The 57,671-nt window shown below is 46.8% G+C and carries 45 protein-coding genes (2 of these 45 cut by a window edge); 15 read left to right on the top strand and 30 right to left on the bottom strand.

Going from position 1 to position 57,671, the window contains the following annotated elements:
- Both RIF36_RS13410 and RIF36_RS13405 read left to right on the top strand, forming a co-directional pair.
- Positions 1-141: the 3' portion of an ammonium transporter gene (locus RIF36_RS13410; RefSeq protein WP_350119247.1), read on the top strand. The gene continues 1,188 nt to the left of window position 1, outside the view; only the last 141 of its 1,329 coding nucleotides appear in the window; its start codon lies off the left edge, out of view; the stop codon is at positions 139-141.
- 6 nt (positions 142-147) lie between these two features.
- Entirely contained in the window at positions 148-492 is a 345-nt protein-coding gene (locus RIF36_RS13405) for a P-II family nitrogen regulator (RefSeq protein WP_350071447.1), read from the top strand.
- Between the two features lie 69 nt (positions 493-561).
- On the opposite strand, the gene gnd is transcribed toward RIF36_RS13405, so the two are convergent.
- Positions 562-1,959, bottom strand: a complete 1,398-nt coding sequence (gene gnd, locus RIF36_RS13400) for an NADP-dependent phosphogluconate dehydrogenase (protein WP_350119244.1) — start codon at positions 1,957-1,959, stop codon at positions 562-564.
- Between the two features lie 162 nt (positions 1,960-2,121).
- Between gnd and zwf the strand changes: the two genes are divergently transcribed.
- Both zwf and pgl read left to right on the top strand, forming a co-directional pair.
- Positions 2,122-3,642, top strand: coding sequence for a glucose-6-phosphate dehydrogenase (zwf, locus tag RIF36_RS13395; RefSeq protein ID WP_350071441.1), 1,521 nt, complete (start codon positions 2,122-2,124; stop codon positions 3,640-3,642).
- Positions 3,643-3,648: 6 nt separating this feature from the next.
- Positions 3,649-4,353 (top strand): 6-phosphogluconolactonase, encoded by a 705-nt coding sequence (pgl, locus tag RIF36_RS13390; RefSeq protein WP_350071438.1) that lies wholly within the window; start codon positions 3,649-3,651, stop codon positions 4,351-4,353.
- On the opposite strand, the gene RIF36_RS13385 is transcribed toward pgl, so the two are convergent.
- Positions 4,350-9,509, bottom strand: coding sequence for a S8 family serine peptidase (locus RIF36_RS13385; RefSeq protein ID WP_350119241.1), 5,160 nt, complete (start codon positions 9,507-9,509; stop codon positions 4,350-4,352). The genes pgl and RIF36_RS13385 overlap by 4 nt on opposite strands.
- A 146-nt stretch (positions 9,510-9,655) precedes the next feature.
- Positions 9,656-11,773 (bottom strand): S9 family peptidase, encoded by a 2,118-nt coding sequence (locus RIF36_RS13380; RefSeq protein ID WP_350119238.1) that lies wholly within the window; start codon positions 11,771-11,773, stop codon positions 9,656-9,658.
- A 184-nt stretch (positions 11,774-11,957) separates the two neighbouring features.
- Here RIF36_RS13380 and RIF36_RS13375 point away from each other — a divergent pair, with 184 nt between their 5' ends.
- A complete protein-coding gene (locus RIF36_RS13375; protein ID WP_350119235.1) occupies positions 11,958-14,276 on the top strand; it encodes an acyl-CoA dehydrogenase family protein in 2,319 nt (772 codons plus the stop codon).
- A gap of 2 nt (positions 14,277-14,278) precedes the next feature.
- Here the strand turns inward: RIF36_RS13375 and RIF36_RS13370 are convergent, their stop codons facing one another.
- The 6 genes from RIF36_RS13370 to RIF36_RS13345 are packed head-to-tail and all read right to left on the bottom strand — an operon-like array spanning position 14,279 to position 20,861.
- Positions 14,279-15,631: an alkaline phosphatase family protein gene (locus RIF36_RS13370; RefSeq protein ID WP_350119232.1), complete on the bottom strand. Its 1,353-nt coding sequence runs from the start codon at positions 15,629-15,631 to the stop codon at positions 14,279-14,281.
- A gap of 7 nt (positions 15,632-15,638) precedes the next feature.
- On the bottom strand, positions 15,639-16,853 hold the full coding sequence (gene eboE, locus RIF36_RS13365) for a metabolite traffic protein EboE (RefSeq protein WP_350119230.1): 1,215 nt from the start codon (positions 16,851-16,853) through the stop codon (positions 15,639-15,641).
- Positions 16,854-16,855: 2 nt separating this feature from the next.
- Positions 16,856-18,025, bottom strand: coding sequence for a 3-dehydroquinate synthase (locus RIF36_RS13360; protein ID WP_350119227.1), 1,170 nt, complete (start codon positions 18,023-18,025; stop codon positions 16,856-16,858).
- Between the two features lie 49 nt (positions 18,026-18,074).
- Entirely contained in the window at positions 18,075-18,959 is an 885-nt protein-coding gene (gene eboC, locus RIF36_RS13355; protein WP_350149362.1) for a UbiA-like protein EboC, read from the bottom strand.
- A gap of 1 nt (position 18,960) precedes the next feature.
- Positions 18,961-19,947: a TatD family hydrolase gene (locus RIF36_RS13350; RefSeq protein WP_502880057.1), complete on the bottom strand. Its 987-nt coding sequence runs from the start codon at positions 19,945-19,947 to the stop codon at positions 18,961-18,963.
- A gap of 23 nt (positions 19,948-19,970) precedes the next feature.
- On the bottom strand, positions 19,971-20,861 hold the full coding sequence (locus RIF36_RS13345) for an EboA domain-containing protein (RefSeq protein ID WP_350119221.1): 891 nt from the start codon (positions 20,859-20,861) through the stop codon (positions 19,971-19,973).
- A 200-nt stretch (positions 20,862-21,061) separates the two neighbouring features.
- Here RIF36_RS13345 and RIF36_RS13340 point away from each other — a divergent pair, with 200 nt between their 5' ends.
- The 3 genes from RIF36_RS13340 (at position 21,062) to RIF36_RS13330 (ending at position 23,882) form a co-directional block, all read left to right on the top strand.
- Entirely contained in the window at positions 21,062-22,564 is a 1,503-nt protein-coding gene (locus tag RIF36_RS13340) for a S10 family peptidase (RefSeq protein ID WP_350119218.1), read from the top strand.
- A gap of 155 nt (positions 22,565-22,719) precedes the next feature.
- Positions 22,720-23,520, top strand: coding sequence for a hypothetical protein (locus RIF36_RS13335; protein WP_350119215.1), 801 nt, complete (start codon positions 22,720-22,722; stop codon positions 23,518-23,520).
- 128 nt (positions 23,521-23,648) lie between these two features.
- Positions 23,649-23,882 carry a hypothetical protein gene (locus RIF36_RS13330; RefSeq protein ID WP_350119212.1) on the top strand — a complete coding sequence of 78 codons (234 nt, stop codon included), beginning with the start codon at positions 23,649-23,651 and terminating at the stop codon, positions 23,880-23,882.
- Here RIF36_RS13330 and RIF36_RS13325 read toward each other — a convergent pair.
- From RIF36_RS13325 to RIF36_RS13295, 7 genes are all read right to left on the bottom strand, one after another.
- Positions 23,872-25,260, bottom strand: coding sequence for a c-type cytochrome domain-containing protein (locus RIF36_RS13325; protein WP_350119209.1), 1,389 nt, complete (start codon positions 25,258-25,260; stop codon positions 23,872-23,874). The genes RIF36_RS13330 and RIF36_RS13325 overlap by 11 nt on opposite strands.
- A gap of 19 nt (positions 25,261-25,279) precedes the next feature.
- Complete coding sequence (locus RIF36_RS13320; protein ID WP_350119206.1) at positions 25,280-26,191, bottom strand: sugar phosphate isomerase/epimerase family protein; 912 nt, start codon at positions 26,189-26,191, stop codon at positions 25,280-25,282.
- A gap of 37 nt (positions 26,192-26,228) precedes the next feature.
- Positions 26,229-26,834 (bottom strand): HNH endonuclease, encoded by a 606-nt coding sequence (locus RIF36_RS13315; RefSeq protein WP_350119203.1) that lies wholly within the window; start codon positions 26,832-26,834, stop codon positions 26,229-26,231.
- Positions 26,821-27,768: a DNA cytosine methyltransferase gene (locus RIF36_RS13310; protein WP_350119200.1), complete on the bottom strand. Its 948-nt coding sequence runs from the start codon at positions 27,766-27,768 to the stop codon at positions 26,821-26,823. Before RIF36_RS13310 ends, RIF36_RS13315 begins: the two co-directional genes overlap by 14 nt.
- A gap of 80 nt (positions 27,769-27,848) precedes the next feature.
- Positions 27,849-29,336 (bottom strand): DUF1501 domain-containing protein, encoded by a 1,488-nt coding sequence (locus RIF36_RS13305; protein ID WP_350119197.1) that lies wholly within the window; start codon positions 29,334-29,336, stop codon positions 27,849-27,851.
- Position 29,337: 1 nt separating this feature from the next.
- Positions 29,338-32,049, bottom strand: a complete 2,712-nt coding sequence (locus tag RIF36_RS13300) for a DUF1553 domain-containing protein (protein ID WP_350119194.1) — start codon at positions 32,047-32,049, stop codon at positions 29,338-29,340.
- Between the two features lie 106 nt (positions 32,050-32,155).
- A complete protein-coding gene (locus RIF36_RS13295; protein WP_350119191.1) occupies positions 32,156-33,211 on the bottom strand; it encodes a hypothetical protein in 1,056 nt (351 codons plus the stop codon).
- Positions 33,212-33,307: 96 nt separating this feature from the next.
- Between RIF36_RS13295 and RIF36_RS13290 the strand changes: the two genes are divergently transcribed.
- Both RIF36_RS13290 and RIF36_RS13285 read left to right on the top strand, forming a co-directional pair.
- Positions 33,308-33,898, top strand: coding sequence for a TetR/AcrR family transcriptional regulator (locus tag RIF36_RS13290; RefSeq protein WP_350119188.1), 591 nt, complete (start codon positions 33,308-33,310; stop codon positions 33,896-33,898).
- Positions 33,899-33,935: 37 nt separating this feature from the next.
- Positions 33,936-34,862 (top strand): alpha/beta hydrolase, encoded by a 927-nt coding sequence (locus RIF36_RS13285; protein WP_350119185.1) that lies wholly within the window; start codon positions 33,936-33,938, stop codon positions 34,860-34,862.
- 40 nt (positions 34,863-34,902) lie between these two features.
- Here RIF36_RS13285 and RIF36_RS13280 read toward each other — a convergent pair whose 3' ends face one another.
- Positions 34,903-35,751: a DUF2306 domain-containing protein gene (locus RIF36_RS13280; RefSeq protein WP_350119182.1), complete on the bottom strand. Its 849-nt coding sequence runs from the start codon at positions 35,749-35,751 to the stop codon at positions 34,903-34,905.
- Positions 35,752-36,031: 280 nt separating this feature from the next.
- Here RIF36_RS13280 and RIF36_RS13275 point away from each other — a divergent pair, with 280 nt between their 5' ends.
- From RIF36_RS13275 to RIF36_RS13265, 3 genes are all read left to right on the top strand, one after another.
- Positions 36,032-37,183 (top strand): helix-turn-helix domain-containing protein, encoded by a 1,152-nt coding sequence (locus tag RIF36_RS13275; RefSeq protein ID WP_350119179.1) that lies wholly within the window; start codon positions 36,032-36,034, stop codon positions 37,181-37,183.
- Positions 37,184-37,765: 582 nt separating this feature from the next.
- Positions 37,766-38,518 (top strand): MBL fold metallo-hydrolase, encoded by a 753-nt coding sequence (locus tag RIF36_RS13270; protein WP_350119176.1) that lies wholly within the window; start codon positions 37,766-37,768, stop codon positions 38,516-38,518.
- Positions 38,519-38,727: 209 nt separating this feature from the next.
- Positions 38,728-40,209, top strand: coding sequence for a sulfatase family protein (locus tag RIF36_RS13265; protein ID WP_350149361.1), 1,482 nt, complete (start codon positions 38,728-38,730; stop codon positions 40,207-40,209).
- Between the two features lies 1 nt (position 40,210).
- Here RIF36_RS13265 and lysA read toward each other — a convergent pair whose 3' ends face one another.
- The 4 genes from lysA to RIF36_RS13245 form a co-directional block, all read right to left on the bottom strand.
- Positions 40,211-41,374 (bottom strand): diaminopimelate decarboxylase, encoded by a 1,164-nt coding sequence (lysA, locus tag RIF36_RS13260; RefSeq protein WP_350119170.1) that lies wholly within the window; start codon positions 41,372-41,374, stop codon positions 40,211-40,213.
- 129 nt (positions 41,375-41,503) lie between these two features.
- Positions 41,504-42,568, bottom strand: a complete 1,065-nt coding sequence (locus RIF36_RS13255; protein WP_350119167.1) for an aminotransferase class I/II-fold pyridoxal phosphate-dependent enzyme — start codon at positions 42,566-42,568, stop codon at positions 41,504-41,506.
- A 6-nt stretch (positions 42,569-42,574) separates the two neighbouring features.
- Positions 42,575-43,585 (bottom strand): dipeptide epimerase, encoded by a 1,011-nt coding sequence (locus RIF36_RS13250; protein ID WP_350119164.1) that lies wholly within the window; start codon positions 43,583-43,585, stop codon positions 42,575-42,577.
- Positions 43,586-43,590: 5 nt separating this feature from the next.
- Positions 43,591-44,661, bottom strand: coding sequence for a S66 peptidase family protein (locus RIF36_RS13245; RefSeq protein ID WP_350119161.1), 1,071 nt, complete (start codon positions 44,659-44,661; stop codon positions 43,591-43,593).
- 159 nt (positions 44,662-44,820) lie between these two features.
- Between RIF36_RS13245 and RIF36_RS13240 the strand changes: the two genes are divergently transcribed.
- Together RIF36_RS13240 and RIF36_RS13235 are read left to right on the top strand one after the other, a co-directional pair.
- The gene (locus RIF36_RS13240; protein WP_350119158.1) at positions 44,821-45,861 is read left to right on the top strand and encodes a serine hydrolase domain-containing protein; all 1,041 of its coding nucleotides are present in this window, start codon (positions 44,821-44,823) and stop codon (positions 45,859-45,861) included.
- A 160-nt stretch (positions 45,862-46,021) separates the two neighbouring features.
- Positions 46,022-48,523 (top strand): DUF5916 domain-containing protein, encoded by a 2,502-nt coding sequence (locus tag RIF36_RS13235; RefSeq protein ID WP_350119155.1) that lies wholly within the window; start codon positions 46,022-46,024, stop codon positions 48,521-48,523.
- Between the two features lie 90 nt (positions 48,524-48,613).
- Here the strand turns inward: RIF36_RS13235 and rplT are convergent, their stop codons facing one another.
- The 9 genes from rplT to RIF36_RS13190 all read right to left on the bottom strand — a co-directional run.
- Positions 48,614-48,958, bottom strand: a complete 345-nt coding sequence (rplT, locus tag RIF36_RS13230; RefSeq protein ID WP_151998594.1) for a 50S ribosomal protein L20 — start codon at positions 48,956-48,958, stop codon at positions 48,614-48,616.
- A gap of 86 nt (positions 48,959-49,044) precedes the next feature.
- Positions 49,045-49,239: a 50S ribosomal protein L35 gene (gene rpmI, locus RIF36_RS13225; RefSeq protein ID WP_151998595.1), complete on the bottom strand. Its 195-nt coding sequence runs from the start codon at positions 49,237-49,239 to the stop codon at positions 49,045-49,047.
- Positions 49,240-49,261: 22 nt separating this feature from the next.
- A complete protein-coding gene (infC, locus tag RIF36_RS13220) occupies positions 49,262-49,813 on the bottom strand; it encodes a translation initiation factor IF-3 (protein ID WP_151998596.1) in 552 nt (183 codons plus the stop codon).
- Positions 49,814-49,917: 104 nt separating this feature from the next.
- Positions 49,918-51,879 (bottom strand): threonine--tRNA ligase, encoded by a 1,962-nt coding sequence (thrS, locus tag RIF36_RS13215; RefSeq protein ID WP_350119152.1) that lies wholly within the window; start codon positions 51,877-51,879, stop codon positions 49,918-49,920.
- A 9-nt stretch (positions 51,880-51,888) separates the two neighbouring features.
- Positions 51,889-52,995 carry a tetratricopeptide repeat protein gene (locus tag RIF36_RS13210; protein ID WP_350119149.1) on the bottom strand — a complete coding sequence of 369 codons (1,107 nt, stop codon included), beginning with the start codon at positions 52,993-52,995 and terminating at the stop codon, positions 51,889-51,891.
- Position 52,996: 1 nt separating this feature from the next.
- Positions 52,997-55,501 (bottom strand): DUF5686 and carboxypeptidase-like regulatory domain-containing protein, encoded by a 2,505-nt coding sequence (locus RIF36_RS13205; RefSeq protein ID WP_350119146.1) that lies wholly within the window; start codon positions 55,499-55,501, stop codon positions 52,997-52,999.
- 67 nt (positions 55,502-55,568) lie between these two features.
- Positions 55,569-56,195: a SanA/YdcF family protein gene (locus RIF36_RS13200; RefSeq protein ID WP_350119143.1), complete on the bottom strand. Its 627-nt coding sequence runs from the start codon at positions 56,193-56,195 to the stop codon at positions 55,569-55,571.
- A 33-nt stretch (positions 56,196-56,228) separates the two neighbouring features.
- A complete protein-coding gene (locus tag RIF36_RS13195) occupies positions 56,229-56,909 on the bottom strand; it encodes a TrmH family RNA methyltransferase (protein WP_350119140.1) in 681 nt (226 codons plus the stop codon).
- A gap of 14 nt (positions 56,910-56,923) precedes the next feature.
- Positions 56,924-57,671, bottom strand: partial view of a DNA gyrase/topoisomerase IV subunit A gene (locus RIF36_RS13190; RefSeq protein ID WP_350119137.1) — the final stretch only. The gene runs 1,988 nt beyond the window's last position; 748 of the gene's 2,736 nt are visible here — the last part of the coding sequence; its start codon lies beyond the right edge, outside the window — the gene reads right to left on this strand; its stop codon occupies positions 56,924-56,926.

Raw genomic sequence — 57,671 nt, 5'->3', positions numbered from 1 at the left:
TACGCCGGTGTAGGCACTTTCGTCATTCTTTTTGTGCTCAATAAATTTGTCAAAATCCGGGCCACCGAGGAAGATGAAATGAAAGGGCTCGACAATGTGTACCATGGTGAGAAAGGATACGGAATGATCACCCCTAACTAACAGAGAATGAAACTGATTATAGCCATTATAAGAGAAAATCAGCTAGATCAAGTGAGAGAATCGTTGATTCAGGCTGGCATATCAAGAATAACTGTGGGCAACGTTTCCGGTCACGGAAGGCGGGTGTCCGAGGAAGTATACAGAGGCCAGAAGGTAATCCCCAACCTGGTGTCGAACATCCGGTTGGAAATTGCTGTCAATGATAGCTTTGTTCAAACCACCTGCAACGCCATTATGGATGCTGCGCAGGCGCACGATGGCGATATGATAGGCAGCGGCAAGATTTTTATTACGCCGCTCGAAGAATGCATAAGAATCAGAACTGGCGAACGAGGTTCTGACGCTATATAACAACCCCAAGAATGTATTTTGGAAATATAGGTAATGAAAAGGCTGAGCTACTAACTCAGCCTTTTTCTTTTACCACTCAGTATGGAAAATCCCTTCCCTATCGGTTCTCTCATAGGTATGTGAACCAAAGTGATCACGTTGTGCCTGAATCAGGTTCAGTGGCAAACGACCGGTGGTGAAAGCGTCGAAATAGCTCAAACCAGCCACCATACCCGACACCGGAATGCCCTGACCAATAGCATAAGCAGCTACTTTTCTGGCCGACACTTCACAGCTTTTAGCTTTGGCTGCAATGTCCTTGTCCAGCAACAGGCTACTAAGTGCTTTATCCCTGGCATACGCCTTCCTCATGTCCTCTAAAAGGCCTGAGCGGATGATGCAGCCACCTCTCCATATTTTAGCGATGGTTTCCATGTCGCAGCCGTAGTTGTACTCTTTCGAAGCAGCCCAAAGCTGGGTCATTCCCTGAGCGTATGTAACGATATAGGCAAAGAAAAGTGCGTCTTCAACGTCTTTCACGGTAAGGCTGCTATCTCCTTTGATTGCCTTGGCTCCGTAGAGTGATTCTGCTTTTTCCCGATCAGCCTTCATTGAGGATATTTCCCGCATACTCACGGCCACGTCGATAGTTGGTACCGGGATACCCAAATCCATAGCGTTTTGAGACGTCCACTTGCCTGTGCCTTTTTGCTTTGCCTTATCAAGGATCACATCGACCAGGTCTTTGTTTGTCAGCTCGTCCTTCTTCTTGAAAATCTCCGCTGTTATCTCCACCAAAAACGACTGTAGCTTGGTCTTGTTCCACTGATCGAAAGTATTGTGAAGCTGCTGATTGCTCAGACCAAGCCCCCGCTTCATTACGTCATATGCCTCGGAAATAAGCTGCATCAGCCCATACTCAATACCGTTGTGCACCATTTTCACGTAGTTACCGGCTGACCGTGCCCCCATGTAGTCGACACATGGTTCGCCATTGACTTTCGCTGAAACAGCCTCAAAAATTGGCCTTACAATTTCATAGGCATCTTTGTCGCCTCCTGGCATAATGCTGGGCCCAAATCTGGCTCCTTTGGCACCACCGGAAACACCAGTACCAAAAAAATAAATGCCTTTTGACTCCAGGTTTTCAGCTCTTCTGTCTGTGTCAGTAAAAAATGAATTTCCACCATCAATGATCAGGTCGCCTTTGTCAAGCAATGGGGACAAATCGTTGATAACAGCGTCGACAGGCCCTCCGGCGGGAACCAGCAACATGATCTTTCTTGGCCTGGAAAGTTTTGAGACAAACTCCTTTTTATCGGTAGTACCATCAACAACCTTTCCTGCCCCTTCTTCCCTCAAAGACTTTACCTTTTCGAGATCCGTATCCAGCCCAAAGGCGGAGAAATTATTGTCTGCCACATTTAAAATGAAGTTTCTTCCCATCACTCCGAGGCCTACAAGGCCAAAGTCATACGTTTTTTCCATTCCTGTCCTATTTTTCATTCCACATGACGGCCACCATGCAACCAACTGCCTTCATATGATGTTAATTGCTTGTTTTTTAGCGAATATCAAGAGATTCAGACCAAAAATACTGATCTTCGCCAATTAAATTGAATTTTGCTATCACCCCTGTGTAGTACCTAAATGAAAAAAACTGATAATCAGATACTTACTATTTTTGGAGCCTCTGGCGATCTTACTGAGCGTAAACTAATTCCCGCCGTTTTCAATTTATTCAAAAGAGGTTTCTTGCCGGAGAATTATGCCATTCTTGGTGTTAGCCGAACGGATTTTAGCGACGAGGAATACAGAAAGAAAGTTGTGTTTGACAACCCACACCTGAAAGCTTCTAAAGAAAAGCCAGATGAGTTAGATAGCTTCGCCAAGTTGGTATTCTATCAGTCAATTGACACGAAAGCGGTAGTAGACTATCAGTTGCTGGCCAATCGGCTTAAAACGTTATGCAATGACTGTCACACGGATCAAAACTATATTTTCTATCTTTCTACTCCCCCTTCACTTTACTCTGTGATTTCTAAGAATTTGGGCGAAGCTCAACTCAACACGGAAGAAAAGGGTTGGAAGAGATTGATTGTTGAAAAGCCTTTTGGCTACACGTTGGAAAGTGCAAAAGAACTAAACAACCAGCTGCTTGAATCATTCAAAGAAGATCAGATTTATAGAATTGACCATTACCTGGGCAAAGAAACCGTGCAAAATACGCTGGTAGCCAGGTTTGGCAATACGATTTTCGAACCGCTTTGGAACCGTATTTACATTGAGAAAGTGGAGATTACAGCGGCAGAAAGTGTGGGTGTAGAGAAGCGTGGCGGTTACTACGATGGCTCCGGAGCTTTGAGGGACATGATCCAAAATCACTTGCTACAGTTGGTATCCCTTGTTACAATGGAACCTCCGGCCAGAATGGATGCGGAGTCTATTCACAACGAGAAGCTAAAGCTTTTCAGATCCTTACGCCCTTTGACCCAAGACGACATCAGAGATAACGTAATCAGGGGTCAATACCTCAATTCGACAATCGGAGACAAGGAATATCTCGGTTATAGAGATGAGCAAGGCGTGGATGCCGAATCAAGAACCGAAACCTTTGCGGCTTTAAAATTCTACATCGACAACTGGAGATGGGCCGATGTGCCTTTCTTCGTCCGCACCGGCAAGCGGCTGCCAACCAGGGTTTCCGAGGTGGTGATTCACTTCAAACCCAACCACCATCACCTGTTCAGCCAGCGGCGAATTGCCAACTCACAAAATGTACTGGTCTTCAGAATTCAGCCCAACGAGGGTATTTTATTGAAGTTCGGTCTGAAGGTGCCGGGCAACGGCTTTAAGGTAGAAACGGTGAACATGGACTTTCAGTATGATGGGCTAACGGACGCATACGTGCCAGAAGCCTACGAAAGGCTGCTGCTCGATTGCATGCAGGGCGATGCGACACTCTACGCCAGAGGCGACAGTGTTATTGCTGCCTGGGAGTTTGTTGATCCGATACTAAAAGCATGGAAAGATGATCCCGACCTTCCCGTATATGGGTACCCCTCAGGCACCTGGGGCCCAGAACAGGCAAATACACTAATTGAAAATGGCCACGGCTGGCGGAATCCTTGCGCCAATTTGGTTGATGACGGACTTTATTGCGAACTATAATAGCTGATGGAATTACATATTTCAAAAAACCCCAGGGCAGTAGCAGAGGATTTTGCCACCTTTTTGGTCGATCTCAATCAAAACAGTGACAAACTGAACATTGCACTCTCCGGAGGTTCTACCCCACAGCTACTGTTTGACATTCTTGCTGCTGATTACAAAAAGGCAATAGATTGGTCGAAGATGCATTTCTATTGGGGTGATGAACGTTGTGTCCCTCCTACCGATAAGGACAGCAACTATGGCATGGCGAAGACGCATCTGTTTGATAAGGTTGGTGTTCCTGAAGGCAATATTCACCGCATCCTTGGCGAAAACGAACCCAGGCAGGAGGCCCAACGACACAGCCACGAGATCAAAAAGAACGTAACCTCATCCGACGGGCTGCCCAGGTTCGACTTGGTAATACTTGGCCTTGGCACCGACGGGCACACTGCATCGATCTTTCCTGATCAAATGGAGTTGTTAAAAGCTACCGAAACCTGTGTTGTGGCCACACACCCTGAATCAGGGCAAAAAAGAATCAGCCTTTCCGGCCCGGTAATCAACAATGCCAAAAGCATCGCCTTTCTGGTGACTGGCGAAAGCAAGCAGCCTAAAGTGAGGGAAATACTGAAGCACAGAGGGAAGTTCAGAACCTACCCTGCCTCGCATATTAAACCCACTAATGGTGTGCTTTATTGGTTTCTGGACGAGGCAGCTAGTGCCTAGTCTTTGACGATACGAGTACTGAAACTATCCCCTGAAGAAGTCGAGACCAGCAAGAGATAAACTCCAGGACGGAGATGGCTTGTAACCAACGCATATTCACTATTAGATTGGATATTCTCCAAATTATCTTCCGTGAGTGTTTGCCCCACCAGGTCAACGATGCTTAGCATGATTTGTCCACATATTTGGCTTTTAAACCGAATGCTTAGGTAATCATTAACTGGAATAGGGTAAACATCAATAAGCTGAGACATACTATCTTGAATGCCACTTATTGCATTCACCATGATGATTAGATTATAAGGCAGACTCGTGCTGTTTGGGTCACTCACAACGATCGGCACTTCCAGGACACCAACGTAGTCCAAAGCAGGAGTTACCGTCTGCCCTGATACACTATAATTGTCACCAGCCCCTATCTTCAAAGAATGGTTGACTGGGAATTCATCATCATCGTCATCAACAAATAGATATTGAGGCAGGATTTTTAGTGAAGTATTTTTGTCAATACTCAGTTCCTGCTGACCAACAATTTGCGGAACGTCGTTGCTCAGGTTTACTGAAAATTCAAACAGGTCGCTATCATCAATGCCGTCAGTTACCGCTATATTGATCTTTAGAACTCCTACAAAATTAACTGACGGCATAATCTTACCCTCAACAATCTGATAACCATTCCCCTCAACTAGTTTCAGGGTCAGACTTTCGATCGGGTCATCTGCATCAGTCACAGTCAACTGCGCTAAATCGATCCCAATCGGCGTATTTTTACCAAGCGTCGCTGCTACCTGCCCGGTAATTACTGGCTTGTGGTTAACAATGTCTACCGAGAACTCAAAAACCGGGCTACTATCCACCCCATCACTCACTGTCAAAGGAATGATAATGGTGCCGACAAACCCTGTAGTCGGCCGAACCATGCCATCCTCGGTAACAGAAAAGCCCTCGCCTTGCCCGATAGAAAGCTGGTAAGCAAAATCAGGCCCATCGTTCTCATCAATGATTTGTAAGTCATCAACTGATACAGAAAAATTACTATTCTTAGTCACTTGCTTTGACTGCTGCCCAACAATCGATGGCGCAACATTAACCACTTCAATTTCCAGCTCAAATACATTACTATCGTCAGCCCCATCGTTCACAACAACCGAAGCGGTTAAGAGACCATTAAAATCGTTTGGTGGTGTAACAAGGTTATCTTCCAACTGCCCACTTGAAACGGCCAACACTTTCACAGTAAACCCGTCAGGATAGTGATTATCTGAATCTACGACGATAAGATCATCGACGCCGATCTCCCATGATGCTGACTTCCAAATACTTATAACTTGCTGTCCTGTGATCACCGGAGGCTCATTTGTTACCTGAATTTCAAACTTATATACTGCACTGTTTGAAAATCCATCATTAACAACAATGTTTACCTGAAGTTCACCTCCATAAGTTTCGTCAGGAAAGACTGTCATGCCTTCAACTACATAGTGCTCGCCAGGTAGAACAAGTAGCGTATGTTTTGTTGGGTAAATGTCATCGGCGTCTGTCGCAGTCAGGTCTGTTAGGGACAACGTATAAGCGTTGTTTTTCTCTATTTCAACAGCTACTTGCCCTGTAACAACCGGAGGCTGATTAACAACTTTAATGTTCAATAGAAATGGCTCACTACTATCATAACCATCATTAACCGAAACGGGGACCTTAATTGTGCCAACGAAATCGATCGGTGCTATAACCTTTTTGCCATCAACAGAATAACTATCCCCATTTTCCACAATTATGCTCATCTCAGAAGCATTGGAATCGTCATCCAAAATGATCAAATCATCCAAAGATATTTCGTGAGAGGCGCCTCTGAATATTGTGACTGGTTGCTGGTCAACAACTTCCGGAATTTTGTTCGCTTTTACGAACAGTGCAGAGGTCATTATATGTTGCATAGAGTCACCGGAAGATCCCTTGGCCACCAGTTTGATGTCATAATATGTATCGTTAGATGGTTTGTTAAAAATACTTCCTTCGAACACTTTCCTTCCATCGAGGTTTTCCGTAGTAACATATTCCACTGGAACGATCTCGTAGTCATCCGAACCACTTTTCTGAATGTAAAGCTGGCTACCAACGAGCGAAGACAGGCCGGGTCTTACTGAAAATCTTACCTTACCATCCAATACCTTTTCAAATTGGTTAGTAAGTTCGCCCGATTTATCTTGAAAATAAAGCCCCGGCACAAAAGGAGACATCACGCTGCCGCCTTCATTTTGAACAATGGAATTGGTTGTGTATTTGATAACGCCTTCCTTGCCAGGCATTTGTTCATGTGGAACAGTGAAGTCAAATTGATACTGTCCAGCCTGATAAAACCCCCAGTCTGAGAAAAAATCTCTCCCTGTTCCATTGAAAAGAACCAAGTCGTTCGCTGAAACTTTCACATTCATCTGATCATACAGGAAATAGGTTTCTTCCCCGAATGATCCCAAAAAAGCGCTTGAACGGATATCGTAATTATTCAGGTAGGTACCTGGGTGCAGAACACCACTACCAAAATTGAGTGTTTGCCCCATATTCATTCCCGGCGTGTCGCTCAGTGGCCATTTGCCATCGAAACTGGCAATCTTATTATCAAAGACCCTAAGCAGTTTAGTTCGCAACGAATGATAGGAATCGTTGACATTTTTGGAAACATGTGCATCAATCCCTAAGCCCCAGTTGTTAATAACTGAGGACTCAGTAATATATGCGTCTGCATGCCATTTATCTACAGGCAAATTTAAACTACTGCCCCAATTCCAACCAAAACCAACAGTATTTCCGCCCCCACCATAATCGTCAAACCAATGCGCATTAACAAAGAAGGTAATAGCATGAACGGCAGACGATCCTGGCAAATCAAAATCAAGGCCAAAATGGTAAAGATCCTCGGAGTTTCGCTGAATGTCTGCACTTTCAGAGAGACCATCGAAAGCACCTAACTCTATGTTATACAACTTGTTACCAGACTCATTCCGAACATCAAATGTGTAGTTTGTTGTAGCGAAGTACTCTGAGGAAAAATCAGAAAAATTTAATTCACGAAGCGCAGTGCCGTATGAAACAATATTTCCAAAGCGGCTGCTCTTTGACTGAATCAGTAAGGTTAAGGTTCCCTGATAACTGTCTGCTAAACTTTCGCCATTCTCATCTGTGGCAGCAAAAGTTATTTTGTTTCCCGCATCGGCCGAGGTTACCGAAATAGTGGTACTGCCATCAATAATAATATTTTCCTTAAGCGCAATCTTGCTCCAGTCTTCAAACAAGAAAAATCCGTTATAAGTAGCGTTCGGCACAAGGAAGGTCGCAGTTAACCCATCTTCCGAAAATGAAGCATCGTAGGCACCATAAGAAAAATCGTCGTTGAATAATTGGATCAGTTTATTATAGTCCCTGTTCAATTGATTATCCTCAAAAACTATTCTGACAATAGTTCCACTAACGAAGGCCCAGGGTATTACAAGCGCATCTTCTTCACTTGCAATTGTCACCCTACCTCCGGTGGATTGTGAGGCTTTGGGCTCCTGTTCAAATACATTATTGTCAACGGCAAGAGAAAAGCTTATGGTAGTGGACTGGCCGGAACTTAGCGTAAAAGCTGTCTCAGTTGGAGTCAATGTTATCCCTGCTTGCGTTCCCGTTACTGTTATGGAATAGGATTGTTCAGAAACACTATTATTCGTAACAGTCACTGTCTTAGAACCACCCCAATTGGGTTGATCGGTTGCATTTAGTCCATAGCTCAATTGGGTTGGATATGCAGTACTGCTGACACCTGCAGCTTTCACGGCATCTAATCTGCCAGAACCCTGCTGCATTTCTTGCAGCCCAAGGTCTTTGGCTGTAGTGGTTAGTGCTGCCTTTACCTGATCTGCGGTCCAGTCAGGATGAATATCTCTTAAAAGGGCAGCTACTCCAGCAACATGAGGAGTAGCCATGGATGTGCCGTTAAAATTCGCAGTACCTCCTCCAGGAACACTCGACGCTATATTTACGCCTGGAGCCAACAAATCGGGCTTGATCGCATAATTTCCTGCATTTGGCCCCTTACTGCTAAAGTAGGCAAGCATGTCGTAGTCGTCACTGGCACCAACTGTAATGGCTCTTTCTGCTGTGCCTGGGCTGCCGATCGTCTTAAAGCCACCAGAATTACCAGCAGCCACACAAAAAACAACTCCCATTTCCACAGCAGCATTGACTGCAATTGCTGTTGGCGACTGGTAGTCACCTGGCCCGCCAAGGCTCATATTCACAACATCCAACCGGTCGCTGTAATCACCATCACCATTGGGGTCAACCGCCCATTCTATGGCATCAAGAATGTCATCATCGTATCCGTATCCATATTGGTCAAGTACTTTTAGAGCCACCAATTTAGCTTCTGGTGCTACTCCTATAAGCCCACCACCATTGGCTGCCACAATACCAGCTACGTGCGTCCCATGTTCATTGTCATCGAAGGGGTCATTATCATCATTCACAAAGTCATACCCACCAACTACTTTAAAATCAGGACCAAAGCCACCACCTAGAGCGGGATGATTGTAATCAATGCCCGTATCTATTATACCAACAACAATTCCCTCACCCCGTGTATCATAGCTACCCCACACCTCCGGGGCACGAATTAAAGGCACGCTGGTGTCCAGAAAAGCCTTTACAACACCATTTGGGTGGACGGATTCGACATAGTCCAGTTTTTGTATTTCGTCAACCAACTCTTCACTAACTCTTATATACGCCCCAAAGAAAGCTTTTGAATACTCCTTTTCAAGCGAAGAAACAGCCAATGTACTTTTACTCCCTTTTGTTCGGGCCGAGTGCAGCAAATTCAAGTCTGAACGCAACTTATCGAACAGAACTGGATCCTTGAAAGACTTGGCATTAAATCCAAATTGCTTGCTTTGCGAAGCAGAAGGTACCCCTTGTTTGAATTTAACGATAAATTCACCTCGCTTTGGCTCTGGTTCTGTCGAGTTGCTCGATGCCCCTTTCGCATAGACAGTTACTCCCAGGGAATCTTTGTTGGAAAAGGCGTTTGCAACGTGGCTCCCACTACCGTAGGACTTTGAATATCCTAATTTGTCTCTAACAGACAATACCTGTTGCGCTGATGCCTTGTGAATGTACATAAGGCATATAAAAGATACAAAAAGAAGTTGCCGGCTCAAGAGTTTCACTGGTTAAAAGTAAATATTTTAAAAATCTTTACTTCATAAACCGGAAACTAAATACATACCCTTAGCAATAAAAATATTAACTATTATAGTAGACTATCTTACTTCATTAACTTCCTAACGAAGAAATCGGCCGTCGCTTTTCCTGCTTTTAAGGAGTTTCCATGCTTCATCCAATGGTGGGTATCGTCGACTATGACGATGGTTTCCATCTCCACTCCTTTTTCAAGCAGACGCTGCACCAAATCAGTACTTTGGCTAAAACGGACATTTCGGTCATCATCACCATGGATAATCAGCACTGGCGAAGTCCAGCCACCAATTGTCGATGTCGGAGAAGATTCCCAGGCCACTTGGGCCGCCTTCTCGGCATCTGGTGCCTTCTCATATTGGTCGGGGTACAGGATATCTCCGATCCTCCCAGTCGTTCTCTCATGCACACCGTGAATATCAACACCAGCGGCAAAAATATCGGAGTTTCGTCCCAGTGCCATGGCCGTCAAATAGCCGCCGTATGACCCACCGTAAATGCCAATCTTTGATGCATCAATTCCTGGCTGCTTGCCGAGCCAAAGCCCCGCAGCCTTAATGTCTTTGTATTCACTGGCTCCCCAGGTACCTGCATCTGCCGGGTTGTGAAATTCGTAGCCATAACCGATACCTAGTCGATAGTTAACCACCAACACAGTGAAGCCAAGGCTGGCCAGGTATTGGTTGGTAGCATAGCCATTGGTATAATAATCCGAGTAATGCCATCCGAGCAACATTTGCCTTGGCGGCCCACCATGAACATAGATGATTGCAGGGCCTTTGGCTGGCCTATTGGCCGGTGTAAATAGCTGACCGTGGATGGTAAATCCGTCCTCAGATGTAAACACCGCTTGCGTTGGTGTCACAAGACTTTTTGTAGGAAACCCGGAAGGAATCCGGTCTTCAGCCAGCAGTTTTATTTTCCCTCCATTGGCCGTTAAAATAGCCGGAAGTGGCGGCCGTTGTGCTGTTGCGCTGATCATTGCTATGCTCTTGCCGTCGCCGGTCATTACGGGTGTCCACTCAACGCCGCTCCCGGGGGTAAGCACCTTCATATCGGCCTTGTCCACCGACACCTGAACTGCATGACGCCTGTCGAGATCGAGTGGGTCGGGGCCTGTATTCCCGCTAAACAATAATGTTGCACGATCACTGCTAACGCTCACATGCTCTGCCATGAAGTTTCCGGGTGTAAGCAGCATAGGCTCGCCGCCTGCTTCAGGCATGGAATACATATGAGGCCAGCCATCCATGTACGACATGAATACGATTTTGCCTTTTGCTGCCCAATGTAGGTTGGTGCCGCCGTGAGTGTTGGGTGTTGAGCCAGCCAGCGTTTTGGGTGCTTCCCAAAGCTTTTTGGCCTGAGCAGTTGATACATCAGCTGACCAAATGGCCCACGGGCGATGCTTTCTTGCCAGTATCGAGTCGGGTGCGCCACCTGCACCTGGTGTACGAACAAAAACAATTCTTGTGCCATCCGGCGACCAATCTGGAGATCTGTCAAAATTGAAAGAAGGGGCCAGCCAAGTAATCGGCGTTTCCTTGTTGGTAAAAACTCCCACAAATGAATGATCGCCCCTATGGGAGACAAAAGCCATTTTCGTTCCATCAGGTGACCATGTAATACTGCCATTCCTTCCTCTTGCAGTAAACAGCGCCTCGCCTTTGGCAGTGCCGTCGATGGGTACTGACAATATCTGTCCACCCTTAACATAAGCTACCGTTTTCGAGTTTGGTGAGACAGAAGGTAAATCCCCATCCGCCAGCATTTTTGGCTCTCCGCCTGCAAATGGGATGCTCCAAATCTGAACTTGTGGGGGCTCCGGAAGGAAAGAGGTATTCACCGGCGCATCATCGTCCCAATTGGAACCATGGTCCCCCCCTCTCACATAAACTACCCATTGGCCATCAGCAGTCACTGTCAGGCTCGATATTTCCTGTCCACTGTCGTCGTTGTACATCGTAAGCTTTCTTGCTTTGAAATCGGGGCCTTCGGCTACATAGATGTTTCTTTGCCCTTGTTCGTTAAAAGTCCATGCTATCTTGCTACCCGTGGCAGACGAGGTCATATCGGCCGGAAACGGATAGGATTTGACAGATTCGAAAGAGTATGATTGCGCTTGAATGTTTGCTGCTGACAAGCAGTATGGCAAAAGAAACAAAACGATCTTAACAAATAGTTTCATGGTTTGTTAGAGTTAGTTGAATCAAACTAATCAATCTCTAGTTGTATTGAACAACTCTTTTTTCGAAAGGTCAAAATCTTTCATGGCCTTTTTGGGAAGCCCGGTGACTAAAAGCAAATGCTGAACCAAATTATCATTGTTTTAAAACTTTTAAAGAGTAAAATTTAGACAAACAATAACACCCATGATCAATTCCCCCCTACTCAAAGCCAATCCATCTCTGTATTCTTTCCTTCCCATGTTTTACATGGTATGGGCAGATGACGTACTTACGCCAAGTGAGATAAAAAATATCCAAAGTTTGATTAACAAGCAGTCGTGGCTGAAAACCGAGGAAAGGGAATTGCTGCTGTCTTACCTGAACCCTGCTAAGCCGCCGTCTCCTAACGAGATAAAAAGCTGGCTAACAGAAATAAAACGAATTTCCCAGGAGCTGTCGCCCGAAATGAAAACCAGCCTTGTGGACATTGGCAATAAGCTTGCAGAGCTTAACAGTATTGGCCGGGATGAGGTGGCCTTTCAGAACGCTCAGCAGCCATTGCGGGATATTGAGGATGCTTTAGGAATTATAAGCAGAGAGTCAGCCTTCCACCTGGCGTCCAACGACCGGGCTGCTACGGAAGCTGAAACATTAGCATCTGAGAAAACCTTTTCGGTTGATAACCTCAGGGCAATTTTGGATGGTGATCAAGCTGCCCTCATCACCAAAGTGAAGACACTCCTATCCGACCCCGAGTTCAAATACCCGGACACGGGAGACCTCACAGAATACCGGGAAAAAGTACTCCATTGGTGCAAAATCCTTGCCTCGCAGGGCTATGGAAACCGTGCCTACCCTAAAGAGTTTGGTGGCGCTGATGACATGGAAGGCTATTTCACCATCATGGAAACACTTAGCTACCACGACCTGAGCATGGTGATCAAGTTTGGAGTACAATTTGGGCTTTTTGGCATGAGTATCTATTTTCTGGGCACAGAAAAGCACCATAAAAAGTACCTGGCTGATGCGGGTACGCTCAACCTCCCTGGCTGCTTTGCAATGACAGAAACAGGCCATGGTTCAAATGTAAAGGGTATTGAGACTACTGCCACCTATGATCACAAATCGGGCAAGATCACCATTCACACACCCAACCCCAAAGCCCAGAAGGAGTACATTGGCAACGCAGCACTGCATGGCCAAATGGCTACGGTATTCGCCAAGCTTATCATCGAGGGAACCGACTATGGCGTCAGCGCCTTTGTTGTTCCCCTACGAGACAAAAAGGGCGCCATGCACCAGGGGGTGACAATTAAAGATTGCGGCAGAAAGATGGGCTTGAACGGCGTCGATAACGGGGTGATACGTTTCGACAATGTCGTGATTCCAAAAGAAAGCATGCTGGATCGCTTTGCCAGCATAGATGAACAAGGACAATTTGCGAGCCCAATCAGCAGCGACAATCGCCGGTTCTTTACCATGCTTGGGACTCTCGTGGGCGGCAGAATCGGCATTCCCCGCTCTGGGCTAAGCGCCACGAAATCCGGGCTTACTATTGCTATTCGATATGCCGATGGCAGAAGACAATTCGGGCCTGAAGGTGGTACAGAGGTTCCCATCCTCAACTACCGCACACATCAGCGCCGCCTCATGCCACTCCTTTCCAATGCTTATGCGTTGCATTTCTCCCTTCAGTATCTTACACAACGGTTCCTTAAAAGAACGGAAGAAGATATGCAGGAGATAGAAGCACTGGCCGCCGGGCTAAAGTCGTGGGCGACATGGAATGCAACTGCCAGCCTGCAAGAATGCAGAGAAGCACTTGGGGGCAAAGGCTATTTAGCTGAAAACCGCATCGCCGCTTTGAAAAATGACACAGAGATTTACACCACTTTCGAAGGAGACAACACAGTACTGATGCAGCTAGTGGCAAAGAGCAGACTTTCTGAATTCAGGCAGGAGTTTGGTCACATGAACCTGTTCGGCATGCTGAACTACGTGACCGACCAGGCCAAGGTGAGTATTCAGGAAATGAACCCCATTACCATCAGAAACACTGACAAAGAACACCTGCTGGATTCAGAGTTTCACCTGGCAGCATTCAGGTACCGGGAAAAAAGCATTCTGGCATCTTCTGCCAAGCGACTGAAGCATTACATCGATCAGGGAATGGACTCTTTCGACGCTTTCAATCAATGCCAGTACCACCTGGTAATGGTCGGGCATGCTTACATCGAAAGAATTATTCTGGAACAGTTTCAGGAGAAGATTAGCGAAGTAACTGATGAAGGCAGCAAGCATATCCTTACCAAGCTTTGTCAGTTATTTGCCTTGTCCCAAATAGAGAAACACAAAGGCTGGTACCTGGAAGCGGACTATATGGCTGGTGCCAAAACCAAGGCGATTCGTCAGCTAGTGAATACACTTTGCCTGGAAGTAAGGCAAAACGCCGTAGCACTCACGGACGCTTTTGGAATTCCTGACACTTTGCTGTCAGCACCCATTGCCGTGAGAAACAGCTAAGCTCAGGTATTGAGCGATTGCCAGATAATGTCGTGCACAGATGTGGCTGGTATTGAAGAATCGCTTACTTTTTTGTCAGTTATAAGTATTGGATGGTATTTCTTGTCAACGAAGGGGCTTCCATGGGAGCCCCTGATCAAATTGGCATCCAGCGGAATAACGTCCATCACATAGCGAAAGCCCATCTTTTTGCGAAGCAGCTTATACCCTGCCCTGAGCTTCGAGCTCATAAACATCTCGACTGGGTCGTAGCCTGGCTTTTTGTGGATGTCAACAGCCCTGGCGTAGTCAGGTGCTTTAACATCGTCGAGCCAAAAATAGTAAGTGAACCAACTATGCTCGTCGGCGATGAGCACGAGGTCACCAGATCTTTCGTGGTTAATATGATGTTTCTTTTGCTGGGCTTTGTCCAACACCAAACTCACTCCCTGAGTAGCTTCGGCCAGCCGTTTTACCTCTTCCATTACCGATGGATCGTTGACATAAATGTGTGCAACTTGATGGTCGGCTACGGCAAATGCTTTCGAGGCACCAGCATCCAGTAACTCCAGGCCCCTTTCCTCCCGGACACTCAGAAGACCTTTTTTGCGAAGCAACCTATTGATATGAACAGGCCTGCTCACCGGGCTTATGCCGTATTCTGACAACAGAATAATGCTGGCCTTCTTTTTTGTGTAGTAGTCCACCAGCCCTTTTATAACCTGGTCAATTTCGGTGAGCTCCTTTCCTACCAACTCGAAGTCGGGGCCAAATTTTTGTAAGCAGTAGTCGAGGTGAGGTAAATAAATAAGGGTCAGCGTGGGGTCATATCGCCGGTCTGTGAAAATGGAAGCATCAGCAATCCACTGGGTGGACTTGATATTGGCACCAGGCCCCCAAAACTGAAACAAGGGAAATTGGCCCAGCTCCTTTTGCAGTTCATCCCTAAGCCCAGCTGGTTGGGTGTAGCAATCAGGCATTTTCCTCCCATCGGCTAAGTACTGCGGCCTTGGTGTCACAGAATAGTCGGCCGATGAGTACATGTTGTACCACCAGAACATTTTGGAGCAGGTAAACGAAGGATCAACTTTCTTCGCCCTCTCCCATATTTTCTCTCCGGCTACCAGTTTATTCGACTGCTTCCAGAACTTTATTTCCGAATCCTGATGATCGTACCAGCCATTGCCAACGATACCCGTTTCAGACGGCCATTTGCCGGTGACATAGGTCGACTGTACAGAAGTGGTAACCGCAGGCAGCATAGGCACAATGGATTGAACGTGCCTTCCCTTTAAATACTCTTGAAGAAATGGTGTTTGCTCTCCTATCAGGTGTGCCGATAGCCCTACAATATCAATAACGACGGCTTTTTTCATTTGCTACTTAGTCGAACTCGGTATTTAGCTGATCAGTAACCCAGTTCATTTCTCTCACGATGGATTCATCAATAGCTAATTTCAAACCTTCCGGGAGCACCTCCCATGTGTAGGTTTCAATTTCAAGATGATTGGTGAATGGTTTTGCCTTTTGAAGGTCAAGCACCTTCACAATGTCTTCTTGTGTCGACTTCAATACGCCGTAGTCTTCGACAAATAAGGGGACATGGAAATGAGAACGCCATTCCTTTATGTCCTGATTGTCAGCATCAGCGAGAGCTTCTGGCAAATCCGGATAGCGTTTAAAACCATCGCTTTGGGTTCGGGCCACTACCTGATGCAGGTAGGTTGACTCGTTGAATCCTTTGAAGGCAGCGATCACTGGATTCCTCGCCTTTCCTGATGCCATAGGTGCTTTTAGCGCAGCGCTAATCTGAATTTTGCCTGTTTTGATGCCCGAGGATTTCAGTTTGTTGACCACTTCCTGATGATTTTCATAACCGACTGCAAAGTGACACACGTCGTAGCAAAGCTGTACATGGCGCTTGATGGTCGCTTCGGCCTCTGCTGCTGAAATACTAAATGCCTTTTGTAGCTCAGATGTGCCAAGCGGAAGCAGGTATGCCTCATACCAGTCGATGAACTCTGGTCCAGACTCCAAAAGGCCGTCTGGCTCAGGCTCAATGTCAAGATGGAGTAGCTGACCTGTCGTGTCATGTAGCCTTTTCAGGTGTTTGGCTACCTCAATCATTTTCAGCGTTGTGGCTTCGAAAGTCTTTTGGAGGTCTTTAGGCTTGTGCCAGTAGCGATACGTCAAAGGTGAGGTAGAAATCCCTCCTTCCATCCCTTCAGGAAGCAGTTGTGAAAGAATGTCGAACATCCTGATCGTGTAGCTCAGCCTGTCCGTGGTAGTCCAGTCGGGAGCGTGTACCTGCTCTTTCACACGGGTGTTATGAAAACCACCGTAAGGAAACCCATTCATGGTGAAGACATAACTGTCGGTTGTTGTCAGCCAGTCTTTAAATTCAGCCATGGACGCCTCTTTAGCAAGGTCGATCGATGCCTCGTTAGATAAACGAAGCCCAATCCCAAAAGGCTGGTCTGGGCTACATTTCTCTTTCACTGAAGGAATGAACTTCCTGAGTGCGGCAAAATGATCTGGCCAGCTTTCGCCGGTATGTATGTTGGAGCAGTAGGTTAAGTAGCCAAAGTCTGTTTTCATAATCAGAGCCTGATCGTTTGTTGATGAGCATAATTTTCCAGCCATTCACTGGACTCACGAATAAGTTCCCCATTCATTTCATGCACTTCCTCTCCTGTGCCAATGGCTATCAACAGCATAATGGTGAGTTTGCCACCCAGGTGCTCTCTGAACTCATTCAGGCCATCGAGTAGCGGGCTATTGCCTTCTTCAAACTGAAGTAGTGGGTGCTGCAAAGGGAAACCAAGATTTTGAAGCACCACAAGTATTCTCCTGGCATCGGCTTCCGACAGTCGCTTGGTAAGCATTGAATAGACAGTGTCGAGGGCAATCCCAATCGCTACAGCCTCCCCATGCCTGATGGAAAAGTCCGCCAGCGCCTCCAGTTTGTGTGCACTCCAGTGACCGAAGTCGAGCGGCCTGGAAGAACCCGTCTCAAAGGGATCTTTTCCCGCAATATGGTCGAGGTGCAGTGCAGCACACCGTTTCACCAAATACTTCATGGCCCCCATATCACGGGCTGCAAGCATAGTGGCGTTGTGCTCAATCCAGTCAAAGAAGGCAGCGTCTTTGATCAGCGCTACCTTTACGGCTTCAGACATCCCTGACCGCCAGTCGAGATCAGACAAGGTGGTAAGAAAATGATAGTCATTGAATACTGCAACAGGCGGCGCAAATGTGCCGAGGAAATTCTTTTTCCGATAGAAATTGACGCCATTTTTCACACCCACGCCAGAATCGTTTTGAGAAAGTACAGTCGTTGGAATGCGAATATGACGAACGCCTCTGTGTGAAATAGCGGCTGCATAACCGACCATATCAAGCACAGCACCGCCGCCAATAGCCACCAGATAAGAATGACGGTCGATCCCGTGTTCATTCACAGCGTCAATTACCTGATACAGCAGGCTCTCGTCGTTTTTAGCGTCTTCACCACCCGGCACGACTAGTGTCTCAGGAATGAGATGGATATTATCAAAAGTCTCAAAATAGTCTTGAATGCTTTCCTGTAGCCCAGGATGCGCTTCGGTTACTCCCTGATCCAAAACAAACAGTACCTTCTGGATGGTACCTTCTTCCATTCTTTCTTTCAGAAAACTTGAAAGTGTATCGTTCGACCTATCGAAAAGGTTTGTGGTGAAATACACTTTGTAGTCAAACTTCACACTGAAGGACTGTTGTAAAAACTCCATAACTATGCTAATTGCCTGACGTCAGGCTGAAAATTTAAAACAAACAAATTCACGTTACAGCAAAGGCTTTCGCCAGCAATAACGACAAGGGCAACAAAAGTACAATACCCAGGGCAAAATACGTAACGCCAAAAGCAGATGCCCAGGCAGCATTCATTAATATCAATGCGATGACTCCCGCTTTCACTGCCTTTCCAATATTCTTACCTACCGGGTCGGCTATTGCTTTGAACAGCGGCGGAGCAATCATTCCGCCAAATGCGAGCACAAAACCCAATGTGAGATAAAAAGTGCTGTTTTCTACAGAGAACCACAAAATGGCGCCAATTACCCCTGCGTAAAGCACCAGTGCACTGTAAAGCGTCAGTTTACTACCTCCGTGCACCTCACCCCGGCTGATCATGGTAATAGCAGCGATGTAAATCACCGGCACAATACCCAGCCACCAATAGGTATCGAGGATGACAGGAACAATGCTCATACCAAGCGCCAGATTCAAGCCCCTACAGAGTCCCATGTTGATGGGCCCCAAAATCAACTGATGTTTACCCCACTTATCGTAGACAACTGAGAAGAGGGCGATGGCCACAGCGATCAACCCGGAAGGCATCCAGTTAACTTTGCCAGCGGCTAAAATACCGATACCCAAAAGCACCATCCCAAACATTGCTGCCATAAACCTGGAAACCACACCACTGGGAATCGGTCGTTCCGGCCTCTCCACGGCGTCAAGCTCTGCATCAAACACGTCGTTGAGTACAACGCCGCCACCATATAAGCCCATGGTGGCCAGGCTCAGCCAGATAATGGGCGTTGCCCCGTGGGTGAAGGCGGTCAGGTAACCAGAAATAGCCACACCAGCCAGAATGTCGGCTACTGCAGTGACAATATTGGCTGGCCTCGTAAGGCGCAAGAGTCCTATGATTTGCTTCAAATTATTTGATGATCAGGGAGTTCTTGTCCATGCGTGGTTGCTGGCCGCCACGCAAAACCGTATTACCTTCGAATTTTTGGCTTTGGTCGATGTCTTTCACTGAGGCAAAGTCAGCTTCGTCGATTTGCCCACTCTGGCCAAACGCCGTGATGGCATTTTGATAAGTAACCAAACGAATGACATCATCACTAATACCATGCTGCTTCATCAAAGCGGCAGTTTTAGGCACTGCCAGCGGATCGCTGATGCCCCAGTCGGCAGCTGAGTTGATCATGATTCGCTCTGGGCCATACTGTTTCACTACCTCTACCATCCGCTCGTTGCCCATTTTGGTGAAAGGATAAATGGTGAAAGCAGCCCAAAAGCCACGATCCAATACTTCCTTTACCGTCTCTTCGTTGTTGTGATCCACAATTACCATTTTGGGATCAAGACCCTGCTCCAGGGCAATATCCATACTACGCTGGGTGCCTCGTTTCTTGTCCCGGTGAGGTGTATGAATTTGCACAGGCAGTTCCGCTTCTTTGGCGAGGTCAAGCTGTGCCCGATAGAATTTCTCTTCTGCCGGTGTCTGGTCGTCGAAACCTATTTCACCAACACCCACTACTCCTTCTTTGTAAATAAACAGTGGCAGAATTTCCATCACCTGTTCAGCCAAAGCCTCATTGTTGGCTTCCCGGCTGTTCAGCCCTATCGTGCAGTAGTGCTTGATGCCAAACTGCGAAGACCTGAACCGCTCCCACCCGATCAGGCTGGCATAGTAGTCACGGAAAGTGGCAATGCCCGTTCGGGGCTGCCCGAGCCAGAAGGCAGGCTCAATGAGGGCCACCACACCGGCATCCGCCATGGCCTGGTAGTCGTCCGTCGTGCGGGATGTCATGTGCACATGCGGGTCGAAAAACTGCATACCCTTTACACTATCGAGATAAACAGGGTTGGCGTCCCTTTTTTGTAAGTCCGCCTCAGTAAAATTATCACTACAACACATAATCGTTCAGTTTTTATTCTGAGCTAAACCAGCTCTGTTTTCTTTGCTATACTTTCCCAGGAAATGTCGCCCGATTTAACCAATGCATTTAGCTGTTTGTTCCTATTCAGGAGTTCAGCGGCAGCAGGAAATTGGCTTGCACCACAGGCAAGGGCCGCAGCTTCTCTTTCGGTGTTATCAACAGACAGCACCAGGCGCTCCATGTCCCCTATGGTTTTTTCATTGATGAAAGGCCCGACACATCTCCACAACATGGGAGGTACTGCCCGGTGCGCCGCCCATCTTTCATGCGCAAAATCGGAGAGCGTGTTGGCCAGCTCCAAATTTGCCCTGTCGTCCAGGCCAATAATCGAATGCAACGGTTTTTCTGTAAATATTGCCTTCAGCACCAGTTGATTCCAGGCAGCTTCATCGAGTTGCTCAGAGGGATAAGGGTTATTGCACATAATTGCCTCCAGCACATCACCGATATTACTTCGTATCCCTTCGGCACACTGGGCTTTCCACGCTTCGGGATAAGCTAACACAGGCAGCGCAGAATACAACGCCACCAGCTCATTCATTTCCGCCGCCAGAAATAAGTTTTGAATCCTGGCTAAGTAATTGGTCTTGCTCGCAGCCGGCACGTGAATCAGCACCCACACCCGACACAAGCGGTCAATTGACCAATTGGTTATTTGAAAACCAGGTCTGATTTGTTGGATGTTAGCAATGGTACTTTCGCTAAGGCTCAAATGATTCTTGCCAAGCTTTCTGGGAATAGCAGCGAAAGCCACATTTAATGCTGGCCCGGTTTCAGAGGAAGATATATCACCCGATTTTTCCTGAAGCCATTGCCAGGCATCGTTAGAAACAGAGGATTCAATAATGGCTGACAACTCTCCACTCAGCGCCCTGGCATCGTATGAGAACATTTATAATAGGGTTTGTTCTGTTAAAATTCGCTTAGCCCGACAAATATCAAAGGTTTTGGCAAGTATAAAAATACCGTCCGACACATTGCGTGACATTACTCACATCACAACATATTTTTCGTTATGTATTGTTCTGTTGATAATAAAAAAGATTGATCAACTTGTGGGCACAAAACATTCAACTCAAAATGGTGTACTCAATGAAATCCATTCTATGCGCTTTCACTTTACTTGCGTTCGTGCATTTATCCCATGCACAGAAGGCTGACTCAATAGTAAACGATATACCTGCGCCGAAATCATTTATCACTCAGCATCAGGGCACTTTCAACGCAAAGGCCGTGCGTTATAAAGCCGTCGGAAAGGAAACACATCTGAAAAACGACAAAAACGAGCCTATTGGAGCGTTGTGGTCAGTCTCCTATTTGCAGGAAGGCCTCACTGACTATAGCAAGCGGCCTGTCACTTTCATTTTCAACGGCGGCCCTGGCTCAGCTTCTGTTTGGTTACACATGGGCTTTCTCGGGCCTCGAATTGTAAAAATCGCCAGCAATGCAGATACGGACGACGGCGGTGCCCCCTATCCTATCGTGAACAATCAACAATGTCTGCTCGATGTTACGGACCTGGTTTTTGTAGACCCTATTGGCACTGGCTTCAGCGTTCCCGTTGGCAAAGGAACCGGCAAAGATTTCTGGGGACTAAACGAAGACGCCAACTCAGTGGCACAATTTATCAGGCTTTGGATCACAGAAAACAAACGGTGGAATTCTCCCAAGTACATATTTGGTGAAAGCTTCGGCACCACACGGGCTGCGGCGGTAACAAATGCGCTGGAAGGAAGCGGACAAAGTGTATCAATGAACGGTCTTGTCCTGATTTCTCAGGCAGTCGACTATCAGGGATCCACCTCCATTCACGGCAATGTGATCTCGTATCTTACGTACCTGCCGAGCATGGCTGCTACTGCGTGGTACCACAAGAAAGCCGGACAAGGCAAAACACTGGAGGATTTTGTGCAGGAATGTCGGGTATTCACAACCGATGAGTATGCGCCCGCATTGCTAAAAGGAACCATGCTCAGTGCTGAAACACAAAGTCAAATTGCTGACAAGCTTTCGTATTTCACGGGGCTGCCGAAAGAGTACATCATAAAGTCGGACCTTAGAGTGCTTGTCCCACGGTTTCAGAAGAAATTGATGGAGCAGGAAGGACTTGCCATCGGCAGACTCGATGGAAGATTCAAAGGCGATGAGGCAGATGACGTGGCAGAATATCCAACACTTGGTGACGCCTCCGACTATCAAATGGATGCAGCTTATACGGCAGCACTCAATCACTATTTTGCCTCAGAGCTAAATATTGAAATGGACAGGCCCTATATAACCTCCAGCGAAGAAGTTGGAGCTAACTGGAGATGGCGAGATGCGCCGGAAGGTGAATACTGGGAACCGATTTATGTGAATGTAGCCCGCAAGCTTGCCGAAAGCATGCGGAGAAACAAGGATCTTAACGTGCTGGTAGCCTGCGGCTATTATGACCTGATCACGCCCTTTTTTGATGCAGAATACACCTTTGCACGCAATGGAATTCCTAAAGAGATGGTTCAGTTGACCTACTACGAAGGCGGCCACATGATGTACAACCACCAGCCTGATTTTGATTTGTTAGTGAAAGACATCAGAGTATTTATGCAAAAATAGCAAGAGTAGCCGCCCTATTTTGTCATTCCGATAGTAAAGGCACGTTCAAGGCAGTCGGATTTGACCTTATTTAAAATATTATATTTAATATTCGTTTTATACAACTTACAGCTTTTGTGATCGTTAATTCTATAGTTGTACCAATAAATTTCAACATGAGAAAACTAGCATTTCTGTTATCATTTTCAATCCTTTTGGTGTCATGTAACAAAGATGAAGAAGTAGACCCGGGCACTGCTCCTGCGATGCCTCCTGGTACGAGCATGGCTCCCGATTTTGATGATTTTAGCGGCAGTGAGGGTGATGGAGGTGGCAGGCAAATGGTTGTCAGGAATTGGGTTTATGCTGCTACAAGTGTTGGCGTGTATTCTGGCATCCTTTCCGGGGCGTTGGTTGTTCCTGTCACTGCGTTTAAACTAGCGGTGAATCAGGAGGCTACATTTGATACAGAAACCAAATTATGGGTTTGGGCTTATGATATATCTGTTCCTAACAGTGGTTCTTACTCCGTAAAACTTACTGCTGACGTGGATGGCAGTGATGTTACCTGGACAGGCTATATTTCGAAAGCAGGTGGCTTTTCTGACTTCGTGTGGTTTACGGGGGAGTCCAATTTCATGGCCAATGCCGGCACATGGACACTCTACGAAAGCCCCGAAAAACCAAATGCGTGGCTGTCATCAGAATGGTCCAAATCGGAGGTTGACGGAGTTGCAGATGTGACCTTCACAGTTGAAAAGCCGGGCGACAGTTTCGGAAGTTCTATTAGCTATATGGTTGATGCCGGTGCCGAGCTGAACAGAAACGTCACTATCATTGACACCAATACCGAAAATACAATACAGGTGCTCTGGAGTGCCGAGAACAGCAACGGAAAAATTAAAAGCCAGGTCTTTTTTGAGGATAACTTGTACCACTGCTGGGATACAACATTGAATGACGCAGCCTGCGAGTAAATCCTAACAAGCAGCGATACCAGGGCCTTTGATTCCTTTGAGTCAAAGGCCTTACTTTTTGCTCCGGGAGTAACTTATGTCACTCATCTCTACTTTCGGCTAACTTACCTTTGCAGAAAAAAGAAGATATGAAGGTATTCTCCATAAAAACCATTCTACTACTCTGCCTCACTCTGGGCCTGGCTCCCTTCTTCCCTGAGCCGCACATTTGGGGTAAACTCAAGTGGGTAGCAGGAGGCGCAGTCGGCATGCAGCCTATGGACTGGTTCGATACAATTTTTCACGGATTCCCCTGGCTATTGCTGATCGGCTTTGGCATTGGTACCCTCATCAAAAAAAGGCAAGAGGTACTCAATAAATAATCTTACTGGTATCAGCCTCGATCAGCGGCATTTCATAACCACCAAGGTCTATCAACGCTTTTTCAAATATTTCCCTTAAGGCGGCGGTATCCGTAGGCTGCACCTCGGTTTGAAAGAGGAACAATTGCTGAAGACCGGCGTTACCTTGTAACGTCTTGATGCCGTCTGCTGTTACTGGATTATTAACAAGGTTCACGTATTCCAATCTCGACAAAGGCTGTAATTTCGACATAAGGCTATCGTTCAATCCACAGTCTTTGAGACTCAGCTTCGTCAAGTTTTGCATCTTCCCAAGGTATTCAAGGTGTTCGGGCTGAAGAGCTTTTCCTGTCAAGTCCAGCCACACACACTGTTTATTTATGGACGTAAGCAACTGAAAAGCCTCGGTCATGTACTGCTCAGGCACATGCAAGAAGTTCACATTCAAATAGTTACTACCGTCGCTCACAGGTACGATACTCACACCCAGCGTGTCGAGTCTGGTCACTAAACTTGCCTCTACAGGCTGAACGCTACCCTGAAAAGTATAGGTATAAGTAGCTGGTTTGTTAGAGGTAGCAGCATTGTACGCCATAATCAGACTATCGCTCCAGACCAGTTCTTCCACGGTCTTGTCAAAAGAAGCACCTGTAGCCACCCACTCCACCAATATAGCCATCTCGGCCTTACTCAACTGGCTCTTCTCTTTAGGTGGCATATGATCATCATTGTCAATCGGTAAGAGGATGTTTTCTATCAAATGACTTTCCTCTGGTAAAGAAGCCACTATCACTTCTCCGTGCTTCCCTCCCTTCAGCATTTCTTCAGGTGAATCGAGTCTCAACTTTCCCTTCTGGCTGCCGGGGCCGTGACAGCTCTTGCATTTTCTATCCACAATATTAGCAATGGCCTCATATCCCAGCGTCTCTTTTGTCAGAACAATAGGCGGAACAGCCGCTCCCTCTTTTACAAACCATTCCGAGAGTGGCGGAGGCGTCAGAAAGCCGTCTCCATGTGTAATGCTGCCTCCCAGGTGTCCGGTAACAACCAAAAGCAGTCCTGAAACAATCAACACCATTTTAAAAGCTTTTTCGTTCCTCGCATGCACAAAAAATGCCACCCAGCTAATAACAACCAGGCCTATGCCCATCCACTGATGCCAGTCGATCAGTTCATTTGCGTAACCACCCGATTGTGAAAGTATCCAGCCTGTAAAAGCTGACAGCGTGGCCGAAATCGCTGCAAGAAAAAGCACAATGTGGTTAGCTCCCTTGAGGTAACTGTAGTTTTCCTTTAAGCTCATAAAGCCAAAAAGGATGGCAATTATCAGCATACCGATAGGCAGGTGCACAAGCAGGGGGTGGAATTTGCCAATAAATGAAACGATACCGTAGTCCATAAAAGCCTGAGTAGCTGGGTTATGAAGTGTATCGTTTTCTGATCAACTCTAGCATATACCTGTTGATGTCCCACTGGTTGGCAACGGGTTGTCTGGTATAAGGAATAGTAGGCATATAGTCAGCCGGGCCAAATTCAGTCAGGAAGGTCATGGTATCAGCACCGGCCTTTTTCCGAAGCTCGATCACCTTGTCCCACCACGCCAGGTGCTGGTCAAGGGCCTCTTTCCATTCGGGCGCCCTTGGATCGTTCACCTGTGGACTTTCCGGATGCCCCACACGCAGATGAATGTGACGGGTGCGTTGCAAAGCCATATCTACCGTTTCCTTTTGGTCCTGAAGAAGGGTTTCATGTACGTTACACCAATGTGAAATATCGAGCGTCAATGTCAGTTCCGGGTTTTTCTCAATGAAGTTTCTGGTAACCGGAGCCGAGTACATGATGCGGGACCGATGCGTTTCGTGATGAATGCCCACACCTGACTCTTTGCTCACTTTGCTGGTTAAGTCGAGAAACTGCTTATTTTGATCGTAAGAGAAAAAGTCTTTTCCGGAATGACAGTTGATGTACAGTGGCTTCATCTTTACTGCGGCTCGCAAGTTGGTCTCAAAGAGCTCAAAATGCGGCTGAAACTCAGGTTGATAGGCACCCACAAGAAAGCCATACTCTAATCCATTGGCTTTGGTTGCACTCACCAACCTTTCTCTATCTCCGGCATCGGTTGGATACCATACCTCAAGGCCATCATAGCCATAGCTTTTGATCTTTTTGCAAAAGTCCTCTATGGTATCCCCGTCCCCCCAGTTGGTAGCCAGTATTTTAATCTTCATGTCAGGTGTGTTGATTTGTTGTGTTTGAGAACCCAATAAGGGCGAAGTTGCTAACCCTATGCCTGCTCCCAAAGTGGTTCCAATAAAATCTCTTCTTTTCATCGAAATAATTTCGGCTATCTACACTGCGAATAAGCTTTCACTCTTGCAAAAACTCCTTAGCCTGATTAGGAAATTTACCTATTAACCATTTAAGCAAATCCAGTTGATCCTTTCCCTGTGCCCTCCTAACCTGAACCAGTAGCTTGATCGCTTCTGGTCTATTTAGCGTTAAATTAGACGCTCCTTCATTGCAAACTGAACAAATTGCTCTCAAATTGGAAGGTTCGTCGGAACCCCCCATAGATTTATCGATGATATGACCAATGTGTAGTCTTGTTTTCCTTCCGCCGTCATAGGGATGTACTTCACCAGCGGCTACTCCACACATTTGGCACGTAAATCCATTTCTATCAAGTACCAACGCTCGAGTTTCTTTTGATATCCCTCGCTCAAATGCTGGCAGAGGCTTATTGTCATTTAAAATGTATTGACCTGGCTTAAGGTCACTGCGATCATTATGTGTCAAGATGTTTAAGCCTTCTTCATTCCTGAGTTCCCTCACCCTTCTAGCCCATTCACTTATTCCCGCAACTTCTCTAAGCTCGTTTAAGTCCAACACCTTCCCTATATTATTGAGAAAATGCGACCTGAGCTTCGATCTTGCTCCGGCTCCTGACGTAGGATTATTATCACTTTTTGTCATGACTCAAGGCTTGAATAATTGATTTGCCAATTTCCTTCGCTACCGGCGGAGGAAACGCATTTCCCACTTGACGATAAGCTGGGGTCTTTTTTCCAACAAATTTCCATGTCTTTGGAAAGCCTTGAATAAGCGCTGTCATCTCCAAAGTTAACTTTGGATTGCCCTCAAAGCCATTCATTGGCGGCCTGTTTGCTAAGCTAGAACCATCGACTGCAAGCTCTGCCCATGCCTTTCTCGCTCTTGAGGGGCCAAGATCCGCTCCACCATGCTTTTTCGAGCCTCCTACTAAAGTTGGGGCTATCCTATTAGCTTTCTTCTTCCACTCTTCTACATTGGACCAGCCAAGACTAGCCATTTCCTCATAAATTATTTCTCCAACAGACAGAGGTAGTTCACTCTTTTTCGCTGGCCAGTTAAATTGAGAATAATACTCTGGCTTAAGACCTATCAAAATTGCTCTTGGTCTTAGCTGTGAAACACCATAGTCGGAAGAGTTAATCAAACTCCAGTCACATTCATACCCCAGGCCCTTCAAGTCTTGTATAATTTTGTCACGATAGTCCTTAAACTTAGGATCAAGGATGCCTCGCACATTTTCCAACATTATCGCCTTTGGATTGCATTCGCTAATAATCCTTATCGCCTCAGGAAATAAATCTCTGTCATCCATAGCTCCCAATTGCTTGCCGGCTACAGAAAATGGTGGGCATGGGACTCCGCCAGCAACCAAATCTACCTTACCAAGAAGGTGCTTTGCACTAAAATTTCTCAAATCTCCTTGAATAACATCCCATTCCGGGCGATTTACCCTAAGCGTTTGGCAAGCCAGAGGCTCTATTTCAACTAAAGACAAATGCTTGAAACCGGCCTTCTCGAGCCCCAATGCCTGCCCACCAGCACCTGCGCATAGTTCCAAAGATGTAAATTCCTTCATTAATTTTTTGCTTAAAATTAGCGACGCCAACGCAAAATGTCAAATTTATTAGCTTAAACTAAAATAATTAGTATTAATATCTAACTCAATATCTCCGTCAGCACCCTTCCATGCACATCGGTTAGCCTGAACGGGCGCCCCTGAAACTGGTAGGTTAGCTTTTCATGGTCAAAGCCTAGCTGGTGCAAAATGGTGGCTTGTATGTCGTACGTAAGCGCCTTGTCTTTCACCGCCGCATAGCCTATCTCATCGGTTTCCCCAAAGCTGAAGCCTTTCTTAATGCCACCTCCGGCCATCCAGATGGTGAATGCTTCCACATGGTGGTCACGGCCCAGGTAAGGATTAGCCTTGCCCTCCCTGTTTTCCAGCATGGGCGTTCTGCCAAATTCACCTCCCCAGACAACCAACGTTTCATCCAACAGACCTCGTTGTTTCAGATCAAGGATCAGTGCTGTTGTGGCCCTGTCCACCTGTCGGCATTTGCCCTGCAGGCCAGCCCCAACGGATGCGTCCGGGCCTGTGCCATGCGTGTCCCAGCCCCAGTCATAAAGCTGCACAAAACGCACTCCATTTTCCACCAGCTTGCGAGCCAGGAGCACGTTATTGGCAAAGCTTGCCTTGCCAGGAGTCACTCCGTACATGTCTTTGATATACTGGGGTTCTGAATCGATATTCATTACCTCGGGTGCCGACATCTGCATCCGGAAAGCCAGCTCATACTGAGAAATGCGAGTCAACGTTTCCGGATCGTTGAACTCCTCATGTGTTTCCTGATTTACCTTGTTAATGGCGTCAATCGATGCTTTGCGCAAATCACGGGTTACGTTATCGGGATTGTTAATAAACAATACCGGGTCGCCGACTGAGCGGCACTGAATCCCCTGATAAACACTTGGCAAAAAGCCACTTCCCCACACGCTTTTCCCGGCATCAGGAGTGCTTCCACCAGAGGTGAGTACCACAAAGCCAGGCAGGTTCTGGTTCTCTGTTCCGAGGCCATACGTGACCCACGAACCCATGCTTGGCCTGCCTAGTCTGGCTCCGCCCGTGTGCATCAGCAGCTGAGCCGGTGCATGGTTGAACTGATCCGTTTCAAGTGCTTTGACAAAGGTGATGTCGTCGGCAATGCTGTGCAGGTGAGGCAAAAAGTCGGAAATCCATGCCCCACTTTGGCCTCTTTGTTTGAAATTGGCCTGAGGGCCCAGCATTTTGGGCACTCCACGAATAAATGCAAAACGTTTCCCATCGAGGAATGACGCTGGGCAGTCTTGACCATTGAGCTTTTGTAACTCAGGTTTGTAATCAAAAAGCTCCAGTTGTGACGGAGCACCAGCCATGTGCAAATAAATCACTGACTTGACCCGTCCGGGAAAATGAGGAGCTTTCGGTGCCATTGGGTTGCGTGAGGAAAATGAGTTTAAATTGGCACCAGCGTCGCAGCCCCACAAAACGGACGATAAAGCCATGGCCCCCATGCCCATTCCACAGTCTTTGAGAAAGTGCCTCCTGGTTTTGAGCCTGGCCTGCTCTATGTTAGCTTCATGAATCAGTTTCTCGTAGTTGGTCATACTAATTCCTCGTTACAAATTCATCCAAATTAAGAATGGCTGCTGCCACCAGTTGCATTGCCTGCGCTTCAGCGCTATCTTTTCCTTCATAGCCTCTGAGTGCTTCGTTGTAAAGGTTTTCCAATGCCTCACTCTTCATTGGTGTAATGGGCTTTTTCATGGCGGCCTTGTACCCCCAGGCAATTTGGTCAGCCGTATTGGTTTCAGCCTTCCTCATGTTCAACGCCAAATGGTTTGCCGCTTCCACATACACAGAGTCGTTGAGCAGCACCAGCGCCTGCAATGGTGTATTGGTTGGTATTCTGCGGGCAACGCACACCTCTCTGGCGGTGGCATCAAAAGTAAGCATAGCTGGGTAAGCACTGGTGCGCTTCCAGTATGTATACACACCACGCCGGTATTGGTCTTCCCCTTCGCTTTGCTTCCATTCGGCATTGGAGTAGGCAGAATTCCAAATTCCTTTAGGTTGGTAAGGCATCACACTCGGGCCATACATTTTGCTGCTCAGTAATCCGCTGACTGCCAATGCCTGGTCACGCAGCTGTTCTGCTGAGAGCCTGGTGCGTGGAGCCCTTGCGTAGTATTGATTGAATTGGTCTTTTTCAAGCACGTCGTCGGTTGCCACTGAACTTTGCCTGTAGGTCGCCGACATGACCATCGTCTTCAGCGTTTGCTTCAGGCTCCAGTCGTGATCGTTCACCAACTGCCAGGCAAGATAATCCAGCAGTTCAGGATGAGTCGGTTCTATACCCTGGCTGCCGAGATCTTCGAGCGTTTCCGCCAACCCCTGACCATACAGTTGCTCCCAAAGTCGGTTGATGATCGTTCTCGCTGTAAGTGGGTTGGCAGGATCAGTCATCCACATGGCCATACCCAACCTGTCGGCAGGTGCCCCTTCGGGTAAACCTGGGAAGACTTCAGGAACGCCGGGCTCCACCTTCTCCCCTTTTACCAGCCAGTTGCCTCTTTCGAACACATACGTTTCTCTTGCCATCCCGGGAGGATTTTCCACCATAATCGGCGTCGTCTCTACTTTGGCGTTTACCAGCTCCCAAAAGGTACTTTGGGCTTCATCGGCAGCCTCACCCCCAGGAAACTGGCTGGAGAAGTGAAACCAGTCGAAGAAAATGCCGTTGGCCACCGGATTAGTAAGGATGGGGTTTTCGTAGGAAAGATAAACATGGTGGCGTCCTTCTACTCCGGCAAAAGAAAGCGTGTCGATTGCCCATTTACCACCGGTATCTTTCATTTTCAACTCTTTGATCACAGTACCATTTTTTCGATCATCCAGTCTGATCGTCCATGTGCCGTCTTTGATATTGGTTCGATAACGGTAAGTGAGCAGGTTCTTGCTGGTAAGCTCCACGCTTGGCAGCCGTGCCACGCCATGATTGCGGAACACCAGCCATTTAGTATCGGCAAGCTCTGCATCGACAAATTCGTCGGCCGTGATAGAATTGATGGCGGGCTGCCAGGTCTTTACAAATTGAACCATCTCTTTCGATTTCGCAGGCTCGGCATTTTCCTCAAGCCAGTTCTTCAGAGAGGCCAGCTTGGTGCTGTCTCCTTCTTCAAAATGCCTCAGTAAAGGATATTCGTCATAGGTGTCTTCGTCCCTCGTATTATTGAAAAATGCGGCAAATCTATAATAGTCCTCATGCCTTATCGGGTCATAAGGATGACTGTGGCACTGCACGCAGGCGAAAGTAGTGCCCATCAGCACCTCCCAGGTAGTATTGACACGGTCAAGCACGGCAGCTACTCTGAACTCTTCATTATCGGTGCCGCCCTCATCGTTGGTCATGGTATTCCGGTGGAAGGCTGTGGCAATGAGCTGGTCATCGGTGGGATCGGGCAAAAGGTCTCCAGCTAGCTGTTCAGTGAGAAATTCGTCGTAAGGCTTGTCTTCATTGAATGCTTTGATCAGCCAGTCACGGTAATGCCAGATTTCCCGGCCTGGATCCCGCTCATAGCCCTTGGTATCGGCGTACCTGGCCAAATCAAGCCACATCGCCGTCCAGCGCTCCCCATAGGCTGGATCGGCCAGCAAAGCGTCTACCACCTCTTCATAGGTTATTGGATTCTCTTCTGCCAGAAAAGCTCCTACCAACTTATCGGACGGTGGCAGCCCGGTCAAATCCAGGCTTACTCTTCGCAGTAAAATTTCTTTGGGCGCCTCTGCAGAAGGCTGCAGGCCAACTTCGGAAAGCTTCTTTCTGATAAAAAGATCAATGGGTTGCTCTGACGCTGGCACTTTACTTTCCTTCAAAGACGCAAAGGATTTGGCGGCAGGCAGTTCTGGTTTCTCTATCGGCTGATAGGCCCAATGCTCCCCCCACTCTGCTCCTTCATCAATCCATCGCCTTAAAATATCAATCTCTTCGTCAGACAGCGGCTTCTTCTTATAAGGCATTTTCACCTCCGGGTCATTGGCCAGAAGCCTTCTCATTAACTCACTTTCATCAGCGTGACCGGGGATGATAGCCGGCTTACCTGACTTAGTATCACCCAGGGCTTCTTCTCTGAACAGCACACTAAAGCCACCGTTCTTTTTTACACCACCATGGCAGGTAATACAATGCTGGTTAAGAATGGGCTTGACTTCCGTGCTGAAGTCAACTTTTTTGCGGGGGTACATTTGCCAGACGGCTAGTCCTATAACAAGGGCAATGGCAGGCAAAATAAGGAACCGGTAGTTAAGCAGGTGTTTCATAAAATACGACACCCTAATTACAAAAAAATCAGAGGAAAAACGATAGAGAATTGGATTAAAGAGGTTACTCTGCACTTCAGTACAGCGTAACCTCTTTAATTCGTTCTCAACTCACGTCCACCGCCGACACATACACCGGCCCGTTCAAGTCGGCCACATCAACACCATTCGATTTCACCATCACATCCACCAGTTTGGGCTTGCGAAGCTTGCTCACTAACCCAAGGCCCAGTGATTGCATGACAGGGTAAAGTCTGGAAGTCGGGTCGACACAATTGACAGCTGAGTAGACGCCATTTACTGCCAGCGCATGTGCCAGCAATTGGGCCAGCTTCTTTTCGTGGCCAGACTTATAATATACCCCTTCGACAGTGACAAAACGATAGTTGGGGTGAAAAATCTTGCTCAGCAGTCGCACTTTTGGGAAAACATTCATCATCACTTTACCAGCCTTTCCCGGCATGTCATCCACCCGCCAATTCTCCGGATTTGCCTGAATGCCTGCCACTATTTCTCCCTGCTCTCTGATCACAAAGTAGTTCCCTTCGTAGAAAAGGTTCTCGTCCGTTACAAGTGCATGGTCGCTGTAAAACTTTAGCAGCCTGGGCTTAAAATCGTCCCATTCATCCGGCGATAGCTTTTCAACAGTTTTACTCAACCGTGGATTGAACCTGCTAAACACCAGCGACACGAAGGAGCCCACTTTCTCGAAACCAAAGCCCTTCACAAAGGCTTCCGATCTTACATTTCCGCCATCGACATACGCATAAAAAAAATGGGCAGCCTTTGCTTCAAAATCCGCACCACTAAGCAACGAGCGAATCTCACGACGCAACACCCCGTCTTCGTGAGGCCGTTCTATGTACTTGTCACCAAGTTTTCTCAACGAAGGATGAAAGGTGAAGTACCTCACATAATACGATTCGCCCACCACGCCCCTGTTGCTTGTTTCCCGTTTACAAAAGCAACAGGTGGCTATCACTTTGCTTCTGCGAACCAGGCTGACAAAAAATGGCTGAGGAATGCTCATATACTTATCTTCAGCCTGCAGGTGCTGGTAAACCATGCTCTTTCCCGGCGTGCCAATGATATTATTGTCCAGCAGTTCTTTCACCCCCTGCGTAGGCACCCTGTCTACGTTCAACAACTTCAAGTCCGGCATAAGTTGCCAAAATTAGATGTTCTATTCCTTCTATGAAACCTTTCGTGCGATAGTCCGTATTTTGATTATAAAATACCAATCGGTATATTTGTAAGAATGAGAAACCCGGAGGCCACTAAGCAGCTCATAATAGAGAAAGCGATATCCCTGTTCAATACACAAGGCTATCGGGCCACGTCTCTCTCTGACATTACCAAAGCCACCGGCATTACCAAGGGGGCCATTTACGGGAACTTCAAAAACAAGGATGAGGTAGCAGAAGCCTCTTTCGAATATGCCATTGAAGTGGTGATGCAGGAATTGAAAGAAAGGATCAGCGCTGCGGCAACAGCTCCACTAAAGCTTAAAGCTATAGTAAATTATCACGAAGAGTACATAAAGTCACCGCCGTTTTCGGGAGGTTGCCCTATCATTAACACCAGCGTGGAAGCAGACGACAACTACCCGCAGCTGAGGTCGAAAGCTATTCGATCCGTCGGTATCATGAAAACCTCCATTACCAAAATATTAGCCCGTGGTATTAGGGAAGGGCAAATTGATGCCAGTGTCAATGCTGAGGCTATTGGTATGATGATTTATACTTCTATTCAGGGAGCGATTGTGCTTTCGAAGGTCGAAGGTGATGGACAGTCATATGGTGTCGTTAAGAAATACCTTCATTCACTCATTGATTCAATAACAGTCTAATTTTTTTACCTAATTAAATACCAATCGGTATATAGCTATGAGAAAAGTACTTATCCAAACATCAAGCGAAGAAAAGAAAGTAAAGAAGCCAGCCAAAAAGGCTAATGTGCAAATGGAATGGCTGATCAAGGGGCTTCATACGTTGCAGCACGTTTCTCCCAAATTAACCTCTTCCATTATCTGGAACCAGTTCACCAAGACTCCGAGGGTGAGGTTCAACGACAAACAGCATGCCCTGATTGAAAAGGCCGAAATCAGCGTCATCAAGTACAGGGGAAATGACCTTAAGGCCTACCGGTGGTTGCCCGCAGACGCCAGCAACGGTAAAACCATCTTGCTGTCTCATGGCTGGGGCTCAAAAATTGCTGACTTCCGCCGGATGATTGAAACACTTGTAGCAGAGGGCTATACGGTTGAAGGCGTAGATATGAAGGGGCATGGCTTGTCAGCGGGTACTCATACCGCACTCCCTGAAATACGGGACGTGCTAAAAGCCCACTATACACGAAATGGCCCCTATCACGCCCTGGTGGGCTATTCCATCGGCGGACTGGCCGCCGGACTAACCGTGAATGAAATGAGCACCGCCTTCCACCCCAATCATTTAATTATTATTGCTACGCCACCGTATACCCGGTATTTCTTCCAGGAAATCATTGACCAGGTAGGTTGCAAAGAGCGGGTGTTCACCGAAATGTGTGAATTGGTAGAAAAACACTACCATGAGTCAATCGACTATTTTGATCTCAGAAATAAGGCCGACAACCTGAAGCACCTCGACCTGCACATGATTTACGACGAGCACGACAAAACAGTACCTTTCACGAAGGGTCTCGAACTCAACGAAATGCTGCCGATGTCCTCCTTCGTGCATGTAACTGGCACCAGCCATAACCAGATTATTGCTGATGAGAAGGTGATCGGGTACATTCTGGATGCGGTAGCGGTTAAAGAAACGGCATGATTTTCCGGCATTTCGCTACATGGCGCTATGAGTATTAGGCTCACGCCATCAACCACCCAACAATCGCCGGGCCCCAGTACAGCTTGGTGAAATAATACGTGCCCAGTCCTAAAAACCCTGTGGTAAGCAGCAGAATGAAAGCAACGCCATAATTGTACAAGGCCGTTCTGTTGGCTTTTTGGGAACGAACAAAAAGCTCCACCACCAGCAGGTTGGGCAAGTAGAAGAAGAAAGCCATCACCCGGTCGAATAAACCAGTGAAATGCTCGGTGTGCCCAAGGCGATCGGTAAAGGAAAACCAAAAGCCGTAGTCCATCCTGTAAAGCCAGGAGCCAATGGCCAGAGCGTAGAGGCGCAAAGCCCATACCCGGTGAAGGTCGATGCGGCGTGCAGCGGCGTGCCTATAGGTTTGAATGCCTGCAATGAACATCAATACACCGTAAAGGCCGAAGCCTATGTCCATCACCGTGCCGCCAATGGTTCCCTTTACGAAGATAAAAGTCAGCCCGCCAACGGCAGCAAGCAGACAAGCAACAACATATACACGGCCAACCCAACGATGAAACGCCGGGTAACTATTTCTGACAGCATCAATCAGCTGAATGCTTCCGAGAATGAGAATGATTCCCCCTGCGGCAAAGTGCAGGCCAATACCGGAAGTGGCTGCGGTGTCACCTTCCCGATAAAGATTGGGGAGCAGGTCGTTCCATTTATCCAGGTTACCTCCCGCCAGCGGAGCAGCATAGAAGGCCAGGATATAAAGACCAAACAGCCCGGCGCTCACCCACACCATGGTAATGAGCAGGGTCTTTGTCCATTGGAGTATTTTATCGCTGATAACAGATTGGGCGGATGGCTGTGTGCTTGAAACTGAATCGGAAAATGACATTAGCTGATCGAAAAAATTATGCGACAAAAAAAGTTGCCTTAATTTAAAACAGTTTGCTCGTTTGTTGGGGTTATTAGCCTTTTTTCTTGACTCAAACTGTAAGCCCTGACAAAAAAAACTCAAAAATTACCTGTTAGATACATGAGCCAAAGAAAAAGTCACAATTAACTATTTGATCCGCTTGTGGACAATATTGCCCAACTCCCCGACAACTTCCTTTTGCTACCGGATACAAAACAGTAGATTAAAGTAAAGTTTTGCACCCTACCCAAACGATCCATTGCTCAACACGATCAACATCATCGGATTTGTCCAGGCGGTTTTTGGCATCCTGGTTTTTTTAACCAAACGTCCAAAGCATCTGAGCTTTACTCTTTTGGCCGTCTGGATGGCGGTTATATCTATTCATTTAGGAGCCAGCCTGCTTCCCTTCCGGGTGGTGGACTATTTCAAACCTGGTATTTTCCCCATCTCATTTCTTTCAGGGCCGCTCCTGTACCTTTATATCAGTTCACTAACTGTCGAAAATTTCAAACTAAAGCCACAGCACCTGATTCATTTGCTGCCATTACTCCTGGTCGCTATTCATCGGTCGATCATTCCGGTCGTAGACATTGCCAGCAGCTCCGATTTGTCGGAAAATCCCAATTTCGTTTACAATAAAATATACTATTCTCTGATCATGGTCTCGGCCCTCTTGTACTGGGTTTTGGGCTGGCAGCTCCTTATCAAACACCGGAAAAATATCCCGCTTTACTTTTCTAACTACTCAGGCAAAAACTCTTTGAACTGGCTACTGTTCGTTTTGTCGTTGTTTTTGGTGGTGTTCATAGCCAGCTTTATTAGCTTTTTCATCAACAATATTCTGGGACTGGGAATTGTGAGCTACACAAAGACAGCTACCAACATGACCATTTTCACTTTTATCATGGTCTACTTCGGGATCAATCAGTCGGCCATTTATTCGAAAAAGAAACCTATGCTGGTACCTCATTACCCGCACACACCAGCCGAAGAGCCAGATTTTAAACCAGCCAACACCTCTCTTACGCAGGATCAGGTCGAGTCGCTGTCGGCAATGGTAACAAACTACCTGATTGAAAATAGGCCCTATCGCAATCCGGAATACAACCTGCAGATGATGGCCGACGACCTGCAGATATCGAGGCACAAATTATCGCACATCATCAATTCGGGGCAACAAAAGAACTTCTATAAGTTCATCAACCAGTTCCGGGTGGCTGAAGTAAAGTTGATGCTGACCGACCCTTCTTACCACCACTATTCCGTACTAGGCATCGCCATGGAGTGCGGGTTCAATGCCAAAACAAGCTTCAACCGCATCTTCAAAGAAGAGACCGGACTGACCCCTACAGAATATAAACTGGCGCTTGACAAGGAAACCAAAGCACGCAAACCGTCGTTTGGGTGACCAGCTTTCCTGCCAGATCTGTTTTAAACTAGTACCAACTTATCCATTAGTACGTCGAACGCCCTCACATGTAATAGATTTGAATAGTGACGCTCCAAAATAGCGATGGAGGTCAATCATGCGTTTCATGATAACACCTATTCAAAATATAGTAAGTAGGGGTGGCGAGGACATTGTGAAAGGTTCTATCCATATATAACTCTTCATTAGTGGCAAGCGCCGACACAAGTAAGTGAAAAGCGCTTGTCTCACCCCTCTTTTAAACTGCTAAACGGAATATTTGCCTAGGTTCCTGTTAAGCGTTTAACATGAGGCGGACAATGGCATATATAAAATCAACAGGTTTTATACGAGAAGAAAGTGCCTTGTAGAAGAGCCTGTCAATGCACTGCCTAGAAATACTATGGCTAGTGAAAAGCTACCCCTAACTATCAAATTTCGCTCGTCAGACAAGTCGTATATCATCAAACTTACCTTTGATAACTCCCAATATCTCACTAAAATTACTTTACGCTAAACGTGGATTTTTGCCAAAACAATAGCGTCTTCAACCAGTTCTAAGAAGAACAAAAACCAAAAACTATGAAAAAGATACTTACCTATACTTTCTCGTTGATGCTTGTTCCTTTTCTGGCATTTGGTCAGGCCGACAAAATCAAGACAAGTAAAGGAGACCTTACCATCACCCCTATTACCCATGGTACCGTGGCTTTTCAGTGGAATAACCTGACAGTGTTCGTCGACCCCTATGGGGGGGCTGACCTGTTCAAAGGCCTTCCTGCTCCTGATCTTATCCTTATCACCGATATCCATGGTGACCACCTGAACCAGGAAACACTGGACGGACTGGATCTTTCCAAAGCGAAAATTATTGTTCCTCAAGCTGTAGCCGATCAGATCGCTGAGAAGAACAAAAGCCAACTGGTGATCATTGGCAATGGCCAAAGTACTGACCAAATGGGGCTTAACATCAAAGCTATTCCCATGTACAACCTACCCGAAAGTGCCGATTCCCGCCACACCAAAGGAAGAGGCAATGGCTATATCGTGAATTTTGGTGGCAAGAACGTTTACCTGTCGGGCGACACATCAGACATACCCGAAATGCGTAACCTGAAAGGCATCGACGTGGCGTTTGTCTGCATGAACCTCCCCTACACCATGGATGTGGATGCAGCAGCCAGTGCTGTGATCGACTTCAAGCCGGTCATTGTGTATCCTTACCATTACCGTGGTCAGGGCGGTCTCAATGATGTAGATAAGTTCAAAGAGCTGGTAAACAAGGGGGCTAGCAAAGTGGAGGTGAGATTGCGACAGTGGTACCCTGCTCAGTAATTGAATAAGCCTCTCTCGTTTTGCGATCTCAACCAAGGCCTGTCCCCCGACAGGCCTTTTTTAATGACTATTCAACGGGGATGTGGTGCCACCAGTTAGCACTGTAGGCACCACATCCCAACCGAGATTTGTACCCCGACAGACCTTTTCTATTATCGCCCGTCACAAACCAGGGTAAACTTCTTTCATTTTTCTTTACTTTGACTTCGTTGAAAAAACTTCGAACCAAAAACACTCTCGTTGTGGCATTGAAAAACACCTACCTATTCGCAGCTGGCTTATTGCTTCTCAGCGCTTGCCAGACCAAACCCCAGGCCGAGGAACAAGAGGCTCCCGCCAAGCCAAATATTGTTATCATCTTCACCGACGACCAGGGATACAACGATGTGGGCGTATTTGGTGCCAAAGGCTTTACCACGCCCAACCTGGATCAAATGGCCAAAGAAGGTGCCCAGCTCACTAACTTCTATGTGGCCCAGGCGGTGTGCTCTGCGTCGAGAGCTGCTTTGCTTACAGGGTGTTACTCCAACCGTGTCAATATCCACAATGCATTAGGGCCTGAATCTAAAATCGGCCTGAACCCAGATGAAACCACGCTTGCGGAGGTGTTAAAAGCTGAAGGCTACGCCACAGCCATCTATGGCAAATGGCACCTGGGTGATGAGCCTGAATTTATGCCTACCCGCCAGGGCTTCGACGAATACTTTGGTATTCCCTACTCGGGCGACATGTGGCCCAACCACCCCTGGCAGGGCACAGTTTTCGACTTTCCGCCGCTTCCCCTCTATGAAAACGAGACGGTGATTGATACACTGGAAGACCAAAGTATGCTCACCACGCATATCACCGAAAGAAGTGTCGATTTCATCAAACGCAATAAGGACAAGCCTTTCTTTTTGTATGTGCCCCATCCGCAACCTCATGTCCCGTTGTTTGTATCAGACAAGTTCAAAGGCAAATCGGAGCGTGGGCTCTATGGCGATGTGATCATGGAAATTGACTGGTCGGTCGGGCAAATACTGGCTGCTTTGAAAGAAAACGGACTTGACGAGAACACACTAGTGATCTTCACATCGGACAACGGCCCCTGGCTTTCCTACGCCGGCCATGCTGGATCTGCTTATCCGCTTAGAGAAGGCAAAGGCACCAGTTGGGAAGGTGGCATTCGTGAGCCAGCCATCATGAGGTACCCCGGCCAAATACCAGCAGGCAGCCTGATCAATACGCCAATGATGACCATCGATATGCTCCCTACTATCGCTAAGCTGGCTGGGGGCAAAATGCCTGAAAAGAAAATCGACGGCAAGGATGTGTGGCCAGTCATAACAGGCAGTTCGAAGCAGTCACCTCACGAAGCATATTTCATCTATTACAGAGTGAATGAATTACAGGCCGTAAGAAGTGGAGAGTGGAAGCTTTACCTGCCCCATACCTATCGCACACTGGCCGGTCGGGAAGGCACCAACGATGGCCTGCCTATCGACTACGAGCAAACGGAAGTAATCGAGCCAGAGCTCTACAATCTCGACACAGATATGGAGGAAACCACCGATGTGGCAAACGCCAACCCTGAAGTCGTAGAAAGACTGCTCAAATTAGCTGATGGCATGAGAGCGAAACTTGGAGATAGCCTCACAGGCGTTGAGGGATCGGAGAACCGGGAGCCTGGTAGGGTGGCGACTCCCGAGTGATTTACTTGAAATCTACATCAAAATACGTCTTTGCATTGTCCCGCAAATTGTAGCGGCTCATCATTACTTCGCCATAAGCACCAGCAGAACGGATGGCCAGCAAGTCCCCCCTTTTGCTTTGCTTCAGCTCAATACCTTTTCGGAAAGCATCGGACGACTCACAGATAGGACCTACCACGTCGTAGGTTTCGTATGCCTGGCTTTGCGACGTAACGCTCTCAATGAAATGATGAGCCTGGTACAACGCAGGTCGGATGAGCTCCGTCATGCCGGCGTCGATGATCAGGAACTTGATCGTCTCCCCTTCCTTGTTGTACAGCACCTTGCTGATGAGGCTGCCACACTGCCCGACAATGGCCCTGCCCAATTCAAAGTGCAGCTCCTGTTCTGGCGCTAGTTTCATGTGCTTTTCGAATACTTCGAAATAGCTTTTGAAGTCAGGAACAGGGTTGCCTTTTGGATCGACATAGTCGATGCCCAAACCACCACCGACGTTCACATGCTGAAGCTCGATGCCCTTGCTTCTGAAGTAAGCATTGAAGTCGTTGGCCCTCTGGGCAAGTTGTGTATAGCTCTCCAAACTCGTCACTTGAGAACCAATATGAAAATGGATTCCGGTTAACTGTATGTTGGCTAGCTGCGGCAGTTTGTCGATCACTTGATCGATCTCTTTCGGGGGCAAGCCAAACTTATTCTCCTTCATTCCAGTGGTAATGTAATGGTGAGTTTTGGCGTCCACATTAGGATTAATCCGCAAAGCTATCTTCGCCTTCTTACCCATCCTACCGGCCAGCTCATTGATGACTTCTACTTCCTGCGCCGACTCGCAGTTGAAGCAAAAGATATCATTCTGCAATCCCACCATGATCTCCTCGTCCGATTTTCCTACTCCGGCAAACACAATTTCTTCTTTCGGAAAACCAGCGGCTAATGCAGCCTTCACTTCATTCGAACTTACAGCGTCGGCGCCCAAATGGTACTGCCTGATGACTTCAAGTATGCGTGGATTCGCATTGGCCTTCATCGCATAGTGCACCTTATAGCCTTTGCTTAATCCGTGTTTTTTTACTTCATCCAATGACTTCCGCAGTAGTTCCAGGTCATAGAAATAAAAGGGGGTAGGTATATTTCGGATGCTGCCAAGCAAAGAAGTGATATCAGCCATTAGAACTATATTTTACTTTAATTAATAGAATTTAACCAATTGATTAAAAGATATTTAACTAATAGTTATAGATTTCATCTATGAGTCTTTTTAGACCTGAAATTACCAGGAAGCTGCAAAGATAGCAGCCTATTGGAAGTCCTCATAAAATGTTTTGATCTCCTCCAGTAAATTTCCAATATCTGCCGGATCGAGTGCCGCATGTAAGATGATTCTGCTGATCGGACTCGACGTCAGCTTAGGATATGGGAAATGGGAAATGATGATATTTCTACTCAACAGGTAAGTATAGAGCGGCTGGCTTTTCGAAAAGAAAACAGGCAATACTGGTTGAAAATTAAAGTGCTGCTTTACCAGCGAATGGCTCCCAAATGGCAGTTGAAACTTACGGAGCTTTTGCAGTTGGCGGGCTCTTATTTCCCCTCCTTTTAAGAGTGCATGAAGGAATGCAGGTGCCGACGGAGCAGCTCCAACGAACCAAGGCGACTGTCGGATTTTCTTGATCAGGTTGTGAGAACCTGCAATGAAACCGGCCGCCAGCCCAGGTGCTTTACCCAGTGAGGAAGTCACCACCCACTGCACATGCGACGGTAGCTTCCGAAGCTGCGACACCACCCCTTCTCCATTTTTCCCGGTCAGTCCAATACCGTGCGAATCGTCGACTACCAGCAGCACTTCGTGCAAGGTGGAAATGTCGGTAAGCCAGTCGAAGTTAACGGGGTAGCAAAAAAGCGGATCAGTGGAATTGCAAAGCAAGACCATCCGGCGAGGCAGCATTCCTTCCAGCTGCACCCTGATCATGGTTGACCAACTGATGAAGTCACCATTGGTAGCGTCGTCTGAATTTCGCCACAAAGCTGGGTGACAACCAGGGGCATACTCCATGCTCCATTCCATGTCTTGCAGCACCTTGATAAGGAGCTGCCCGGAGGCAAAACCCGACGAGGTAACTACAGCGTCACCTGTCGACAACCAGTCGGCTATGTGCCGCTCTGCTTCTTCAAAGAGACTATATTGTACGTTGCCATTTCTGGAGCCTGAAAAATGTACACCGTATTTGTCTACTCCCTCTTTAATCAACTCCTGGTATTCCTTATCCACCGATAAACCGAGGTAAGACGTGCCGCTGAAGTAAAGCATTTCTTTACCATTGACATGCAGTGTTCTTCCTGGAAATTCCTCTGACCGCATCATAGCACTTTACTTAAGGCTGGCACCGGTGCCATTTTCATTGGGGAAAATCAGCCCGCTTGTGGTCACCTGCACGCCATTGGCCGGGTCTTCTGCCAGCAGCAATGCACCGTCCATATCCACATAGTCGAGCAAGGGAACTACCTGGGCTATGGCAGAAATACCAACAGAAGACTCTGTCATGCAGCCCATCATCACGCCCATGTTCAGCTCACGTGCCCTGGCAATCATTCTCCGTGCCGGCGTCAACCCACCGCATTTGGTCAGCTTGATGTTGATCCCATGAAAATGATTGAAGCACTTGTCCACATCCGACTCTACCTGGCAACTTTCATCGGCTATTACAGGCAGCACACTTTCGGTGAAAACTCTTTTCATACCATCAAGGTCATCCGCCTTTAAAGGTTGTTCTATGAACTGTACATTCAGCTTTTTCAACACCTTGCTATTGGTAATGGCTTCTTCAACACCCCAGGCACAATTGGCATCCACTCTGAAGACGGCATCGGTGTTTTTGCGTAACTCTTCAATGATCCGGATATCTTCCCTGGTACCCAGCTTTATTTTGTAAAGCGGCCAGGGAACCTCCTTCATTTTGGCTACCATGTTTTCCACCGTATCAATGCCAATGGTGTAATTGGAAATCGGCCCCTTGCTCCCATCCAGTCCCCAGATCTTGTAAAGCGGCTTTCCCTGCAGCTTTCCATAAAGATCGTTGAATGCGAGGTCGAGGGCGCAAAGAGTGAAGGCTTTCAGCTTGCCTGTTGCCAGCATGGCCTCGTGAAATGCCTCCGGGGTGTCCCAGTTTCCCGACTCAATGATGGCTCGCACACTTTCCACATGTTCGGTCATTTTGGGAACGGTTACACCGTAGTATGGATTAGCGGTGGCTTCTCCAAAGCCGCTTTTCCCGTTTCGGCTCAGCTCAACAATAAAAGACTCCTGCACACTGGTGGAGCCATGGGCAATGGTAAAAGTATGCCTCAGGGGCATTTTGACAGGGTGGTATGTAACTTTCATAAAGCTTAGAGAACGGATTCTTCAAGAAGGGTCAACGATTGTTCGTAAGTGTCAAGCTCAGCAGAGATGCCCATGGGAAGCGTAGCAATATTGGACACGTGCCCAAAAGACATTCCATATAAAACCGGAATACTTAAACTTCCGAGACGCTCCGCAAGTGTCTCCCTGAGCGAGGTTTTGTCTCCAAAATCGGGGTCAGTGTCTTTTTCATCGCAGTCGTTGAACACGCCTAAGACTATGCCTTTGGCTGCCTGCAATTTCCCAGCCAGCAGAAGTTGTGTCAACATCCTGTCAATCCTATATGGCGACTCGCCTACTTCTTCCAGGAAAACCAGTTTGTTGGTAAAGTCGAGATCGAATGGTGTGCCGGTAAGTGAGCTCACTAAGCTCAGATTACCTCCTACCAACTCTCCTTTTGCCACCCCTTCTGAAATTGAATAAATCTGAATATAGTCTTCCTGCTTTTCCCTGTCTTCTTTTGCTTGCTCTATCTTGATCTTCCCTTTTCCTTTAATGAGCGTATCTTCAAAGCTGTCAGCCGTGTAGTCGGTAAAGTTGGAGGCACCGACGGGGCCATGAAAAGTCACCAACCCGGTTCTGTTGAATATCGCAAAATGAAGCGCTGTGATGTCGCTGTACCCAATAAATGCTTTTGGGTTGGAGGCAATCAAGTTGTAATCAATTCCTGGCAAAAGCCTGCCTGCCCCGTAGCCACCTCTGGCACAGAAAATCCCGTCTACTGAAGTATCTGCAAACATGGCATGAAGGTCGTCGAGTCGCTGCTGATCAGTGCCAGCCAGAAAGCCTTTTCGAACCCGCATATTGTCAGAGTATTTCACCTTAAAACCAAGGGCTTCCATGTTCTCAAGTGTGCTCTCAAAGGATCCCCGGGAAATGGCACTTGAAGGTGTAATAAGACCTATTGTGTCACCTTTGCTAAGTTTTTTGGGTTTGACAATACGGCCTGGCCAGGTTCCTGAGGCAAAAGCTTTGCTTTCGGCTTTCGCCATTGTTGGGGCTAGCAGCCCACCCCCCGTAACCAGCAAACTCCCTGTAATAAATTTTCTTCTGTCCATGAACGCTAATTAAGTGGAAAACTAACAAAAGTTTGGGTGATATAGCAATGAGGGCAAGTGAAGATGATTGTACCTTTTCTTTAAACAAGCCACTACTGTCAAAAATGCTTTTTTGTTCCTACAGCATGAGCTATCTTTTAGAAAAGAAAAGTGACTGCTATGAAATCAATCTCGCTGGTTACCCTGAGTCTACTCCTTATTTTCACATCGAGTACCTCCATATCTATTACTGAAACGCTCGACCAAATGGTTGAACGCTATCACAAGGATGGGTACTACAACGGCACCATTCTCGTTGCTGACAAAAACGGCATATTACTCAAAAAAGCTTATGGTATGGCCGATTTTGACAAAAGGAGGCCACTGGATACTAGTTCTACTTTTTATATGGCGTCTGTGTCCAAACAGTTCACTGCCATGGCCATCATGCTATTGAAAGAGAGAAAATTACTGACCATTGATGACAAACTAAGTAAGTACTTCCCTTCTTTTCCAGACTGGGCCCGTTCGGTTACCATTCGCCATCTGCTCACCCATACCTCCGGTATTCCAGACTATTACGGCCTCGGAGCTTCCCGACCCGGGTTTACCAATACAGATGTTGTGGAAGTCGTTAAAGGTATCATGGCACTGCGGTTTGCTCCCGGAGCTAAATACGAATACTCCAATACGGCTTACGTGCTCCTCTCTTCTATCGTGCAGCAAATCAGCGGAATGGGGTTCAATTCCTTTATGCAAAAGAATGTTTTTCAGCCGATTGGCATGAAAAGTACCGTAGCGTATGATGAGACAAAGCCCCAAAGAACCAATCGCTGCAAAGGCTTTGATGCTAATGGGAAGGAAGATGACTATCCTTTCTTTACCACTGGCGGGGGTGGGTTGTACTCCAACGTTGACGATATGTATCAATGGCACCTGGCCTTGCAGACCAATAAATTGGTGTCAGCGGCGGCCATGAGCGAGGTCTATTCGCCAATGACCCTCAATGATGGCTCCACCTCATGGTATGGCTTTGGCTGGGCGCTGGACAAGGATGCTCCAGCTTTTGTAAGTCATGGTGGCACACTCACCAGCTTTCGCACCTATATTGAACGAGATCTTGCCACAGGCAGTGTGATTATCATGCTTAACAACGTTGGTAAAACAAAGCGTGATGAACTATTGGCGGACTTAAAAGCTGCGCTGACGACGGCAAGGTAATTTGTTGAATAATGGGATTGTGCACGGGAACACCATCAGCCAATAGTGTAAAAAGATGTCACAAACCCTTACCATTTATCAGAATTTGGGATGAGCTAAAGGCGATCATAGCTAAATTTGCATAGCATATTAGCACAGTTAGTTTAACAAATAGCCCTTAATGTTCAAATTAGATCGTAAAGAACTCTTACCCCTTGGTTGTTTTCTTTTAATTTTTCTTTTCTCTCCACGCCTGGTGTCAGCCTCCGGCTCCGGTAAAAATGAGTTTGCCACCAAACGCATCACAAGTAGTCCAAAAGTGGATGGCATCCTTGACGAAGACATATGGAGTCAAAGCCCGACACCCACCCAGTTCACTCAATTCAAACCGAACAACGGTGAAAAATCGGATTTTCTAACTGCCGTTGAGTTGGTGTATGACGACAATGCCCTCTACCTTTCAGCAAGACTATACGATCCAAATCCGTCCGAAATAAGAAGAGAATTTGGCAAAAGAGACGACTTCAACAGGAACACAGACTGGTTTGGTATTTTGGTCGACCCTTACAACAGCGGTCAAAATGCTTTCAGCTTTTTCGTGTCAGCCGCAGGCGTGCAAGGCGACTACTTCATCAATGGCGATAATTGGGACGAAAATTGGGATGCTGTTTGGGAAAGTGCCATTGCCTATGACGACCACGGCTGGACTGTAGAAGTAAAGATTCCCTACTATGCTCTCCGGTTTCCAGCTACTTCTCAACAAAACTGGGGTATCAACTTTTATCGCCAGGTAAAACGAAATCAGGAGGAATCATATTGGAATCCGGTAGACAATTCGATCAGGGGTACTGTGAACCAATCGGGAGTGCTCAGAGGGCTTGAAGACATCAAACCACCGGTTCGCTTATCGCTACTCCCCTACGCTACCACCATTTACACAAACGATGGGGTCAATGGCAAAGAAAAATTTTCGTTTACTGGTGGCATGGATCTTAAATATGGCATCAACGAGTCTTATACCCTCGACATGGCCCTCATCCCCGACTTTAGCCAGGTACAGTCCGATAACGTAGTGCTGAACCTTTCCGCCTACGAGGTACAGTACAGCGAAAACAGGCAGTTCTTCACGGAGGGAACGGAACTATTCGACAAGGGCGATCTGGTGTATTCCAGACGTATCGGCGCTACTTTTGGCGGGATTGACTACAATAACGAAACAGAAGAAGTGAGTAGTTCTCCGTCGGCAGCACCTTTGATCAATGCAACCAAAATCTCTGGCAGAAATGGGGAAGGCTGGGGACTTGGCTTCCTTAATGCGCTGACCAACAAGACGCACGCCAGCATACGCAATATTGAGACCGGCGAAACCAGAGAGGAGCAGGTTGATCCGCTGACCAACTTCAATGTGCTGGTGGTAGACAAGATCCTGAAAAACAACTCCAACGTCAACCTGATCAATACCAACGTAACGAGACTTGATGGTGCCAACGATGCCAACGTCACAGGGGCAAGTGTCAGTTTGCTCGACAGCACCAACACCTACCGGTTCTCAGCGTTTGGTGCCGTTTCTAACATCTACAATGCTGAACACGCCAGTGTGTCAAGCGAATTGGAAGATGGATATAAGTACAGCGTGGGCCTTTCAAAAGTAAGCAGAAGCTTTCAGTATGGTGTCAGCAGAAGCGTAGAGAGCAAAGACTACAATCCAAACGATTTTGGATTTAACAGGGCAGCCAACAGTGTCTCCCACAACGTGTCGCTCATGTACAGAATATTTAAGCCCATGGGGGTATTTAACTACTACCGGGCCAATGTAAGCGGATCCTACCGGCAGCTTTTTGAACCAAGAACATTCACAAGCACCGACGTTTACGCATCTACTTACGCCCAGTTCAAGAACTTTTGGGGAGTGGGGATGTCGTCAAGCCTGAAGCCTATCGACAGTTACGACTACTTTGAACCCAGAGAAGAGGGCTACTATTTTGTTCAGCCGGGTTCCTACAGTGTGAACTCATGGGTAGAAAGCGATTCCCGCAAAGCCGTAAAAATATATGTAAGCCAAAATACCTGGAGAAGACCCGACTGGGAGCAAGCGTACAATTCATTGGGAGCCTCCATCCGCTACAGAGTCAACAACAGGCTATCCATCGATTTCCGGGTTAGCAGAGAGAGCTCTGAGGACTCTAAGGGCTACGTTACCAAATTGTATGCTGATGACGAATCGCTTGATGAGATCATTTTTGGAGAAAGAGACGTCCTTACCACAAATAATATCCTTGGCACTAAATACACGTTCAATAACAAAATGGGGCTGACCCTCAGGGTAAGGCACTATTGGAGCAATGTTAAATACAATGGGTTTTATGACCTGCGGGGCAACGGACAATTGGCCGACTCTGAGTATGAAGGCATCGACGAATCAGGACAGAAGCAGCACGATACCAACTTCAATGCGCTCAATGTTGACTTTGTTTACTTCTATCAAATTGCGCCAGGCAGCTTTTTGAATGTGGTTTGGAAAGACTCCATCAGCTCAAGTGACAATAACACCGACATTAATTTTGCTGAAAACTTTGACAAGACCTTGAGCCTGCCCCAGGTCAATAGCTTGTCGGTAAGGCTCACCTATTTCATCGATTACAACTCAGCCAGGAAGTACCTCTTTGGAGGCAACAGCATTTAGCAGCCTTTTGCTTTCGGTAAATCATTCGCCCTTAAACTAAAAAAAGCCCCATAATGGGGCTTTTAATATTATTGACAAAGGCTTGTCGAACTACTTTACCTTGTCCACCACAGCTTTGAAAGCTTCGGGGTGGTTCATGGCCAGGTCGGCAAGTACCTTACGGTTCAAATCGATCTTGGAAGTTTTCATTTTGCCCATCAATACAGAATAAGATATTCCGTGCTCTCTGGCACCTGCATTGATACGCTGAATCCACAAAGCTCTGAAGTTTCTCTTCTTCTGCTTGCGGCCTTCATAAGCATATTTCCATGCTTTTTCAACGGCATTCTTAGCTACCGTCCAAACATTTTTTCTGCGGCCATAAAAACCTTTGGCTGCTTTGAGGATTTTCTTTCTCCTCGCTCTTGACGCTACGTGATTTACTGATCTTGGCATAGTAATTACATTTTTTGGTGTTTGGTGGTTCTACTCAGAACACTTGTTGACCAAAAACCTGGTGAAACATAGAACCTAAGTTTTTCTTAGATGTTGAGCATATCTCTTACTCTGTTCTCGTCTGACTTGTGTACTAAAGTCATGTCAGTAAGAGAGCGCTTTTGCTTGGTTTCCTTCTTAGTAAGAATGTGGCTTTTGAAAGCATGCTTACGTTTGATTTTACCAGTCCCCGTTAGCTTAAAGCGTTTCTTTGCTCCCGATTTGGTTTTAACTTTCGGCATTGTATATATAGTTTAACAAAAATTATTTCTTAGCGACCTTGGGAGCAACGAATAGTGACATTCGCTTTCCTTCGAGCCTGGGTAATTGCTCTACCTTTCCATACTCTTCCAACTCCTGAGCGAACTTAAGCAGAAGGATTTCTCCTCTTTCCTTAAATACGATTGTTCTGCCCACAAACTGTACGTATGCTTTTACTTTGGAACCTTCCTTAAGAAAGTTGATGGCGTGCTTCAATTTGAAGTTGAAGTCATGATCATCCGTGTTAGGACCAAAACGAATTTCTTTAATGACAGTCTTCTGGGCTTTGGCCTTGATTTCCTTTTGTTTCTTCTTTTGCTCGTATTTGAACTTCGAATAGTCAACTATACGGCAAACAGGAGGAACGGCAGTAGGAGAAATCTCCACCAAATCCAGGTTTTGCTCTTTGGCAATTTTGATTGCATCCCGGGTTGGAATAACGCCAAGATTTCCATCTTCGGCTATTACCCTTACCTCACGGGCTTCAATTCTCTCATTAATCTTGTAAGGTTCTTCAGGTTTACCCCTAAAACCTCGTGGTCTCGGTCTTAAAATTTTATACCTCCGTATTTAGGTTTCAAAACAAGGATGCAAATATCCACAAAAATTCTTCTAATCAAAAGCAGCAAGCCGCTTTTATAAATAGCCTTCTATAATCCTCAGGCTTCTTTTTCGCCTGCCAGACTCATTTTTATTCGCTTTCCAAAATAGTCAACGAATTCGCTGCCCGAAAAGGTGCCGATATCTCCCTTGCCATGCTCCCTAAGAGCAATGGTTTTACTTTCCGCCTCCTTCTCCCCTACAATCAACATGAACGGAATCTTTTTGATTTCCGCATCCCTGATCTTCCGGCCTATTTTCTCATCTCTTTCATCCACGTTTCCCCTAATATCGTTCTCCTGAAGCATCAGCCTAACCTGATTGGCGTAGTCATGGAATTTCTCCGAAATGGGCAGGATGGCAATCTGCTCTGGTGATAACCACAACGGAAACTCGCCGGCAGTGCTTTCAATCAGAATAGCCACAAAGCGCTCCATAGAGCCGAACGGTGCTCTGTGGATCATAACCGGCCTGTGCTTCTGGTTATCGGCACCCACATACTCAAGTTCGAAGCGATCAGGCAATGTATAGTCTACCTGAATGGTTCCGAGCTGCCAGTTTCTACCAAGAGCATCTTTGACCATAAAATCGAGTTTAGGGCCGTAAAAAGCTGCTTCTCCAAGCTCTACAGTTGTTTTTAGTCCCTTTGCAGCGGCCACCTCTATAATCGCATTTTCTGCAATTACCCAGTTCTCCTCAGTACCGATGTATTTTTCGGGTGTCTCAGGATCTCTCAGCGATACCTGAGCATTGTAGTCGCTGAAGCCCAATGACTTAAATACATACAATACCAGGTCAATTACCTTAGCAAATTCCTCCTTCACCTGATCCGGGCGGCAGAAAATATGCGCATCGTCCTGAGTAAAGCCTCGCACACGAGTCAGGCCGTGCAGCTCGCCACTTTGCTCGTAACGGTAGACAGTACCAAACTCAGCGTACCTCACAGGCAAGTCCTTGTACGACCTCGGCTTGCTTTTGTACATCTCACAATGGTGAGGGCAGTTCATCGGCTTCAAAAGAAACTCTTCCCCTTCCTCTGGTGTGTTGATGGGCTGAAAAGAATCTTTGCCATATTTTTCGTAGTGGCCTGAAGTTACATATAACTCCTTACTGCCAATATGAGGTGACACCACCTGGTCGTAACCTGCTTTCACCTGCGCTTTGCGCATGAAGTTTTCAAGGCGCTCACGAAGAATGGCACCCTTAGGCAACCACAAGGGAAGTCCTTTGCCCACCTTTTCTGAGAAAGTGAAAAGCTCCAGTTCCTTGCCTATTTTTCTATGATCACGCTTCTTAGCCTCTTCAAGTAGCTCCAAGTATTCTTTGAGCTCTCCCTGTTTAGGGAAAGTAATCCCATAAAGCCTTGTAAGCTGCTTGTTCTTCTCATTACCACGCCAGTACGCACCGGCAATGTTCAGTATCTTGGTCGCTTTGATAAAGCCGGTATTGGGAATATGCGGTCCCCGGCAAAGATCAGTGAAGTTGCCCTGCTCGTAAAAAGAAATGGTGCCATCTGCCAAATCGGCAATAAGCTCCAGCTTGTAAGGATCGCCCTTCTCTTCAAAGTAGGCCACGGCATCTTTCTTGCTGATGTCCCGGCGGGAAAAGGCATTTTTTTGCCTCGCCAGCTCCAGCATTTTTTCCTCTATTTTAGGAAGCTCGGCGGCTGTAAATTCCCTGTTCCCAAAATCAACGTCGTAATAAAAACCGTTTTCAATCGGCGGCCCGATACCCAGCTTAACACCCGGATACAGTGCTTCAAGCGCCTCAGCCATCAAGTGTGCTGAAGAGTGCCAAAAAGTTGATTTACCCTCTTTGTCATTCCAGGTGAGCAACTGAAAAGTGCCGTCTTCCGTGATGGCACGGAATGCATCAATTACGTTTCCATTGAATTTGGCAACCAAAACATTCCTGGCCAACCCCTCGCTGATGCTCATTGCCACATCCAACCCAGTTACCCCCTTATCATATTCCCGAACGCTTCCATCAGGGAGGGTAAGCTTAATTTTCTCGTTACTCATTCAATTCTACTAATTATCAGATTTCTTCGGAGCCAGATCAAACACCGGCATTGCCGCCTGCTGCTCCCTAAGTTTTCGCAAATATGCAATTTTTCCAGCAACAATACCCCGTTCTTCAAGGGCTATTTGGTTGGTGGAATCCAACGCCAGCGCCGACGTGTAAAAATTATAAGCGTCCCCCATTCTACCCTTACGGTTAAAGTAGCGTGCTTTGAGCAAACGTCCGGACACACTTAGGGAATCTTGCTGAATCATCCGTTCAGCATACCAAAAGGCGGAGTCGATCATCGACGATTCGAGCATCAGGCTCCCGTATTGAAAGAGTCCGTTTTCGGAGGGCTCAGGCCAGCTAGCAGCAAACCCGGATGCTTTTCCATAGTCAGCAGCCTTGAAGTAAGCGTCAAGCAACTCCGCCCTGTAAGTTCTATGGTCATCTGTGACTTCAGCATACCCCTCCAATACGGCAACCAACTCGGTTAGCTGGCTTCGTTGCTCGTGCAGGGTCACCAACAGGCGGATCATACTCTTATGACCTGGGTTAGCAGCGACCCCCTTCTCCAAAATGGACAACGCTTTGGTGGTGTCTTTCTTCTGGAGGTCAAGTTCTGCCGCCACAAGAAATGCTTCGGGGAGCTTGCCTCCGGTGTCAAAATAATGATTCAGGTACCTGGCAGCCTCACTGTAGTTCCTTCTGGAATAGTGATATTTTGATTTAATCAGCGACAAACTAGGGTGAACCGAACCCAGCCTATCGGCCTGCTGGGCATATATCCAACTCCTCTCAAAATCGTTTCTATGGATGTAGTAGTCGGCCACCAGCACCATCACCTCCGGATTTTTGGGTGCCATCCTTAAAATCGCCTCGATATTGGCGTTGGCCATCTCCGGCCATTCAAGCGTTTGATGATATGAAGCTAATTTGACCCTGAGCCCGAGGTTGTCGGGATCTTCCAGCACTTTGTCTTCCACAAGTGCTAATAGCTCACTGTAGTAGGCTTTGTCGGGGTTTGGACTATCTGCAATTGGCAATGATGCCGGAGGAGATGAGCACCCCACCATGCACACGACCGAGAAAAGTATTAAACCGAGAGAAGTTCTTTGTGTAGTGAACGCCATACTACAAAGAAAACTTATAGCTGAATTTAATCCCAAAATTATTTACCCCTGGGCGATTGGTGTAAGTAAGCCTGTGGATGAAATCAACTCTGAAAAACCGGAAAATATTCTCCACACCATAACCGGCCTCTATGTAAGGCCACTGGCCAAGAGCGAAGAACGGCGCTATTTCGTCGCCATTGGCGTCGTAACTGGGCGGTATCAGGTTGTAGTTCTTCTTCCCTACGCCGCCATAAAGCACATTGACAGTGCCTACAAGTCTCCATTTCAACTTTTTGATTGCCGGAATGCTGTTGAGCAGAAACCCGTTGAATGAGTGGTTCCATCTGAATGCCACATGCTTATCGGTAACGAACTCGAAGTAGTCCATCATGTTGTAGGCAAAGTTAAAATAGAAAGGCGTTTGGTTTCCTATGTGTGCCTTGAGCAACGGATAAGGCAAATTATTGAAGTTATAGCCGCCGCTCAATGTCAGATAACCCACTCCGAAAATGCCCATTTTTTGCCGTTTTTCAATCGACAAACCGAGTTTGTGATAGGTAAAATCGCCCCCGAGGGCACTAAGGCCAAGCGTGTAGCGAAAGTTAACAGCTGGCCAGCGAATGGTGCCCATGCTTACCCGCTGGTTGTCGTTGATGACAAAAATTTCGTCAGGGGCGTAATGGGTGTCGAAAATTACCTCTGCAACACTCAGGTTGTTTCGAACCGTGGGCGTTTCAGCATAGGGGTCTTTATAGTATGCAAAGTCAAATAGTGGCTTGAAGTATTCCTGACGATACGATACTCGCTGAGAAAGGCCACGGCCCAGCACTGTGAAAAAAGTAAAGTAGTTCTTTTGCCGGAGAAAAGGATCTATCAGTGTGCCAAAGCGGGAAAACGTGTAAAAGACGTTGGCGTTATCAATGTCATCATTCAAGAGCCAAATCTGATCGATTTCCTTCTGGTGCATGTATTTCACCTCGGTCCAGGGGCTACGGCTCAAAATCCGTCGTACGTGAAACTTGTACTTCCATTCCTCGTCTTTGAAACCATAGGCTACATTGGCACTTAACTCCCATTTTCTGCTGAAGCCAATATTGGTTCTACCTCCAAGCCCCAGCCTGGTGCCCTCTATATTGTTATTGCCAAAGAAATAGGAATAGGGGCCTATGTCGAACTTTCCTATTTTGTAATAGCCTGTGTACCCGGTCTGAATAATGTCCGTATAGGTCTTGATTACGGGAATTTTCGTCAGCGTGTCAATCATTTCATACACGTGAACTTCCGTCGCACTAAGGGTGTCGTGCCTGATATCTGCCCAAAACTCATTGTCGCCTGCCCGATCGTTAACGTCCTCCACCATCTCAATGGGGTTTTCGTAGAACTTATCAGGCTTTGGCTGATTCACCACAATGTCTTTGTTGGACACATAGAACTTAGCAAGAAACCCAGCTGATCGGGTGGTGAGCTCACTTACGTCAATCATTACCCGGGTTTTGGCAGGCAGCCAGGCACCTTCAGTAGTGGGCACCAGCTCCTGTTGAATTTTGATCTTCTCAATGAAGTTGACATTCGCCTCTTTTCCGACCGTTACGTCAATTTGCCTGATAGCCCAGGTGTCTTTGTGAATCCACATCGAGCCACGGAAGGCCAGGTCCTGCTCCCTCTTCGGAAAAAAATCCAGCCGGTAGCAATAGTAATCACCAAGCCAAAGGCTATCCACCAGGTCGTATTCATAATTGATCTTCCAACCATCCGAAATAGGCGACACGAAGTCCTTGCCGACAATATTCAGCCAATTCTGATAAAAGTTGTATTGCTGAAAAGAGGCACCGATCACTTGCGACGTAAGCGTGCCATCGGTTACCCCCACCCCGGTTACTTTCGTATTCAAAACGGTCTCGTGCGCCATTCTGGGACTGTCTTTGTAATAGTATTTGCTGATGGCTTCCGAAATGAACACTGGCAGCACCGGTTTGCCATCGTCGCCGGCAATTTGCTCAATGCTATCGAGCACAGAAGTGACTTTCTGAATGATCTTACGCTGCTTAAACTTGTCGGAGATGTTGTCAATATCCATCTCAATCTTAGTGTACGCCTCGTATTCATAGGCCAACAGTTTTCTCTTATCATTGGCTTTTTTGTGATCTACTATGTTTCTAAGTATTTGAAAAGCAGGGTTCTCTCCAGCTTCAAAAACAAGCTCCTGAAGGTTGACCACATCTTCTTCCAATTGAATATTGATGTTTTGTTCCTTTCCGGCCACAATAAATTTCGTTTTAGGGACGAACCCTATGTAGCTAAAGTGAATGGAATCGAAACTCTGAGTAGTGCTAAGTTTGTAATAACCCTCAAAATCAGTGGTGGCACCAATGGAAGTGCCCTTGAAGATCACATTAGCAAAGGGAATCGGACTACCAGTGGAGGCCTCAGTGACTTTACCCCATACCACGGTTGTGCCCTGGGCCTGAACCCAATTGGAAATAGACAGACTAACTAACAGAAAGAGAATTTGTACTCTTTTCATAGGTTTGGTAAACCAACAACATCTTAAAGGACACTTTTCTCGCTAAATCGTTCAAAAAATGTGAGAATTATTTTCTAATCTCTATAATTTCCTTCTCACCGAGGAATTTGGGGGGTTGCCTGAGAATGTAAAGGTCTAAAATTGCTTTCGGCCTGGCAAGCCATTCTCTGCTCACCACAGACTTCATCCCTGATTTTGCCGCATCATCGGATGCAAAGGTAACTGCTTTTATACCATAAAACTTACTGATAAAAAGCGCCCGGTAGGCATGAAATTGCTGGGTGATAATAACGATCTCGTTTTGCCCAAACACTTCCTTTGAACGCACTATGGAGTCAAGGGTTCGAAAGCCCGCATAGTCCTTTGTCATGTCTTCCTCAGGCACACCCAGCAACATAAGGGCATTGAACATATCCTGCGGCTCATTGTAATACTTGGTGTTGTTATCGCCGCTGAGTATCAGGTGCTTTACTTTACCAGCCTTATATAGTTTAGCTGCGGCTTCCATTCTGGTAGTGAAAAACGAATTAGCCCCACCATCCACGCTTCTTTTCGATGTTCCGAGCACCACGCCGACATCAACAGCCGGGATTTCTTCGACGTTGAAATGGATATCATCTGTTGTCTTCCACATGATCCATACATTACTGGCGATGACAAAGGCAAACACCAATGCGCCAAGCATAAAAAGCATTTTTAGTAAAAACCGCATCCGTCAGCGCTAATACTAAATGCCTGAAAGAAATCTCACTTCGTGAATATCAGATCTCCTAACAATCTTACGATACCACTCCAGGGTCAACTGCTTCTTTTCTTCTTTACTCATACACCAATCAATTTCCGAGTCTCTTAACTTCCTTAACAAAACATGCAAACACAAGGCTACACTTACTGAAACATTATAACTCTCGGTGAAACCTTGCATGGCCAGGCACACTCTTTTGTCGGCCATCTCAAGTGCCTCTTTCGACGCACCGTCGAATTCCGTACCAAACACCAGGGCTACTTTTGAATCTATATCAACGTCGTTCAAGTTGGATACAGATTGATCCGGACTGGTTACCCATATCTGATAACCGGCCTCTTTCAACAACTGCAAGCAACGAGCACTATTCGTCGGCTGGCCCTCATTGTGCTTAGTAATAGTCAGCCATTTACTGCCGCCTTTGGCCACATAAGCACTTAATTTATTCCTAAACTGGTTTTCGATGATGTGAACATCCTGCACTCCCATCGCCTCGCATGACCTTAGAACGGCGCTTACGTTCAGAGAGTTTTCGAAATCTTCCATTACCACCGTAATGTGACGAGTTCTCTTCTCAAGCACCTGTTGCACCTTCGCCGCCCTTTCGGGGGTTACGAAACTTCCCAGGTAATTAATTAGCTTCTCTCTGGTGGCATCATCCATCTATTGTCTGCAAATCAGAAAAGACCAAGTTGGTCCTCTCCATTGCTTTTTGGTTTTTTAATATCCAGGTCTATGCTGCTTCCCACGTCAAAATTCTCATCAGTTTCTTTGCTGAACTCTTCCTTCAACTTCTTTACTGTTTCAGCTATTTCCTGCTTATCGTCGGTTGCTGCCGGTGAGGTGTCACCACCAGTTTCAGTAGTGTCTGGCCCAGAGTCGTCATCATTGTCATCCTTCTCCTCTGTCCCTGGGTCTTCATTGGCCAACCACTCCAGCTTTTTGATGTCTGGGAAATTTAATTTGTTACCAACTGCCTTCCATCCCTTGATGTCAATGAATTCCTCAAATACAATGATCTCTTTTTCTGTTTCCTTGCTGCCCTTCTTTTTATAACTGACTTCAAAAGATGGCGACGCATGCGAACTCACCAGTAGCAGCTTAGATCCCTTTTCCTCAGAAATGAACACAAATTTCTTTTCTACCGTACTAGTCTCAATCTGGAATCGCTTACCAAAGTGTACCTTCGTCTTCCCATCTAAGTACACTGCACTGATAACGGCTTTCGGGTTGAATTTCTGAAGAGCGAGGATTTGATGATAGTCAAATCTATTAGTCAGCTCAAACGAAGTAAGCTCATAGCTGCCATCCTGATAGAAGGCAATGATTTTATCGTCCGCCAGGAAATTACCAAGATGCTCTCCCCTATCGTCAGTATTGAGTCGTCCGATGGTGGCGTCGTACCATATATCGAGTCCACCCAGC

The organism is Imperialibacter sp. (assembly GCF_040222815.1).
Taxonomy (GTDB): Bacteria; Bacteroidota; Bacteroidia; order Cytophagales; family Cyclobacteriaceae; genus Imperialibacter.
Note: the sequence above shows the minus strand (reverse complement) of the source record. Positions and strands in the feature narration are given on the sequence as shown.

Excerpts from the sequence above, each read along its gene's own strand:
- RIF36_RS13305 (WP_350119197.1), bottom strand. The coding sequence starts at position 29,336 with ATGACCAACTACGAGAAACTGATTCATGAAGCTAACATAGAGCAGGCC.
- RIF36_RS13345 (WP_350119221.1), bottom strand. The coding sequence starts at position 20,861 with ATGTTCTCATACGATGCCAGGGCGCTGAGTGGAGAGTTGTCAGCCATT.
- RIF36_RS13250 (WP_350119164.1), bottom strand. The coding sequence starts at position 43,585 with ATGAAAGTTACATACCACCCTGTCAAAATGCCCCTGAGGCATACTTTT.
- RIF36_RS13270 (WP_350119176.1), top strand. The coding sequence starts at position 37,766 with ATGAAAAAGATACTTACCTATACTTTCTCGTTGATGCTTGTTCCTTTT.
- RIF36_RS13375 (WP_350119235.1), top strand. The coding sequence starts at position 11,958 with ATGATCAATTCCCCCCTACTCAAAGCCAATCCATCTCTGTATTCTTTC.
- zwf (WP_350071441.1), top strand. The coding sequence starts at position 2,122 with ATGAAAAAAACTGATAATCAGATACTTACTATTTTTGGAGCCTCTGGC.
- RIF36_RS13300 (WP_350119194.1), bottom strand. The coding sequence starts at position 32,049 with ATGAAACACCTGCTTAACTACCGGTTCCTTATTTTGCCTGCCATTGCC.
- RIF36_RS13255 (WP_350119167.1), bottom strand. The coding sequence starts at position 42,568 with ATGATGCGGTCAGAGGAATTTCCAGGAAGAACACTGCATGTCAATGGT.
- RIF36_RS13290 (WP_350119188.1), top strand. The coding sequence starts at position 33,308 with ATGAGAAACCCGGAGGCCACTAAGCAGCTCATAATAGAGAAAGCGATA.
- RIF36_RS13350 (WP_502880057.1), bottom strand. The coding sequence starts at position 19,947 with ATGTGTTGTAGTGATAATTTTACTGAGGCGGACTTACAAAAAAGGGAC.
- gnd (WP_350119244.1), bottom strand. The coding sequence starts at position 1,959 with ATGGAAAAAACGTATGACTTTGGCCTTGTAGGCCTCGGAGTGATGGGA.
- RIF36_RS13195 (WP_350119140.1), bottom strand. The coding sequence starts at position 56,909 with ATGGATGATGCCACCAGAGAGAAGCTAATTAATTACCTGGGAAGTTTC.
- RIF36_RS13315 (WP_350119203.1), bottom strand. The coding sequence starts at position 26,834 with ATGACAAAAAGTGATAATAATCCTACGTCAGGAGCCGGAGCAAGATCG.
- RIF36_RS13330 (WP_350119212.1), top strand. The coding sequence starts at position 23,649 with ATGAAGGTATTCTCCATAAAAACCATTCTACTACTCTGCCTCACTCTG.
- thrS (WP_350119152.1), bottom strand. The coding sequence starts at position 51,879 with ATGAGTAACGAGAAAATTAAGCTTACCCTCCCTGATGGAAGCGTTCGG.
- RIF36_RS13335 (WP_350119215.1), top strand. The coding sequence starts at position 22,720 with ATGAGAAAACTAGCATTTCTGTTATCATTTTCAATCCTTTTGGTGTCA.
- RIF36_RS13325 (WP_350119209.1), bottom strand. The coding sequence starts at position 25,260 with ATGGACTACGGTATCGTTTCATTTATTGGCAAATTCCACCCCCTGCTT.
- RIF36_RS13320 (WP_350119206.1), bottom strand. The coding sequence starts at position 26,191 with ATGAAAAGAAGAGATTTTATTGGAACCACTTTGGGAGCAGGCATAGGG.
- RIF36_RS13405 (WP_350071447.1), top strand. The coding sequence starts at position 148 with ATGAAACTGATTATAGCCATTATAAGAGAAAATCAGCTAGATCAAGTG.
- lysA (WP_350119170.1), bottom strand. The coding sequence starts at position 41,374 with ATGGCTGATATCACTTCTTTGCTTGGCAGCATCCGAAATATACCTACC.
- RIF36_RS13240 (WP_350119158.1), top strand. The coding sequence starts at position 44,821 with ATGAAATCAATCTCGCTGGTTACCCTGAGTCTACTCCTTATTTTCACA.
- RIF36_RS13235 (WP_350119155.1), top strand. The coding sequence starts at position 46,022 with ATGTTCAAATTAGATCGTAAAGAACTCTTACCCCTTGGTTGTTTTCTT.
- RIF36_RS13385 (WP_350119241.1), bottom strand. The coding sequence starts at position 9,509 with ATGTACATTCACAAGGCATCAGCGCAACAGGTATTGTCTGTTAGAGAC.
- RIF36_RS13205 (WP_350119146.1), bottom strand. The coding sequence starts at position 55,501 with ATGAAAAGAGTACAAATTCTCTTTCTGTTAGTTAGTCTGTCTATTTCC.
- RIF36_RS13280 (WP_350119182.1), bottom strand. The coding sequence starts at position 35,751 with ATGTCATTTTCCGATTCAGTTTCAAGCACACAGCCATCCGCCCAATCT.
- RIF36_RS13360 (WP_350119227.1), bottom strand. The coding sequence starts at position 18,025 with ATGGAGTTTTTACAACAGTCCTTCAGTGTGAAGTTTGACTACAAAGTG.
- RIF36_RS13285 (WP_350119185.1), top strand. The coding sequence starts at position 33,936 with ATGAGAAAAGTACTTATCCAAACATCAAGCGAAGAAAAGAAAGTAAAG.
- rpmI (WP_151998595.1), bottom strand. The coding sequence starts at position 49,239 with ATGCCGAAAGTTAAAACCAAATCGGGAGCAAAGAAACGCTTTAAGCTA.
- RIF36_RS13310 (WP_350119200.1), bottom strand. The coding sequence starts at position 27,768 with ATGAAGGAATTTACATCTTTGGAACTATGCGCAGGTGCTGGTGGGCAG.
- RIF36_RS13210 (WP_350119149.1), bottom strand. The coding sequence starts at position 52,995 with ATGGCGTTCACTACACAAAGAACTTCTCTCGGTTTAATACTTTTCTCG.
- RIF36_RS13200 (WP_350119143.1), bottom strand. The coding sequence starts at position 56,195 with ATGCTTTTTATGCTTGGCGCATTGGTGTTTGCCTTTGTCATCGCCAGT.
- RIF36_RS13380 (WP_350119238.1), bottom strand. The coding sequence starts at position 11,773 with ATGAAACTATTTGTTAAGATCGTTTTGTTTCTTTTGCCATACTGCTTG.
- RIF36_RS13370 (WP_350119232.1), bottom strand. The coding sequence starts at position 15,631 with ATGAAAAAAGCCGTCGTTATTGATATTGTAGGGCTATCGGCACACCTG.
- pgl (WP_350071438.1), top strand. The coding sequence starts at position 3,649 with ATGGAATTACATATTTCAAAAAACCCCAGGGCAGTAGCAGAGGATTTT.
- rplT (WP_151998594.1), bottom strand. The coding sequence starts at position 48,958 with ATGCCAAGATCAGTAAATCACGTAGCGTCAAGAGCGAGGAGAAAGAAA.
- eboE (WP_350119230.1), bottom strand. The coding sequence starts at position 16,853 with ATGAAAACAGACTTTGGCTACTTAACCTACTGCTCCAACATACATACC.
- RIF36_RS13295 (WP_350119191.1), bottom strand. The coding sequence starts at position 33,211 with ATGCCGGACTTGAAGTTGTTGAACGTAGACAGGGTGCCTACGCAGGGG.
- RIF36_RS13340 (WP_350119218.1), top strand. The coding sequence starts at position 21,062 with ATGAAATCCATTCTATGCGCTTTCACTTTACTTGCGTTCGTGCATTTA.
- RIF36_RS13245 (WP_350119161.1), bottom strand. The coding sequence starts at position 44,661 with ATGGACAGAAGAAAATTTATTACAGGGAGTTTGCTGGTTACGGGGGGT.